Origin of the sequence: Ornithinimicrobium pekingense DSM 21552 (assembly GCF_000421185.1) — a bacterium.
Taxonomy (GTDB): domain Bacteria; phylum Actinomycetota; class Actinomycetes; order Actinomycetales; family Dermatophilaceae; genus Ornithinicoccus; species Ornithinicoccus pekingensis.
Window position 1 is genome coordinate 400,028 of record NZ_ATWJ01000009.1, and the last position, 43,240, is coordinate 443,267.

At 71.7% G+C, this 43,240-nt stretch carries 42 protein-coding genes (1 of these 42 only partly in view); 19 read left to right on the top strand and 23 right to left on the bottom strand.

What is annotated here, in order from left to right; genetic code table 11:
• Positions 1-450 carry the 3' portion of a hemerythrin domain-containing protein gene (locus tag K330_RS0109365; RefSeq protein ID WP_029202503.1) on the top strand. 9 nt of this gene lie to the left of the window's left edge, so the window shows 450 of its 459 coding nt (coding positions 10-459); the start codon falls outside the window, past its left edge; it ends in the stop codon at positions 448-450.
• Here the strand turns inward: K330_RS0109365 and K330_RS20350 are convergent.
• Positions 411-1,430 (bottom strand): SDR family NAD(P)-dependent oxidoreductase, encoded by a 1,020-nt coding sequence (locus tag K330_RS20350; protein WP_084617350.1) that lies wholly within the window; start codon positions 1,428-1,430, stop codon positions 411-413. The genes K330_RS0109365 and K330_RS20350 overlap by 40 nt on opposite strands.
• Before the next feature lie 11 nt (positions 1,431-1,441).
• On the opposite strand from K330_RS20350, the gene K330_RS0109375 reads away from it, so the two are divergent.
• Genes K330_RS0109375 through K330_RS0109385 form a run of 3 tightly spaced genes read left to right on the top strand, consistent with a single transcriptional unit; the run spans position 1,442 to position 3,901 of the window.
• On the top strand, positions 1,442-2,071 hold the full coding sequence (locus tag K330_RS0109375) for a DUF2461 domain-containing protein (protein WP_022921577.1): 630 nt from the start codon (positions 1,442-1,444) through the stop codon (positions 2,069-2,071).
• Positions 2,072-2,130: 59 nt separating this feature from the next.
• The gene (locus K330_RS0109380) at positions 2,131-2,853 is read left to right on the top strand and encodes an AIM24 family protein (protein ID WP_022921578.1); all 723 of its coding nucleotides are present in this window, start codon (positions 2,131-2,133) and stop codon (positions 2,851-2,853) included.
• A gap of 4 nt (positions 2,854-2,857) precedes the next feature.
• Positions 2,858-3,901, top strand: coding sequence for an alcohol dehydrogenase catalytic domain-containing protein (locus tag K330_RS0109385; RefSeq protein WP_022921579.1), 1,044 nt, complete (start codon positions 2,858-2,860; stop codon positions 3,899-3,901).
• 477 nt (positions 3,902-4,378) lie between these two features.
• On the opposite strand, the gene K330_RS0109390 is transcribed toward K330_RS0109385, so the two are convergent.
• The 5 genes from K330_RS0109390 to K330_RS0109410 all read right to left on the bottom strand — a co-directional run bounded on the left by K330_RS0109390 (position 4,379) and on the right by K330_RS0109410 (position 10,333).
• Positions 4,379-7,672 carry a TM0106 family RecB-like putative nuclease gene (locus tag K330_RS0109390; protein WP_022921580.1) on the bottom strand — a complete coding sequence of 1,098 codons (3,294 nt, stop codon included), beginning with the start codon at positions 7,670-7,672 and terminating at the stop codon, positions 4,379-4,381.
• 66 nt (positions 7,673-7,738) lie between these two features.
• On the bottom strand, positions 7,739-8,440 hold the full coding sequence (locus K330_RS0109395; protein ID WP_022921581.1) for a B3/B4 domain-containing protein: 702 nt from the start codon (positions 8,438-8,440) through the stop codon (positions 7,739-7,741).
• A 1-nt stretch (position 8,441) separates the two neighbouring features.
• Positions 8,442-8,921 carry a cupin domain-containing protein gene (locus K330_RS0109400; protein WP_022921582.1) on the bottom strand — a complete coding sequence of 160 codons (480 nt, stop codon included), beginning with the start codon at positions 8,919-8,921 and terminating at the stop codon, positions 8,442-8,444.
• Between the two features lie 84 nt (positions 8,922-9,005).
• Positions 9,006-9,377 carry a GntR family transcriptional regulator gene (locus tag K330_RS0109405; RefSeq protein WP_029202504.1) on the bottom strand — a complete coding sequence of 124 codons (372 nt, stop codon included), beginning with the start codon at positions 9,375-9,377 and terminating at the stop codon, positions 9,006-9,008.
• Positions 9,374-10,333 (bottom strand): hypothetical protein, encoded by a 960-nt coding sequence (locus K330_RS0109410; RefSeq protein WP_022921584.1) that lies wholly within the window; start codon positions 10,331-10,333, stop codon positions 9,374-9,376. Before K330_RS0109410 ends, K330_RS0109405 begins: the two co-directional genes overlap by 4 nt.
• Positions 10,334-10,449: 116 nt before the next feature.
• Here K330_RS0109410 and K330_RS0109415 point away from each other — a divergent pair, with 116 nt between their 5' ends.
• The 6 genes from K330_RS0109415 to K330_RS0109440 all read left to right on the top strand — a co-directional run bounded on the left by K330_RS0109415 (position 10,450) and on the right by K330_RS0109440 (position 16,187).
• Entirely contained in the window at positions 10,450-11,445 is a 996-nt protein-coding gene (locus tag K330_RS0109415) for an LLM class F420-dependent oxidoreductase (protein WP_022921585.1), read from the top strand.
• A gap of 60 nt (positions 11,446-11,505) precedes the next feature.
• Positions 11,506-12,072 carry an NADPH-dependent FMN reductase gene (locus K330_RS0109420; protein ID WP_022921586.1) on the top strand — a complete coding sequence of 189 codons (567 nt, stop codon included), beginning with the start codon at positions 11,506-11,508 and terminating at the stop codon, positions 12,070-12,072.
• 43 nt (positions 12,073-12,115) lie between these two features.
• Positions 12,116-13,615 carry an Hsp70 family protein gene (locus tag K330_RS0109425; RefSeq protein ID WP_022921587.1) on the top strand — a complete coding sequence of 500 codons (1,500 nt, stop codon included), beginning with the start codon at positions 12,116-12,118 and terminating at the stop codon, positions 13,613-13,615.
• 209 nt (positions 13,616-13,824) lie between these two features.
• Positions 13,825-14,877: an NAD(P)H-binding protein gene (locus K330_RS20355; protein ID WP_022921588.1), complete on the top strand. Its 1,053-nt coding sequence runs from the start codon at positions 13,825-13,827 to the stop codon at positions 14,875-14,877.
• 25 nt (positions 14,878-14,902) lie between these two features.
• The gene (locus K330_RS0109435; protein WP_022921589.1) at positions 14,903-15,334 is read left to right on the top strand and encodes a hypothetical protein; all 432 of its coding nucleotides are present in this window, start codon (positions 14,903-14,905) and stop codon (positions 15,332-15,334) included.
• Positions 15,335-15,386: 52 nt separating this feature from the next.
• On the top strand, positions 15,387-16,187 hold the full coding sequence (locus K330_RS0109440; RefSeq protein WP_022921590.1) for a class I SAM-dependent methyltransferase: 801 nt from the start codon (positions 15,387-15,389) through the stop codon (positions 16,185-16,187).
• Positions 16,188-16,262: 75 nt separating this feature from the next.
• On the opposite strand, the gene K330_RS0109445 is transcribed toward K330_RS0109440, so the two are convergent.
• Together K330_RS0109445 and K330_RS20360 are read right to left on the bottom strand one after the other, a co-directional pair.
• On the bottom strand, positions 16,263-16,955 hold the full coding sequence (locus tag K330_RS0109445; protein WP_022921591.1) for a histidine phosphatase family protein: 693 nt from the start codon (positions 16,953-16,955) through the stop codon (positions 16,263-16,265).
• Between the two features lie 53 nt (positions 16,956-17,008).
• Positions 17,009-17,290, bottom strand: a complete 282-nt coding sequence (locus K330_RS20360; protein ID WP_022921592.1) for a hypothetical protein — start codon at positions 17,288-17,290, stop codon at positions 17,009-17,011.
• Positions 17,291-17,353: 63 nt separating this feature from the next.
• On the opposite strand from K330_RS20360, the gene K330_RS0109455 reads away from it, so the two are divergent.
• Positions 17,354-17,584 carry a hypothetical protein gene (locus tag K330_RS0109455; RefSeq protein ID WP_156875755.1) on the top strand — a complete coding sequence of 77 codons (231 nt, stop codon included), beginning with the start codon at positions 17,354-17,356 and terminating at the stop codon, positions 17,582-17,584.
• A gap of 33 nt (positions 17,585-17,617) precedes the next feature.
• On the opposite strand, the gene K330_RS0109460 is transcribed toward K330_RS0109455, so the two are convergent.
• The 5 genes from K330_RS0109460 to K330_RS0109480 all read right to left on the bottom strand — a co-directional run bounded on the left by K330_RS0109460 (position 17,618) and on the right by K330_RS0109480 (position 21,632).
• Positions 17,618-17,830, bottom strand: a complete 213-nt coding sequence (locus K330_RS0109460; protein WP_029202505.1) for a PLDc N-terminal domain-containing protein — start codon at positions 17,828-17,830, stop codon at positions 17,618-17,620.
• Positions 17,831-17,941: 111 nt separating this feature from the next.
• On the bottom strand, positions 17,942-18,763 hold the full coding sequence (locus tag K330_RS0109465; protein WP_029202506.1) for an SDR family NAD(P)-dependent oxidoreductase: 822 nt from the start codon (positions 18,761-18,763) through the stop codon (positions 17,942-17,944).
• A 105-nt stretch (positions 18,764-18,868) separates the two neighbouring features.
• Positions 18,869-19,063 carry a hypothetical protein gene (locus tag K330_RS0109470; protein WP_022921596.1) on the bottom strand — a complete coding sequence of 65 codons (195 nt, stop codon included), beginning with the start codon at positions 19,061-19,063 and terminating at the stop codon, positions 18,869-18,871.
• Positions 19,050-19,847: an Ltp family lipoprotein gene (locus K330_RS0109475; RefSeq protein WP_022921597.1), complete on the bottom strand. Its 798-nt coding sequence runs from the start codon at positions 19,845-19,847 to the stop codon at positions 19,050-19,052. Before K330_RS0109475 ends, K330_RS0109470 begins: the two co-directional genes overlap by 14 nt.
• A gap of 99 nt (positions 19,848-19,946) precedes the next feature.
• Positions 19,947-21,632 (bottom strand): nuclease-related domain-containing DEAD/DEAH box helicase, encoded by a 1,686-nt coding sequence (locus tag K330_RS0109480; RefSeq protein ID WP_029202507.1) that lies wholly within the window; start codon positions 21,630-21,632, stop codon positions 19,947-19,949.
• Positions 21,633-21,755: 123 nt separating this feature from the next.
• On the opposite strand from K330_RS0109480, the gene K330_RS20365 reads away from it, so the two are divergent.
• Both K330_RS20365 and K330_RS0109490 read left to right on the top strand, forming a co-directional pair.
• Positions 21,756-22,523, top strand: a complete 768-nt coding sequence (locus K330_RS20365; protein WP_022921599.1) for a HEAT repeat domain-containing protein — start codon at positions 21,756-21,758, stop codon at positions 22,521-22,523.
• Positions 22,524-22,652: 129 nt separating this feature from the next.
• The gene (locus tag K330_RS0109490; RefSeq protein ID WP_029202508.1) at positions 22,653-24,125 is read left to right on the top strand and encodes a DUF5129 domain-containing protein; all 1,473 of its coding nucleotides are present in this window, start codon (positions 22,653-22,655) and stop codon (positions 24,123-24,125) included.
• A gap of 31 nt (positions 24,126-24,156) precedes the next feature.
• Here K330_RS0109490 and K330_RS0109495 read toward each other — a convergent pair whose 3' ends face one another.
• Both K330_RS0109495 and K330_RS0109500 read right to left on the bottom strand, forming a co-directional pair.
• Positions 24,157-25,815, bottom strand: coding sequence for an SLC13 family permease (locus K330_RS0109495; RefSeq protein ID WP_022921601.1), 1,659 nt, complete (start codon positions 25,813-25,815; stop codon positions 24,157-24,159).
• Positions 25,816-25,854: 39 nt separating this feature from the next.
• Positions 25,855-27,075, bottom strand: coding sequence for an MFS transporter (locus K330_RS0109500; protein WP_022921602.1), 1,221 nt, complete (start codon positions 27,073-27,075; stop codon positions 25,855-25,857).
• A 38-nt stretch (positions 27,076-27,113) separates the two neighbouring features.
• Between K330_RS0109500 and K330_RS0109505 the strand changes: the two genes are divergently transcribed.
• Complete coding sequence (locus K330_RS0109505; protein WP_022921603.1) at positions 27,114-27,755, top strand: cation diffusion facilitator family transporter; 642 nt, start codon at positions 27,114-27,116, stop codon at positions 27,753-27,755.
• Here K330_RS0109505 and K330_RS0109510 read toward each other — a convergent pair.
• The gene (locus tag K330_RS0109510; RefSeq protein ID WP_022921604.1) at positions 27,752-28,378 is read right to left on the bottom strand and encodes a DedA family protein; all 627 of its coding nucleotides are present in this window, start codon (positions 28,376-28,378) and stop codon (positions 27,752-27,754) included. The two genes, K330_RS0109505 and K330_RS0109510, sit on opposite strands and share 4 nt — an antisense overlap.
• A gap of 83 nt (positions 28,379-28,461) precedes the next feature.
• Here K330_RS0109510 and K330_RS20370 point away from each other — a divergent pair, with 83 nt between their 5' ends.
• Positions 28,462-28,674 (top strand): hypothetical protein, encoded by a 213-nt coding sequence (locus K330_RS20370; RefSeq protein WP_040657909.1) that lies wholly within the window; start codon positions 28,462-28,464, stop codon positions 28,672-28,674.
• 27 nt (positions 28,675-28,701) lie between these two features.
• Here the strand turns inward: K330_RS20370 and K330_RS0109520 are convergent, their stop codons facing one another.
• Positions 28,702-29,256: an SOUL family heme-binding protein gene (locus tag K330_RS0109520; RefSeq protein WP_029202510.1), complete on the bottom strand. Its 555-nt coding sequence runs from the start codon at positions 29,254-29,256 to the stop codon at positions 28,702-28,704.
• A gap of 109 nt (positions 29,257-29,365) precedes the next feature.
• On the opposite strand from K330_RS0109520, the gene K330_RS0109525 reads away from it, so the two are divergent.
• Together K330_RS0109525 and K330_RS0109530 are read left to right on the top strand one after the other, a co-directional pair.
• Positions 29,366-29,728: a PH domain-containing protein gene (locus tag K330_RS0109525; protein ID WP_022921605.1), complete on the top strand. Its 363-nt coding sequence runs from the start codon at positions 29,366-29,368 to the stop codon at positions 29,726-29,728.
• A 39-nt stretch (positions 29,729-29,767) separates the two neighbouring features.
• Positions 29,768-29,965 carry a hypothetical protein gene (locus K330_RS0109530; RefSeq protein WP_022921606.1) on the top strand — a complete coding sequence of 66 codons (198 nt, stop codon included), beginning with the start codon at positions 29,768-29,770 and terminating at the stop codon, positions 29,963-29,965.
• A 56-nt stretch (positions 29,966-30,021) separates the two neighbouring features.
• Here the strand turns inward: K330_RS0109530 and K330_RS0109535 are convergent, their stop codons facing one another.
• The 5 genes from K330_RS0109535 to K330_RS20385 form a co-directional block, all read right to left on the bottom strand.
• Positions 30,022-33,105, bottom strand: coding sequence for a DEAD/DEAH box helicase (locus K330_RS0109535; RefSeq protein ID WP_022921607.1), 3,084 nt, complete (start codon positions 33,103-33,105; stop codon positions 30,022-30,024).
• Between the two features lie 133 nt (positions 33,106-33,238).
• Positions 33,239-36,145: a vitamin B12-dependent ribonucleotide reductase gene (locus K330_RS0109540; RefSeq protein WP_022921608.1), complete on the bottom strand. Its 2,907-nt coding sequence runs from the start codon at positions 36,143-36,145 to the stop codon at positions 33,239-33,241.
• A 120-nt stretch (positions 36,146-36,265) separates the two neighbouring features.
• Positions 36,266-36,745 (bottom strand): transcriptional regulator NrdR, encoded by a 480-nt coding sequence (nrdR, locus tag K330_RS0109545; protein ID WP_022921609.1) that lies wholly within the window; start codon positions 36,743-36,745, stop codon positions 36,266-36,268.
• Positions 36,746-37,052: 307 nt separating this feature from the next.
• Complete coding sequence (locus K330_RS22695; RefSeq protein WP_084617356.1) at positions 37,053-38,276, bottom strand: excalibur calcium-binding domain-containing protein; 1,224 nt, start codon at positions 38,274-38,276, stop codon at positions 37,053-37,055.
• 186 nt (positions 38,277-38,462) lie between these two features.
• Entirely contained in the window at positions 38,463-40,355 is a 1,893-nt protein-coding gene (locus K330_RS20385) for a sialidase family protein (protein ID WP_022921610.1), read from the bottom strand.
• Between the two features lie 201 nt (positions 40,356-40,556).
• Here K330_RS20385 and K330_RS0109560 point away from each other — a divergent pair, with 201 nt between their 5' ends.
• Together K330_RS0109560 and K330_RS22700 are read left to right on the top strand one after the other, a co-directional pair.
• The gene (locus K330_RS0109560; RefSeq protein ID WP_022921611.1) at positions 40,557-41,156 is read left to right on the top strand and encodes a DUF6318 family protein; all 600 of its coding nucleotides are present in this window, start codon (positions 40,557-40,559) and stop codon (positions 41,154-41,156) included.
• A 107-nt stretch (positions 41,157-41,263) separates the two neighbouring features.
• On the top strand, positions 41,264-42,043 hold the full coding sequence (locus tag K330_RS22700) for a hypothetical protein (RefSeq protein ID WP_156875756.1): 780 nt from the start codon (positions 41,264-41,266) through the stop codon (positions 42,041-42,043).
• Positions 42,044-42,051: 8 nt separating this feature from the next.
• Here K330_RS22700 and K330_RS0109570 read toward each other — a convergent pair whose 3' ends face one another.
• Positions 42,052-42,774, bottom strand: a complete 723-nt coding sequence (locus tag K330_RS0109570) for a L,D-transpeptidase family protein (RefSeq protein WP_022921613.1) — start codon at positions 42,772-42,774, stop codon at positions 42,052-42,054.
• Positions 42,775-43,240 lie beyond the last annotated feature (466 nt).

Here is a 43,240-nt window from a genome sequence, read left to right on the forward strand (position 1 = left end):
GTGCCGGAGGGACTCGAGACCTACATCGAGCAGATCCGCGCCTCCCGGGCGGAGTTCCGGGAGTCGGTCGCCGCGGTCCGTGACTCCCTGGACGGCCCCCCGGACGGTGGCGACGTCTCCCGCACCCGTGTCCTCACTGCCCTGGTCGAGCTCGCGCACGACTTCGCCGAGCACGTCTCCCTGGCGGAGAGCAACGACGGCATCTTCGAGGCGGTCCGCAGCGTGCCGCGCCTGTCCCGCACGCTGGAGAACCTGACCGCGGAGCACCCCGCCCTGGTGGCCGACCTGCAGGACTTCATCGAGCTGGTCGAGCGGGGTGAGGGGATCGAGGACGTGCCGGCGTTCCGGCGCGAGGTGAGCGAGCTGCTGGAGCGGCTCGTGGACCACCGGCGGCGCGGCGGCGACCTGCTCTACGAGGCCTTCGCCGTCGATCTCGGGGGCCAGGGCTGACCAGGTGAGCCGCCCGGGCCGAAGCGCAACGCCAGACCGGTCACCTCCTCGCTGACCGCGAGCAGCTCACGCGTCAGCGGGCCGGCCCGACGCGGCACCGGCAGGTGCACCCTCGCGGGCGGTCCGCTCACCTGCCACCGGCCGGCGGGACCCCATACCTCGCCGTTGCGCACCTCGGGGTCGGTCGCCGCGTGCACGAGAACGGCGGCACCGTCGTGCTTGCCGTGCATTCCCCGCACGAGGAGGCGGGAGAGCGCGCCGATCTCGGTCGGCTGCGAGGCGGGTATGCCGTGGCGCCCGGGTGTCAGGACGTCCACCGCCGTGCCGGGGTGGGCGAGCACGGACGAGGCCGCGGAGGTGCCGGTCAGCCGGCGGGCGAGCTCGTGGTGCAGCAGGGTGACCCCTGCCTTGGACCGGGCATAGCTGCGCAGGGGCGCCTCCGGACGCGGCGTGGTCAGCCGGTCCCACGGCGACCGTCCGACCGGCAGCCGGGCGCCCAGGCTGCCGACGTGCACGATCCGCGTCCCCCACGCCTGCAGCCGCGGCAGGAGGCGTGCGAGCAGGGCGTAGTGGCCGAGGTAGGCCGTCCCGAGGTGCAGCTCCAGCCCGTCGGCCGTCACCCGTGGCGGCTCCCGGCGCAGGCCATAACTCACACAGGCCGCGTTGGCGACCAACGTCGCCAACGGCTCCCCCGCAGCGAGCCGCTCCGCCGCCGCCGCCACCGAGCCGAGGTCGGCGAGGTCGAGCAGCACCACCTCGAGGTCGGCACCCGGCACGAGCCGCTGGATGATGGCGGTCGCCGCCTCGGCCCGCTCGGCGCTGCGCGCGGCGAGGACCACCCGGTGCCCCTTCCGCGCGAGCTGCTCCGCGACGAAGTAGCCGATGCCTCCCGTGGCACCCGTGACGAGCACCCTCCGCCGGTCCCCCATGGCGATCCCCCCGCCGTCGTGCTGGTGATGATGACCGGACCATAGCGCCATACCCTCGGTCCGTGACGTTCTCCGGCATCCCGCACGCGGCCGTCGACTTCTACGTCGAGCTCGAGCAGGACAACACCACCGAGTTCTGGACGGCCCACCGCGAGCGCTACGAGCGCGACGTGCGCGCCCCGATGGCCGCGCTGGCCGCCGAGCTCGAGGAGGAGTTCGGACCGGCCAAGGTCTTCCGGCCCCAGCGCAACCTGCGCTTCTCCCGCGACAAGACGCCGTACAAGACCCACCAGGGCGTCTACGTCGGCACCGGGCGGCGCACCGGCTGGTACGCCGAGGTCTCCGCCGACGGCTTCCGCGTCAGCGGGGGCAGCTACCACCTCGAGCCGGAGGCCCTCGCCGCCTACCGGCAGGCGGTCGACGGGCCGCGCGGCGCCGCGCTGGAGGCTCTGGTCACCGGGCTGCACAACGCCGGGTGGCACATCGAGGGCTCGACCCTGCGGACGGCGCCGCGCGGGTTCGGCCGCGACCACCCCCGGATCGGGCTGCTGCGGCATACCTCGATCTCGGCCACGCGCTGGGTCAACGACGCCGACGTGGTGACCACGCACGCGCTCGTCGGACGCGTCCGGGAGCACTGGCGGCAGGTGCGCCCGCTGGTGGAGTGGCTGCGCCCGGCCCTGCCCGCGTAGGGGGCCGTGCCCCTAGGCTGTGGCCGAGAAGGACCCACATCACGGAGGGAGAAGGCGCGATGGCCATCCACGGTTCCCTGTTCGACGACTTCAAGGAGACGGAGTCCCGCGACCAGTTCACCAAGCAGAACTCCAAGCTGCTCAAGATCCGGATGGACTACGGGCCGGTCAACGCGCGGCTGGGGTCGATGGTGGCCTACCAGGGGGACGTGCGGTTCGCCAACCGCGGCTCCGGCGGGCTGGACAAGCTGCTCAAGACCAAGCTGACCGGCGAGGGCGTGCCGATCATGCAGGCCACCGGCAGCGGCGAGCTCTTCCTGGCCGACGACGCGGCCGACGTGCAGGTGCTCTACCTCGACAACGACATGATCTCGGTCAACGGCGCCAACGTGCTGGCCTTCAGCGCCTCGATCGAATGGGACATCCACCGGGTCTCGGCACGCGGCGGCATGATGGCCGGCGGCCTGTTCAACGTCTCGCTGCGCGGCTCGGGGTATGTCGCGGTCACCAGCCGCGGCGAGCCCGTCGCGCTCGACGTGGGCCAGGCCCCGACCTTCGCCGACGCCAACGCGGTCGTGCTGTGGACCGCCGGCGTGCGGATGGACGTGCGGGTCGACACCGGCGGTCTGGGGTCGATGCTGCGCGGCGGCACCGGGGAGATGGTGCAGATGGCGTTCACCGGCAACGGTCACGTCCTGGTGCAGCCGGCCGAGAACAGGAGCACGACCGGGGCGGGCGAGCAGGCCGGCCGCGCCGGGGGCCTGGGTGCCTTCTTCGAGTGAGCGGATGAGGGCGGTCCGTTACGACGCCTTCGGTCAGGAGCCCTACGTCGCGCAGGTCCCCCTCCCCCGGGCCGAGCCGGGCGGGGTCGTGATCGCGGTCGGGGCGACCGGGGTCTGCCGCTCCGACTGGCACGCCTGGCAGGGCCACGACGACGACATCCGCGACCTGCCGCACACGCCCGGGCACGAGTTCGCCGGGGTCGTGCACGAGGTGGGTGCGGGCGTGGAGCGGGTCGCCGTGGGTGACCGGGTCGTGGTGCCCTTCGTGTGCGCGTGCGGGACCTGCGAGGTATGCCGTGCCGGGCTCTCGCAGGTCTGTCCCCGGCAGTGGCAGCCCGGCTTCAGCGGCCCGGGGTCGTTCGCGGAGTACGTCGCCGTGCCGTGGGCCGACCACAACGTCGTGCCCCTGCCGGAGGAGATCGGCCTCGACGTGGCGGCCGGGCTCGGCTGCCGGTTCGCGACCGCCTACCGCGGGGTGGTGGACGTCGCCGGCGTCGCTCCCGGCGAGACGGTCGCCGTCCTGGGGTGCGGCGGTGTGGGGCTGGCCGCGGTGATGATCGCCGCGTCGCGCGGCGCACGAGTCGTCGCCGTCGACGTGAGCCCCGCCGCGCTGGAGCTGGCGGCTGCGGTCGGCGCCGACGCGGTGGTGGACGCCGGCGCTGAGGACGTCGCCGAGCAGGTCAGGGCGCTCGTGCCGGGCGGTGTGGACGTCGCGGTCGACGCGCTGGGGAGCATCGCGACGGCGGCCGCGGCGACGTCCTGCCTGGCCGTACGCGGCCGCCACCTGCAGCTCGGTCTGCTCCCGCCGGCGGTGGTGGGCGACCGGGCGACCGTGCCGATGCACACGGTGATCGCGCGCGAGCTCCAGGTGCTGGGCAGCCACGGCATGCCGGCGGCCGACTACCCCCGGATGCTGGAGGACGTGGTCTCCGGCCGTCTCGAGCCGCACCGTTTCCTCGGTCGCACGATCAGCCTGGAGCAGGCCCCTGCCGCCCTGGCTGCCCTGAGCGGCCCGGTCGCCCCGGGTGTCACGATCGTCCGGCCCTGACCCCCTCCTGACCCCCACCGTCCTGACCCCCACCGACGACGTGGCGCGCACGCCCTGACCCCCACCGACGACGCCGCACGCACGCCCTAAGCCCCACCGACGACGCCGCACGCACGCCCTAAGCCCCACCGACGACGCCGCACGCACGCCCTAAGCCCCACCGACGACGCCGCACGCACGCCCTAAGCCCCACCGACGACGCCGCACGCACGCCCTAAGCCCCACCGACGACGCCGCACGCACGCCCTAAGCCCCACCGAGGACGTGGTGCGCACGCTCACCGGCTTGGTGCCGCGCACAGTACGTCCTCGGTCGCGGACGGGGCGGACACACCACGTCCCCGGTCGGGTATGGGGCGGACACACCACGTCCCCGGTCGGGTATGGGGTGTACGCACGACGTCCCCGGTCGGGTATGGGGCGGACACACCACGTCCCCGGTCGGGTATGGGGTGGACACATCACGTCCCCGGTCGTGTCAGACGGTGTCGGCCTCGTCGACGAAGCGGCAGAGGGCGTTGACGGCGCGCAGCTGCTCGGGGGCGTTCACGGGGGCCTCGAGCAGCGCCGGCGAGGCGACGACGACCGCCAGCGCCCGGGCGCGGGAGACGGCGACGTTGAGCCGGTGCACGTCGTAGAGGAAGCTCACGCCGCGCGGCGCGTCGTCAGCGGTGGACGCCGCCATCGAGTAGATGACGACCGCACCCTCGTGACCCTGGAACTTGTCGACCGTCCCGACCGGGACCGCGTCGGGCAGCCGGGAGCGCAGCTCGGCCACGTGGGCGTTGAACGGCGCGACGACCAGGACGTCCTCCGGCGCGAGGGGTCGACGCTCGCCCCGCTCGTCGACCCAGTCGCCGCGCAGCAGGTCGTCCACCAGGGCCCGCACCACGCCCGCCTCCTCGGGCGAGCACGACGAGCTGCCGACGTGCGGCACCGGGACCCAGCGCAGGCCCGCGCCCGTCAGGCGTCCTGGTGCGTCGACCACCTGGCCCTCGGTGCAGCGGTCGGCCCCGAGGCGACCCTCGTAGGCCAGCTCGGAGACGAAGTCGGTGATCCGCGGGTGCATGCGCCAGGTGCGGTCGAGGAAGACACCCCTCGCGGGGTCGATCGTCTCGTGCCCGTCGAGCAGGTGCTCCAGGGCCGAGACCCCCGCGCCCCACGGGTGGGTCGCCTGCGTGGGTGAGCGCAGCTGCTGGGGGTCTCCGAGCAGGACCATGGAGCGGGCACCCTGCGCGACGGCGGCGGCGTTGGCCAGCGAGAACTGGCCCGCCTCGTCGACCACGAGCACGTCGACCGCCTGCCGCATCTCCTCCCGCGCCCAGAGCCAGGCCGTGCCTCCGAGGAAGGTCACGCCCTCGGCGACGGCCTCGTCGACCGAGCCGTTGTCGGTGACGACCCGGACGGTCGCGTCCTCCGCCGCGGGGACACCGCGGCCGCTCCCCTTGCGGACCCCCGGGCGCCCCACGTTGTCCATCAGGTCGGCGATGACCCGGTGCGACTGCGCGGTCACCCCGACCCGCTTGCCGGCGTCGAGCAGGTCACGCACGAGCAGCGCCCCGTTGTAGGACTTGCCGGCCCCCGGCGGCCCCTGAACGGCCAGCACCTCGCCGTCGAGACCGCGGCCGACGCGCCGCATGAGGTCGCCGGCCGTCTCCGCCGTCTCGCGTGCCGGGATCACCGGTGTCGTCCGCGCGACCAGCCGCAGCCCCAGCTCCTCACCCCCGTCGAGCGCGGCGGCACCCAGGCGGCTCAGGGAGTCCTGCAGCGGCCCGGAGGAGAGCACCTCCTTCTGCACCAGGGCGTCGGGTCGCAGCGGCTCGCGGCCGGTGCCGCGCTTGACCCGCACCCAGCCCGCCTCCGCGTCCAGCCCCACCAGGGTGCCGACCGTCTCGTGCGTCCGGGCGTCGACCACGGCATCGCCCACACCGGTCATCACCGCGTCCTGCGGCGGGAAGTCGTACTGCCAGACCGTGGACCGCTTCTCGGTGCCGACCGCGACCGGAGGCCCGACGGCGCCGATCGCCCGCCCGTCCTCCATCAGCTCCTCGACCGACATCGTCTCGGTGCGGTAGTAGTCCCACCAGCGCGGCTTGTCCTCCCGCCGGTGCCAGCCGACGAGCCCGGCGAGCAGCGTCTGCCCGTCGTCGGCCAGCCGCTGGGCGAGCCGCTGCTCGGCGAGCATCCGCTCGCTGTCCCGGGCCTCCACGACCTCCGACGGCGCCGGACGCGTCAGCTCGACGCCGGGGTGCGCCGTGGCGAGCTCGGCCCGCAGCCCCTCCAGCCACTCGTGCAGGGCGTGCGTCGACCGCACGTCCTCACGGTTGTAGCGGCGGAGCGCCTGCAGCACACCGTCGTCGGTCCGCCCCTCGGCCAGCCACCGCTCGTACTCGACCACGGACGCCATGCCGTCGGCGACCTCGCCCTCGGCCGCCGTCCGCGTCCGGTGCCAGTAGAAGTCCTCGACCTTCTTGATCGAGTAGGACGGCTTGGACAGGCGCACGCCCTGCCGCACCACCTGGTAGAGGTCGACGAACCGCCCGCCGCGCAGCAGCTGGTCGAGCCCGCTCTCGCCCGTCGCGTGCTGCCCGGTCATCCGCTTCAGCGCCGTGACCTCGTAGGCGGCGTAGTGGTAGACGTGCATGCCCGGGTGCCGGCGCCAGCGCTCGAGCAGCCACCCCAGCAGGTCGCCCGTCAGCCGCGCCTCCTCCGCGGGGTCGTGCGCCCACCAGTCGAGGTAGTCGCCGTCGCGCGTCCAGATGCCGGCGAGATACTCCCGCCCGACCCCGCCGTCGGCGAAGGGGTCGCCCTCGAAGTCGAGGTAGACGTCACCCACGTCGGGCTCGGGCAGCAGCTGCAGGCCGCGGCCCGTCTCGGGCGGCAGGAGCTCGTATGCGGCCTCGCCGGTCTCCCGTTCCTGCACCTGCAGCCGGGCCTGGCCGTGCAGCCGGTCGCGCACCCGGCTGCTCAGCACGCCGTGCAGCTCCTCGGGGCCGGCCGCCGCGAGCGCCGCCACCGTGGTGATGCCGTGCTCCCGCAGCGCCTCGCGGTGGTCCCCGCGCAGCCCGGCCACGCGTGAGAGGTCGTCGACCTCGTCCCAGTGGTCGGTGCAGTGCTCGATCCACCGGCACCGACCGCAGGCCGCCGAGGGTGCCGGCTCGGTCTCGTCGCCCGACGCCAGGAAACCCACCAGCCGCGAGCGCATCCGCCGTGCGTAGGCCATGACGTCGGCCGGGCGCCAGTGGTGCTCCCTGCCGTCCCCGGCGACCACCGTGAGCCGCCGGGCGGGTGTGCCCTGCAGCTGCTCCAGGCGCGCGGCATACCCGGCCATCTGCAGCAGCGCGTCGACCGAGAGGTGCCGGGCGAGCTTGGTGTCGGCGATGTCGTAGCTCCACCCGCCGAGCCGGCTGGGCCGCTCGGCGCGCAGGAGGAAGTCGGCGTGCCCCAGCCAGCTGCCGTCGAAGAGCGTCGCCTGGTAGACGACGTCGGCCCCCGCGTGCATCGCCTCCAGGGTGAGCCGCTCACGCTCGGCCCAGCTGCCCGCGCGGGCGACCTCGACGACGCGCCGCCCCTCGTCGCGCAGCCGTCGCAGGTAGGCCTCCTCGTGCTCCTGGCCCATGGCGGTGACCAGCTGCATCCCGACGTCCTGGGTCACGGGGGCCTCGCGGCGACCGGCGGCCACCTCGCGCTCCAGCGACGTCGCGTGCGCGCACCCGACGTGACGGGTGACGTCGGTCGCGGACAGGACCAGCCGGTCGTCGTGCAGGAACATCAGCCTCCTCCCCCTCCCCCTGCGGTCATGGCCCCGAGGATAGGCAGGTCCACCGACAGGCCTGCGTCAGGGGGCGAGCAACCGCCGCCAGGTGCGCACGGACGGGCCGAGCGCGGACAGGTGCTCGACCAGGTCGTCCGCCGCCGCGCCGAGCGCCGCGTCCGTCATCGGCGCCAGCGCGTCCAGGATGAACAGCGCCGTCCCCGTCCCCTCGTGCAGCTGGGTCCGTCGCGCCTGCCGCCAGTTCCACCGCCGGCAGGTCACGCCGGCGTCGTCGCACCAGACGACCTCCCCGGGCTCAGGGTGCTCGACCACGTCCTGCCCGCCGGCGGCGGTGTCGAACCGCTCCTGGCCCGTGGCGCGCACGAGGCGCGGCGCCCCGGCATACCGGCCGAGGTCCTCCCCGCCGACCGGCACCTGGTGCAGCACCGAGACCGCGTTGTAGACGTCGGTCAGCCGGTTCACCCGCGGCAGCCCGTCGGGCGCGCGCCGCGTCAAGGCCTCGAGGCTGTTCCGCGTGCGCTGCGGCTTGGCGCCGAAGGCCCGGTATGCCGCGCGCCACGCCGCCACGTGCGGCAGCTCCTCGACCGGCCGCTCGGCCAGCAGCGAGCAAGCGTGCTCCTCGGCGCGGGCCAGGAGCTCATCGTCGGTCCCCTCACCGGGCGTGAGCCCGTCGGCGACGACCAGCAGCGCCCGGTAGTCCGGGGCCAGCTCGTGGACCTCCCGGGCGACCGTCGCGGCCTCGAGCACCTCGTGGGGCCTCGTCATGTCAGCCGGCGTGGCCGTCCGGTGCCGAACCCGAGGGCTGGACGGACCACGAGGGCGGCTCGTCCTGGCCCGACTTCTCGTCCCGCTCCGCCTCGTCGGCCGTGGCCTGCACGATGCCCGGGGCGTGGTGCACCGGGGCGTAGATGGCGTAGAGCCGCATCGGCTCGTCACCGGTGTTGACGACGTCGTGCCACGTGCCGGCCGGCACCTGGATCGACCAGCCGTCCTCGACGTCCTGCTCGAAGGTCAGGTCGTCCTCCGCGGGGCCCATGACGCACCGCCCGCGCCCGGCGTCCAGGCGCAGGAACTGGTCGGTGTCGGGGTGCACCTCCAGCCCGATCGACTCCCCGGGAGGGATCGACATGAGGGTGACCTGCAGGAACTTCCCGGTCCAGGCCACCGTGCGGTAGTTCGTGTTCTCGCGGGTCGCGGTCTCGATGTCGAAGGCGTTGGGGCCGGGGCCGTTGTCCTTGATCTGCACGGTGGTCTCCTCGTGACGGGTGGGCGGTCTCTCGGTCTCAACCTGCCACACCCCGGGTATGCCGTGCACGCGCCCGCCGCGCACTCAGGCGCCCAGGGCCTGCCTGGCCAGGGCGAGGGCCTCGGCCGGCGACAGCCCGAGCGAGCGGGTCGCCTCGGCATACCGCTGCGCCGCCGCCCGGGCCGACACCGCGGCCGGCGCGGCCCGGCCCGCGGTGACGGTCGCCCGCACGAACGTGCCGGAGCGGCCTCGCCCCTCCAGCACCCCGTCGGCCTCCAGCTCGCGGTAGGCACGGGCGACCGTGTTGGGCGCGATGCCGAGGTCGCCGGCGAGGCGCCGCACGGTGGGCAACCGGTCACCCGGCCCGAGGGTGCCGTCGGAGACGCGGGCGATGATCTGGGCCCGCAGCTGGGCGAAGGGCGCGTCCCCGGACGTCGGGTCGATGCTGAGCATCATGCCTCCGACGGGGAGGGCCCGGTCACGGTGCTGCCCCCCGGCCGGCCGGCTGCCCGCCCACCCCACAGCCGGTCACGGAAGTGGTGCATGCCGCCGCTGTGCCGCCGACCGGTCGCCACCGTCAGGGCGAGCGCTACGAGGACCAGCACGAACGGCAGCGCGTAGGAGGCGACCAGCAGCACGAGGCTCCACCCGGGCCCCACCTCGCCCCGGGCCAGCGCCGCGGCCGAGGCTGCGTCGTCCAAGACCGCACCGCACACGGTGAGCGCCAGCAGGCTGACCAGCGGCGCCGTGGCCACCAGCGAGTTCAGCGTCTGGGCCCGGACCGCGTCCTGCCAGAAGAGCTCCACCTCGTCGCGCGCCGGCTGGGGCGCGTCGAGCACCCGGCGCACGGCCAGCCCGCACAGGACCACCAGCAGCGGCAGGGCGACGGCCAGCAGCGGCACCGGGCTGCTCAGGAGGGTGGTGGTGTCGAACCACGCCGACCGGGCCAGCACCAGGGTGGTGGCGAGCGCCACGCCGCCCGCGCCCACGAAGACCCAGGACAGGATGCGCAGCGGCCGCGGCACGTAGTCGGCCAGGGTGGGGACGGTGGCCCGCGCGCTGCGTGGGCCGTCGGGGACGGCACCGGGCCGCAGCACGTCGACGGTCGCCAGCCCGGCTGCCCCGCCGACGAACACCAAGGACAGGAAGAGCAGTCCGCCCCGCGCCTCCTCCGCGCCGTCCCACGCCAGCGCCGCCACCAGCGCCCCCGCCCCGGCGAGCACGATGCCCGCGCCCATACCCCTGGCACGACGCGCGACCCGGGCCTCCAGCGCGGTCGCCTGGTCGGCGGGGAGGTGCGCCCGGGTCTGGTGCACGAGCCGACGGCTCAGGTGCGCACGGTAGACACTGCTCGAGGGCAGCAGCAGGGCGAGCAGCCCGACCAGCAGCAGGACGATGGCGTCGACGAGCATCGGGAGACCTCCAGGTGGGTGGGTGACACAAACGTAGACACAAAAGTAGTTTGTGTCAACACATACGGGAGGCGGCTCAGCGGGCAGCAGCGCCCTGCGACCGACACGATGGCGCCATGACTGACATCCGCTTCGGCTACACCCTCATGACCGAGCAGGCCGGCCCCAAGGACCTCGTCCGCTTCGCGGTCGCGGCCGAGGAGCGCGGCTTCGACTTCGAGGTGAGCAGCGACCACTACTTCCCGTGGCTGTCCGCCCAGGGCCACTCTCCCTACGCCTGGAGCGTCCTCGGGGCGGTCGCCCACGCGACGGAGCGGGTCGGCCTGATGACCTACGTGACCTGCCCGACGATGCGCTACCACCCGGCGGTCGTGGCGCAGAAGGCGGCGACGCTGCAGCTGCTGGCCGACGGACGGTTCACCCTGGGCGTGGGCAGCGGGGAGAACCTCAACGAGCACGTCGTCGGGCAGGGCTGGCCCACGGTCAAGACCCGCCAGGACATGCTGGCCGAGGCGATCACGATCATCCGCGAGCTGCACACCGGCGAGCTCGTCGAGCACCGGGGCGAGTACTACGACGTGCCCTCCGCCCGCATCTGGGACCTGCCGGAGGAGGGCGTGGACATCGCGGTCGCCGTCGGCGGCGAGGAGGCGGTCCAGACCCTGGCACCGCTCGCCGACCACCTGATCGCCACCGAGCCGGACAAGGAGCTCATCGCGAGGTGGAACAGCACCGAGGGTGCGCCGCAGATCGAGGGCGGGCAGGCACGCGCCGTGGGCCAGATCCCGATCTGCTGGGACACCGACGAGCAGCGTGCGGTCGAGCGCGCGCACGAGCAGTTCCGGTGGTTCGCCGGCGGCTGGGCGGTCAACGCGGACCTGCCGACGACGATGGGGTTCGCGGGCGCGACGCAGTTCGTGCGGCCCGAGGACGTGGCCGAGGCGATCCCCTGCGGGCCCGACCTGGACGCCGTCGTCGAGGCGGTCCGCCCCTACTGGGAGGCCGGGTTCACCGACATCGCGCTCGTGCAGGTCGGCGGGCAGACCCAGGACGATTTCCTGCGCGAGGCCGCCGAGCCGCTGCTGGACAAGCTGCGCGCCGCCGCCGGCTGAGCCACCCAGGACCAGGACCAGGACCAGGACCAGGACCCACCACACCACCAGGAGGAGCACATGACCTACAAGGTCGGCTACATCATCGGAAGCCTGTCGTCGGACTCGATCAACCGGACCCTGATGCAGGCGCTCATGCAGGTCGCCCCCGACGACCTGGAGTTCAGCGAGATCCGCATCGACAACCTCCCGCTCTACAACCGCGACCTCGACAGCGACTACCCGCCCGAGGCGACGGCCCTGAAGGAGTCGATCGCCGACTCCCAGGCGGTGCTCTTCGTCACGCCGGAGTACAACCGCTCGATCCCCGGTGCCCTCGCCAACGCCATCGACTGGGCCTCGCGCCCCTACGGCAAGAACTCCTTCGACCACGTGCCCGCGGGCGTGATCGGCGCCTCCCCCGGCGGCATCGGCACCGCGGTCGGCCAGCAGACCCTGCGCGGCATCCTCAGCTACTGCAACGCCCGCCAGATGACCGCGCCCGAGGCCTACATCCAGTTCGACCCGGACGCCTACGGGGAGAACGGCGAGGTCAAGGACCCGGAGCTGCAGAAGATCCTCACCGACTTCATGCAGGAGTTCCGCGACCACGTCGCGCGGGTGCTGACGGTCCTCCCGCGGGACTGAAGCGGCGCACGGCCACGCAGGCGGCGTTGGTAGCGTCGCCCCCATGGATCTTGGGGTCGACCTCGGCACCACCCGCACCACCGTCGCCGTCTCGGACCGGGGCAACTACCCGGTCGTCGGCTTCCTCGACACCGACGACGACGTGCGCGAGTGGTTACCCTCCGTGGTGGCCCGCACCGGTCCCGGCACGCAGGGCCTGCTCTTCGGGTATGCCGCGCTCGACGCGGTCGCGCAGGGCGCCCCCGTGCTGCGCTCCTTCAAGCGCGCCATGGCCGCCCCGGACGTCGGCCCGCACACCGAGCTGCTCGTCGGAGACGAGCCGGTCGCGCTGGCCGACCTGCTCACCGGCTTCCTGTCCGCGCTCGGGGAGGCCCTGCGCACCCGGTCCACGGTCAGCGGCGAGGACCTGGGCCGCACGGTCGTCTCCGTGCCGGCGCACGCCCACAGCGCGCAGCGCTTCCTCACCCTCGAGGCCTTCCGGGCGGCGGGCTTCGACGTCGTCCAGATGGTCAACGAGCCGTCGGCCGCCGGCTTCGAGTACTCCCACCGCAAGACCCGCACGCTGACCCGCCAGCGCAACCGGGTCGTGGTCTACGACCTGGGCGGCGGCACCTTCGACGCCTCGCTCGTCACCATCGATGGCCCCCAGCACGACGTGGACGCCTCGCTGGGCCTCAACCGCCTCGGCGGTGACGACTTCGACGCCGTGCTGGCCGACCTGACGCTCGCCCGAGCCGGGGCGGGCGAGGCGGACCGGCGCGGCACGGCATACCTCGACCTGCTCGAGCAGGCCCGGGAGGCCAAGGAGCGCCTGGCCCCGCAAAGCCGGCGGGTGGTGCTCGACGTCGCCGGCGAGCCGGTGACCGTGCCGGTCGAGGACTTCTACGAGGCGGCCGCGCCGCTGGTCACCCGCACCATGGAGGCGATGGCCCCGCTCGTGCACGGGCTCGACGAGGGGACCCCGGCCGACGTCGCGGGGCTCTACCTGGTCGGCGGGGCGTCGGCGCTGCCGCTGGTGCCGCGGCTGCTGCGCGAGCGCTTCGGGCGCCGGGTGCACCGCGCGCCGATGCCGGCCGCCTCGACCGCCATCGGCCTGGCCATCGCCAGCGACCAGGGCTCCGACTACTCCCTGCGCGACCGGCTCTCCCGCGCCGTCGGGGTCTTCCGCGAGGGCGGCGCCGGGCGGGAGGTCGCCTTCGACCAGATCCTCGGCCGCGACCAGCGGGTCGTGCCGGGCCAGGACCTGAGCGTGCGCCGCCGCTACCGGGCCGCGCACAACGTCGGGCACTTCCGGTTCGTCGAGTTCACCGGCGCGGGCGGCACGCCGCAGGGTGACCTGGTGCCCTTCGGCGAGGTCGTCGTGCCCTTCGACCCCGCCCTGCGCGACGGCCGCGACCTGCGCGAGGTGCCCGTGCGGCGTGTCGACGGACCCGAGGTCGAGGAGGTCTACACCGTCGACGGCAACGGGATGGTCGAGGTCGCGATCACCGACCTGCAGACCGGGTATGCCGTGCGCCGCCAGCTCGGCGCGCAGCCGGCCTAGGCCTCGCGGACGGCGCCGGACGTCGGTGTGACGCCCGTCACTGTCGGGGCGACGGATGGGCGCTACAGTCGGCGGCGTTGCGGCAATGGGGCCGCAACACCTATGTCCGGGGGGCGACGCGACAGGGTGTGCGGCGCCCGCACGAGCAGCGCGACCATGCTGCGCCCGCTACGGTGGCCGACGGGCCGACCACAGGAAGCAGGGATGTCGTGAGGGTTCTCGTCACCGGTGCCACCGGCTACGTCGGCGGACGTCTCGTGCCGCGCCTCCTCGCCGAGGGCCACGAGGTGCGCACGACCACCAGCAACCCCGACCGCGAGGGTCCCTGGTGGTCCGACCGCGTGGAGACCGTGACGATGGACGTCAAGGACCCGCAGCAGGTGGCGGACGCGGTGGACGGCGTCGAGGCGGTCTACTACCTCATCCACGGCATGGGCGGCGGGAGCGACTTCGCCGAGCAGGACCGTCGGGCCGCCCGCAACGTCGCCGACGCCGTGACCCGGCACGGCACGCCGCGCGTGGTCTACCTCTCCGGGATCGTGCCGCAGGCCGACTCCTCCGACCTCAGCGAGCACATCCGCTCCCGTCTCGAGGTCGAGGAGATCCTCGCCTCCACGCCGGCGACGGTCCTCACGCTGCGGGCCGCGGTCCTGCTCGGCAGCGGCTCGACCTCCTTCGAGATCATCCGCCAGGTCAGCGAGCGCCTGCCCGTGGAGACGGTGCCGACCTGGATGCGCTCGGACGTGCAGCCGGTGGCCGTCGTCGACGCCGTCGAGGCGCTCCTCGGCGCGCTCACCGCGCAGACCGGCACCCGCAGCTACGACATCGGCGGCCCGGAGCGGCTGCCCTACGCCGACCTGCTCAGGCGCTATGCCGAGCTCGCCGGCCTGGACCGCCCGCAGGTGGAGGTGCCGCTGCTGCCGACCGACCTGGTGGGCACGCTCGTCGGCGCGCTGACCGACGTGCCGACACCCACGGTGGAGGCGTTGGTCGAGAGCCTGCACCACGACATGGTCTGCGGCGAGGAGGACTTCCGCCGCGACCTGCTGCCCGCCGGGCACGAGCTCGTGGGCCTGGACGAGGCGATCCGCCGGTCGCTGGCCGAGCAGTCGCTGGCGGGGCGCGAGGACCCGGCGCAGGCCGACCCCATGGGTCCGATGCCGCAGGACCCGTCGTGGGCCTCCGGGGGCGAGGACCGTCCCCTGCTCGCCAAGGCCGTCGATGTGGTCAACGACACGGTGGACCGGCTCTCGCGCGACTGAGATGCTGGCCGGGAGGAGGCAGCTCATGGTGCTCCGTCCGGTCAGGGCCGTCCGGGCGACGGTCGTCGCCCTGGAGGCTGTCGTCGCCCTCTCCGCTCTCGGCGGGGGCGGGTCGATGATCGCCGACCCCCGCGGCGCGATGGGGCTGCCGACGTGGATGCGCGAGCGGCTGCCCGTGGTCGACACCTGGCTCGTGCCCGGCGTCGCCCTGGTCGTCTGCAACGGGGTGCTGCCGACCGTCACGGCCGTCGCCGAGGTGCGCGGCCGGGCGTGGCCGCGCGAGTGGGGTCACGTGACGGCGGGGGCCGTGCTGCTCGCGTGGCCGGTCGGCGAGACGGCGCTCTTCGGTTACCCGCTCGAGGGCGAGCCGCGGTGGCTGCGCCCGGGGGTGGCCGGGGCCGGCGTCGCACTGGTGGTCCTGGGCCTGCTGCTGCGGCGCGCCGCCGACCTCCGCTGACGCAACCGGCAGAGGCCTCGACGCCCACCGCACGCAGGTGGAGAATGCGGGCATGGCATCCGTCGAGGGAGCCCGGAGCTTCACCGCCGGAGGCGACGCCTACGACGCCTTCATGGGCCGGTATGCCGTGCTCCTCGCCCCGCTCATGGCCGACCTCGCCGGAGTGCGTGCGGGGCAGCGGGCGCTGGACGTCGGCTGCGGCACGGGTGCGCTGACCGGGGAGCTGGTGCGGCGGCTCGGCGCCGACCACGTCACCGGCTGCGACCCCGCACCGGGCCAGCTGGCGGCCTGCCGTGCCAAGCACCCCGACGTCGAGCTGCACGAGGCGCCGGCCGAGGAGCTGCCCTTCGAGGACGACGCGTTCGACGTCGCCCTGGCCCAGCTCGTCCTGCACTTCGCCACCGACGCCGAGCGTGCGGTGGAGCAGATGCGGCGCGTCGTCGTCCCCGGTGGGCGGGTGGCGGCGTGCGTCTGGGACTTCGAGGGCGGCATGGAGATGCTGCGCGCCTTCTGGGACGCGGCCGTCACGGTCGACCCCCGGGCTCCCGACGAGCTGCTCACGATGCGCTTCGGGCGGGGCGGGGAGCTGACCTCGCTGCTGGAGGGCGCGGGCCTGGTCGACGTGGCCGAGGAACGCCTCGAGGTGCGCACCCGCTACACCGACGTGCAGGAGCTGTGGTCGACGCTGCTCCTCGGCGTCGGACCCGCCGGCACCCACCTGGTCGCCCTGCCACCGGAGCAGCGGGAGGCGCTGCGCACGGCATACCTGGATCGTCTGGGGCACCCGACCGGGCCCTTCACCCTCGGCTCGGTGGCACGCGCGGCGGTCGGGACGGTCCCGCACACGGCCTGACCTGGGGCAGCGTCCTGGAGCCGGAGATGGTTCTGGCAGCCGGTTCGCACCGGCTCGAAGAACCGTCTCCGGCTCTCAGCTGTCCGGGGTCGGCTCCTGCGCGGCGTCCTCGGCGCTCTCACCGGTGACGTCGTGGGCGCCGCCGTCGGCCAGGTGCGCACCGCCGAGCGGCCCGCTGTGCCACAGCGCCAGCTCCCAGCCGCTCTCCGGGTCACCCTCCAGCACGCCCATGCCGGTGTTCTTGATCGTCAGGTCGGCAGCCGTCTGCCCGTCCAGACCGGCGGACAGAGCCGTCCAGACGCGGATGGCCGCGCCGTGGCTGACCACGACCGCCGTGTCGTCCGGGCCGTGCTCCGCGACGATCGCGCCGACGGCGGCGTCGTAGCGCTCGAGGAAGGCGTGTCCGTCAGGCCCGCCGGGCATGGGGCGCCCGAGGTCACCGTGCATCCAGGCGACGAGCGTCTCGCCGTAGGCCCCCACCGACTGCGCGTCGGAGCGCATCGTCAGCGCTCCTGCGGAGATCTCCTCCAGCCCCGGGCGGACGTGCACCTCCAGCCCGCGCGTCCGCGCCAGCGGCGTCGCGGTCAGCTGGGTGCGGACCTTGCGCGTGGCGTAGACGGCGGCGACGTCATACCCCGAGAGCGCCGCAGGTATGGCGTCGGCCTGCGCCTCGCCGAGCGCCGTGAGCCTGGCCCCGGGGATCTCGGTGTCGAGCGCGCCGCGGACGTTGTTGGGTGTCTGACCGTGCCGGACCAGCAGAAGACGCATGGACCGATGGTAGGCAGGTCGGGCGCTCCGCCCGCCGGCCCGTCAGAGCCGGCTCACAGCCCGTCGACGATCTCCTTGGCCTCGCGCAGGCCCTTGCCCGTGCGCTCGCGCACCAGGCGGATCGCCTTGATCGGCCCCTGGGTGGCCTTGAGGTGGCGAGCCTCGGCGACCCAGGGCTCCTCGCGGACCTGCAGGGCGGCGAGCTCGGCGTCGCCCACCCCCTGACGGCGGGCCAGCAGCTCGACGACCGAGGAGAGGCGCTCGACCTGGGCCGACAGGCTCGCCACCTGCCTGGAGAGTGCGCGGACCTCGTGCTCGCTGCTGAAGAATCCCATCCGGGCAGCCTACGGAGGTGGACCCAGGTGGCCGACAGGGGCTTCGTCCGCGAGGCTCGGGGGATGAGCAAGCACACGCTGACCATCACCCTGGACGCCGAGATCACCGACGAGGACGCCCTCGTCGAGGCCGTCGAGTCCGACACCCCGGAGGGCTCGCTGTCCCCCGACGACATCCGCGAGGAGGACCGTGCGTCGTCGTCGCTGGTCGCCGGTGTCTCCAAGGCCATCAAGGACCTGTCGGTGCCGGGTGTGACGATCGGCGAGCCGAAGGTCGTCGCCCGCGACGATTAGTCGCCGCCGCGCCGTCGGCGGGGCGACCCGCCGTCAGCGGCGACGACCCTTGACGAAGTAGGTCACCGGGCCGACCCAGCTGACCGCGATGATCGCGGCCCACATGCTCTTAGGCCCGTTGACCTGCCTCGCCGGCCGCCTCGCCAGGTCCACCCAGGCCGTCATGGCCAGGGCCAGCTGCACCGAGCCGAGCGTGAGCGCCGTGGCCTGCTGCCCCTGCGACAGGTCCTTCCACCCTCGTGCCATCACCTGCACCCCTTTCCCGGACGCCCTCGTCCGGTCGGTTTCAGCCTAGTCCTGCAACGCGACCATGCGCGGCGTCAGCCGCGAGACCCCTGGGCCCAGGTCTCGACGGGCTCACAGCTCCAGCATCGCCTCGCTGCGCTGCCACAACCCCCGCGCGAGGTCGGCGTCGGCGACCTGGGGGTTGACCTTGCCCGGCTTGTTGCGCTCGTAGTACTCCCCCGACTGCCAGGTCACGCCGGGCGTGCCCTCGGCGAGCCAGACCAGCCGCCGCCCGCCCGTGTCGACGCTGGTCATGAGGTGGCGCAGCGGCGAGTGGTAGGCGAAGCGCATGACGCTGGAGGTGTCGCTGGCGAAGTTCGTGGCGATCCCGCCGGGATGGAAGGCGGCAGCGCTGACGCCCTTGCCCGAGAAGCGGCGGTGCAGCTCCTTGGTGAACAGCACGTTGGCGAGCTTGGCGTCGCCGTAGGCCTTCTCGGCGCGCCACGCCCGCCGGTTGTCCAGGTCGTCGAGGTCGATCCGCCCGAACGCCCGGTGCCCGACGCTCGAGGTCTGGATGACCCGGGCCCGCGACTCGACGAGACGGTCCAGGAGCAGGTGCGTCAGCAGGAACGGCGCGAGGTGGTTGACCTGCAGCGTCTTGTCGAACCCGTCGGCCGTCGTCTCCTGGGTGAAGATGCCACCGGCGTTGTTGGCGAGCACGTCGATCCGCGGGTATGCGGCGCGCAGCTCGCCGGCGAGGGCGCGCACCTGCTCGAGGTCGGCGAAGTCGGCGACGTGGGCGGGCGCGCTGATGCTGTCGGCGACCGCGGCGGTCTTCTCGGGCGAGCGGCCCACGACGACGACCCGGTGCCCCTTCTCGCTGAGCTGGCGGGCCGCGGCGGCGCCGATGCCGTCGCTGGCCCCGGTGATGACGATCGTCTGCTGTTCTGGCACCACCGCAGGGTATGCCGTGCGCGTCGCCTCGGCAGGTCTGTCGGGCACCACGGCACGAGCCGAGGACCGGGCCCCGTCAGCCCGGCCCCCCGGCGCCGCCTGGCGTCAGTCGTCCCACATGCCCATCCGGGACAGCGCAGCCCGCACCGTGCCCCCGACGTAGTCGCCGTAGCCGAGGTCGCAGGAGGCACAGCGTGGCTCCTCGCCCTCGGCCGGGACCCAGCGGTGCTCGCACAGGAGCTGGTCGGCGGCCCCGCCGCCGCCGGTCACCGGCCCGTCCGCCGCCTCAGAGCCCGACATGGTCCACCCCGAAGGCCGCCTGCTCCTGCGTGTAGCCCTCGAACACCAGCTGGTCGATCAGGCCGGCGCGAGAGAACGCCGAGAAGTCGAGGTAGTTCTGCGCCGACCTGGCGGCCTGGTCGGCGTAGTCGACGTCAAGGCTGTCGACTGCTGCCGTCGCGTCGTCGGTCGCGTAGCCCTCGAACTCCAGCTGGCCGATCAGGCCCGACCGGGAGAACGCCGAGAAGTCGAGGTAGTTGCCCGCCGCCTTCACCGCCTGCTCGCGGTAGTCGATGTCGAGGCTGTCGACGGCGAAGGTCGCGTCCTCGGTCGAGTAGCCCTCGAACTCCAGCTGGCCGATCAGGCCCGAGCGGGAGAACGCGGTGAAGCGAAGGTAGTCCTGCGCCGACCGGACCGCGTTGGACTGCGACGTCGTCATCGACGCCGCCTCCTCCGCGGCCGCCTGCTCCTCGGCAGCGGCCTGCTCGGCGGCCCGCTCCTCCGCCGCCTTCTCGGCCGCCTCGCGCTCGGCGGCTTCCTTCTCAGCAGCCTCCTTCTCGGCCGCCTCCTGCTCCGCAGCCTCGCGCTCCGCTGACGCCTTCTCGGCCGCTTCCTCCGCGGCCTCCTGCTCGGCCTCCGAGCCGGCCGCCGCCGCACCCGCACCGGCCGCCGCGACCGGCGGCGTGGCCGTCGCGTCCTCGTCGCCGGACAGCGCCGCCCCCAGGCCGCCGATCACCAGCAGCCCCACGACGCCGAGGAGCACCGCCTTGGTGCGCCTCCGCCCCCTCGTCCCCGTCCGTGCCATCCTCATGTCCTCCCTGTCGCCGTCCCCGCTCCGTCGCGGGGTCGTGGTGCCCGGCCGTCGCGGCCCGGGTGGTGGCCGGGTCCGTTCCCCCCGGCCTGCTCAGATCGTGGCAGCCAGGTGTGACAGACCCAGCCGACGACCGATCTCGTCACCGCCGGCGGCGCGGACCACCGCGGCGTCGCCCACGACGACGAGCTTGTCGGTCGCCCTCGACAGCCCGACGTAAAGCCGCTCCTTGGAGCGGTCACGCGTGCCGTCCTCGTTGACGCACAGCACCACGGCGCGCCGCTCCAGGCCCTTGCAGCCGAGCACGTGGCCGTAGAAGACGTCGTCGGACTCCCAGAACGTGCGCCAGTAGCCCTCCTGCCCGAGCTGCTCCTGCCGCGAGTTCTGCTCCGGGTGGCGGGCACCGGTCGTGATGAGCGCGACGTGCTCGGTGGGCCACCCGTCGTCGAGCAGGCGCTCCACCTGGTCGTCGGCGACGGTGAGCGCGTCGTCGGCAGAGGCGTGCACGAACTCCACCTCGGGCCCGTCCCCACCCATCGGCCGCATCCGCATCGGCGCCAGCGGGCCGAAGCTCTCGGCGATCTGCCGGGTGTTGCGCAGGTTGTGGTCGAGCACCAGCGGCACGAGCGCGACGGGCGGCCGGCCGAAGCGTTCGAAGACCTTCTGGTTCTCGTCGGAGTAGACGTAGAGCCCGCCCTCCTCCGGGTCCTTCAGCGCAGCGAGCAGCGGCACCCACCAGTCCTCGGCGAAGTCCTGGGCCTCGTCGACGATGATCGCGTCGAACTTCTTGCCGTCGGGCAGCCCGGCGGCCAGCTCGGCCATCTGCGCGGGCAGCTCCTTCTCCCAGAACGCCGAGTCGTTGCGGTCGGCGGAGATCTGGGCGCCCCACTCCCGGCCCAGCTCCTCGAACCGGCCGATGAACGCCGGGCGCGACTTGCGCGCCTCGCCCTCGAAGGCGCGCTTGAACCACTCGCCCAGCCCGATCGAGTAGCACAGCAGCGCCACCCGCTGCGCCTTGCGCTCCCCGAACCCCCGGGTCAGCTGCTTGGCCTGCGCCATCGCCAGGACCGTCTTGCCGCTGCCGGCCCCGCCGCGGACCTCGACGCGGTGGAGCAGCCTGGTGACCGACAGCAGCATCGCCTGCTCCTGGGTGAGGCGGTCGGCGCGCGCCTCGCGGTCGTCGGCCTCGGCCATCACCTCCCGCACCATGAGGTTGCGGCCGGTGAGGATCTCCACGATCAGCTCGACGTCGTCGAGCGTGGGCGGTGGGTAGGTGGTCTCCTGCGTCCCCGCGACGCCCCGCAGCCGCCGGGCCAGGTGCTTCTGGTCGTCCTTGCCGTGCACCATCTCGCGGCTGCAGTCGGGCAGGGAGAAGTCGTCGGGGACGCTCGCGTATGGCGTCACGACGGTGTGCGCCCACCTCACCCGGCCGATGGACGAGTCGCGCCAGCGCGGGTCCTTCTGCACGTACTCGCGCAGCGCGTGCTTGTTCTTCCGGGCCTGCCGGACCGGGTCGATCCGGCGGGACCCGCCGCCGTACTGCCACCAGCGACCCTGCTTGTCGACCTCGATCCCGCCACCCTTGACCTCGACCACGACGATCCCGGCGTCGGGCATGAGCACCACGAGGTCAGCCTCGTGGTCCTGCTCGTGGTCGGTCAGCCGCTGGTTGGCCAGCAGCACGTCGTCCTCCCCGAGCTGGGCGGCGAGCCGCTCCCACACCTCCCGCTCGGCGTTGTTGACGAAGACCGGCTGCGCCGGGATCAGTCGCGCACTCACCACATACCCCCGTGTGCCCCGGCACCGTCGCTCATGCAGCGCAGCGTAGACGGTGCAGGTCAGCGGCCTGCGCGGCGCGCCGGGCTGGACCCTCACGCGCCGTGAGGCTCTAGCGTCCCGGCCATGGACACGACACCGACGACCACGGACCGGCCGACCAAGGCGGCGCTCACCGCCCTGAGCCACCCGGACAAGGACGTGCGGCAGGAGGCCGCCGTCCGTCTCGGTCGGGCCGCTGACCCGGCGGACGTGCCCGCCCTGGCCCGGGCGCTGTGGGCCGAGCCCGACTTCTTCGTGCGCGAGACGCTCACCTGGGCCCTGACCCGGACCCCGCAGTCGGCGGCCCGGGAAGCCGTGGCCGTGCTGGACGGCACCGACGGGGACGTGCGGCTCCAGGCGGTGCACCTGCTCAGCAAGATCGCCGAGCCGAGCACGGTCCCGGCCGTGTCCCGGCTGCTGGACGACCCGGACCCCGCGGTCGTCGACAAGGCGGGCTGGGCGCTGTCCCGCGTGGGCCACCCGGAGGTCGTCCCGCTGCTCCTCGACCGCCTCGGACCCAGCTCGCTGCCGGCGCGCGACGCCCTGACCCGGGCGCTGGCGCACCTGGGCGCGGCCGCGGTCCCCCAGCTCACCGACGCCCTGACTGAGGGCACCGACGCCGTGCGCGCCCACGCCGCCGAGGTGCTGTGCGTCATCGGCGGCCCCGCCGCGGTCGAGGCGGTGCCGGCGCTGGCCCGGGCCCTGGAGGACGAGGTCGCCGACGTGCGGCTGTCCGCGGTCATGGCGCTGCGCGAGCTCGTCGCGGACCCCCGGGCGACCGCCGCCCTGCGCTCCGCCGCCGAGGCCTCCGGCGACGCACGGGTCCGGGCGGTCGCCCGGGTCAGCATCTGACCCCCGTGCCGACCGCCTGAAGTCACCCGCTACCACCGGTCGGGAACCCGGGCGGCGGGCGGCCCGTCCCAGGTCGGCCGCTACGGTGGCATCGCAGCAGGTCACGGACTCGGGGACGGAGCACAGGGTATGTCGGTCAGGACACGGGCACTGGTGGGCGGCGTCGCGTCGCTGGGCGTGGTGGGGACGACCGTGGGCTGGTATGCCGCTGCCGCGCCGGAGCACGCCGCGACGGGGCTGCAGGTGGACGACACCGCGGAGGTGCTGCACGAGCCGACCCTGCGTGAGGGGCTGGACGGGATCCGCTTCCACGAGCCGACGGAGGTAGCCGTCTTCACCACCCGCGGCGGTGAGGAGGCCCGCACCGACGAGCGTGCCCTCAACGACGCCGTCCTGTCGCACGCCCGCGAGTCGCGCCCGGAGTGGCTGAGCGCGGACGAGCAGAAGTGGGCGGACGACCTCTACGTCTTCGCCGTCGACCCCGACGGGCGGCTGGTCGGGACCTACTTCGGGGAGAACCGGAAGGTCGACCCCGAGGAGCAGACCGAGATCCAGGAGGCGACCTACGACGACCTGCGCGCCGGGCAGTGGTCAGAGGGTGCCGTGACCGGCATCGAGGAGGCGGCCGCCCGGATGAACAGCCCCTTCATCCGCACCGCCGGCGGCGCCGCGGTCTTCGGCGGGGCGTCGTTGGCGACGCTGCTCGGCGCCGGCGGTTACCTCGGGGTGGGGCTGCACCGCGCCCGACGCAGCCGCGCGGCGCGCGCCGAGGGCGACGAGCGGATGGCCAGCGTCGTGCGCGACGACGAGGTGACCGAGCTGCACGCCCGGCTGATCCCCGAGACGTCGCGCTACGGCGGCCTCATGCTGCGCCGCTACGACGAGTACCGGCAGGGCTTCCGGGAGCTGACCGACCTCGGCAACGAGGTGCGCTCGATCCCCGAGCGCGACTACGACCGGGCCGGGACGCTCGAGCGGCTCACGGCATACCGCGACAAGGCCCGCTCGCTCGACGAGCTGGACGACGTCATCGCCGACACCGCGGCGCTCCTCAACCGCGACCGGGCCTGGGCCGAGGCGTGGCAGCGCCAGGTGGCCCCGGTGCGCGAGGACCTGGAGCAGGTGGAGCCGATGCTCGAGCAGGACCTGGACGACGAGGTGCGCGGCCAGCCCGAGGCGCGGGAGGTGCGCCGCTTCGCCTCCTCCCAGCTGGTGGAGCTCGACCGGCTGCGGGCCGGGCTGGAGTCGCGGTCGGTCTCCCCCGACGACGCGCTCGACCAGCTGCGCGACGTCCGTGACCAGCTCAGCGAGCACCTCGACGCCCTGGCCGCCGCCGTGGGCCGGACCATGGACGACTCGTCCGAGCGCGAGATGATGCTCACGGCGATGCGCAAGGAGCGCGGGGGTCGCCGCCGCGAGCCCACGATCGTCAGCACCGCCAACCCGATGTGGACCTGGTATGCCGTGAGCTCCTTCCGCAGCGGCTACTCCACCGGCACCAGCGAGGTCGAGCAGTCGCGCTCAGCCTCCTCGGGCGGGTCGACGTCGGGCTACAGCGGTGGCGGCAGCTTCAGCGGGGCCGGCAGCTCCTCGCGGTTCTGAGTGTCCGGCGACCAGACCCTGAGCAGCGTGCTCAGTAGGCGATGCTGAAGACCCACACCGCCAGCGTCATCACCGTGGCGGTCACCAGCACGATGCCGATGAGGTTGAGCCACAGCCCCGCCTTGACCATCTGCGGGATGGTGACGTAGCCGGAGCCGAAGGCGATGGCGTTGGGCGGGGTCGCGACCGGCAGCATGAACGCGCAGGTGGCGGCCAGCGCGACGGGGATGGCCAGCAGCATCGGGTCGATGCCCAGGCCGAGCGCCACACCGCCGGCGACCGGGAGGAAGGTGGCCGCGGTCGCGGTGTTGCTGGTCAGCTCGGTCAGGAAGATGATCCCGGCGGCGAAGACAATGACGAGCAGCACGACCGGAAGGCCGCCCAGCCCCTCGGCCTGGGTGCCGATCCACTCGGTCAGGCCGGAGTCGCCGAACTGCGCCGACAGCGCCAGGCCGCCGCCGAAGAGGAGCAGGACGCCCCAGGGCAGCTGGACGGCGCTGTTCCAGTCGAGCAGCCGCACGCCGCGGGCCGCGCCGGCGGGCAGCAGGAAGAGCAGGATCGCGACGGTCATCGCGATGCCGGCGTCGTCGATCGGCGGCTCGTCGAAGATGAGCGGGATGCTCACCCAGGAGACGGCCGCCAGGATGAACATGCCCAGCACCCGGATCTCGCCCTGCGACATCGGCCCGAGCTTGTCGATCTCCTTGGTCATCAGGTCGCGCCCGCCCGGGATCTCGTCGATCTCGGGCTTGAAGAACACCTTCGTCAGCAGGAACCAGCAGATGACCAGGAAGATGACCGCCAGCGGAAGGCCGACGATCATCCACTGGCCGAAGCCGATGGAGATGTCGTGGTTCTCCTGCAGGTAGCCCACCAGCAGGGTGTTGGGCGGGGTGCCGATGATCGTGGCGAGGGAGCCGATGGAGGCGGCGTAGGCGATGCCGAGCATGAGGGCGGTGCCGAAGTTGGACTCGATGACCGCGTCCTTGACCGCCTGCGACTGCGGGTCGGCGTCGTCCTCGATCGCGTCCAGGCCGCCCTCGGCGGGGGCCGCCTCCGTGCCGCCGGTGGCGGGCACACCCTGCTGCTCCGCCCCGAGCTTGGCGACGAGCATGAGCACCGACACGCCGATCGGCAGCATCATCACGGCGGTGGCGGTGTTGGACACCCACATCGACAGGAAGCCGGTGGCGACCATGAAGCCGGCGACCACCATGGCCGGGTTGGTGCCCATCGCCCGCACGGTGACCAGCGCGATGCGCCGGTGCAGGTTCCAGCGCTGCATGGCCAGGGCGAGCATGAAGCCGCCCATGAAGAGGAAGATGATGTTGTTGCCGTAGGAGGCCCCGACGTCGTTGACGCTGGCCTCGCCGAGCACCGGGAAGACCACCAGCGGCACGAGCGCGGTCGCCGGGATCGGCAGGGCCTCGGTCATCCACCACACGCCCATGAGCACGGCCGTGGCGGCGGTGAGCTTGGCGGCGTGCGCCACGTCCCCCGGCATGATGAGGTAGACCAGCAGCGCCCCGAGCAGGCCGGCGGCCAGCCCGATCCAGCGGACCTTGGCCGGGCGGGACTCCAGGCCGGGGTCGCGCTCCCCGGGGGACTTCTGGCCCACCTCCGCCCCGCGGTCCACGTCGGTGTCGTACTGCCGGAGATGGTCACCAGGCACGTGCCGTCGGTCGGGCATGAGGTCTCCTTGCTCGCTGCGCGATGTGGCGAGGTAAACCTACCCAGCCGGGCGCACGAGCACCCGCTGGACCGCGAGCGCCACGAGCGCGGCCCCGACGACGAAGGCGACCACCCCGGCCCAGCCGGTGGCCTCGAACGCCAGGCCCCCGGCCCAGCCCAGGACGCTGGAGCCGCCGTAGTAGGCGAGGTTGTAGAGCCCGGTCGACTGGGCCCGGGCCGTCACGGCGCGGGCCCCCGCCCACCCGGAGGCCACCGAGTGGGCGCCGAAGAAGCCGGCCGTGAGCACCAGCAGGCCGGCCAGCACCAGCCACAGCGGCCCCGCCAGGGTGAGCAGCAGGCCGGCCACCATGACGAGGACGCACCCGACGAGCACGACATACCTGCCGTGCCGTGCGGCGAGCTCCCCGGCCCGGGGCGCGGAGACGGTGCCGGCCAGGTAGGCGAGGAAGATCAGCCCGACCGCCCACCCGGGCAGCAGGTAGGGCTCGGCGGTGAGGCGGAAGCCGAGGTAGTTGTAGACGGCGACGAAGCCGCCCATGAGCAGGAACGCCGAGACGTAGAGGCCGAGCAGCGCGCGGTCGCTGAGGTTGACCAGCACCCGGCGGGTCTGCGCGAGCACGCTGCCGACGGGCACGGCCACGAACCGGCGCTCGCGCGGCGCCAGCACCACGAACGCGACCGCCGCCGCGGCCGCCATCGCCGAGACGGTCGTCATGCCGACCCGCCAGGAGGAGGCGTCGGCGACCGGCGTCGCGACGACGCGGCCCAGCAGCCCGCCGATGGTGGTGCCGCCGACGAACCACCCCGCCGCGATCGACGCGGCGCGGGCGTCGACCTCCTCGTTGAGGTAGGCCATCGCCAGCGCGGGCACGCCGCCGAGGGCGACCCCCTCGAGGAGGCGCAGGGCCAGCACCGCCTCGAAGGTCGGCGCCCACGCTGCCACCAGGCCGAGCACGGTGGCGCTGGCGACCGCGAGCACCATCGCGCGCAGCCGGCCGAACCGGTCGCCGACGAACGACCACGGCACGACCGCGAGCGCCAGGCCCAGGGTCGCGGCCGAGACGGTCAGCGCGGCGCGGTCGGCGCTCGTGCCGAGGTCGGCGGCGATCTGCGGCAGCACCCCCTGGGGCGAGTAGAGCTGGGCGAAGGTCGCGACGCCCGCGCACAGCAGCGCGGCGAGCAGCCTGCGGTATGCCGTGCTGCCGCGGGCGTGCCCGTGCCCCCGCTCGTGCTCTCGGGGCTGGGTGGTCGGCGACATCGCGCAGGAGCCTACGCCCGCGTGGATACGCTGGAGCGGTGAGCACCGGCACGACCCGCACCTTCGCCCTCCTGACGCCGCAGCGTCGTGCCACCCTGGCCCGACGGGCGCAGCTGCTGGCCGGCGCCTCGGTCGTCTACAACGTCGTCGAGGCGGTCGTGGCCATCGCCGCCGGCCGGGTCGCGGGCTCGGCGGCGCTCATCGGCTTCGGCCTTGACTCGACGGTCGAGGTCGCCAGCGGCCTGATCATCCTGTGGCAGTTCCGCCACCCGCTGCCGGAGTCGCGCGAGCAGCTGGCCGGGCGGCTCATCGGCCTGTCGTTCTTCGCGCTGGCGCTCTACGTCACCTACGAGTCGCTGTCGTCGCTGCTGACCGGCGCCCGGCCCGACTCCTCCACGGTGGGGATCGTGCTGGCGACGCTGTCGCTGATGGTCATGCCGGTGCTGTCCTGGGCCCAGCGCCGCACCGGCCGCGAGCTCGGCTCGGGCGCCGTGCACGCCGACGGCACCCAGACGCTGCTGTGCACCTACCTGTCGGCGGTCCTGCTCGTGGGCCTGCTCGCCAACACCCTGCTCGGATGGTGGTGGCTGGACGCGGTGGCCGCTCTGGTCATCGCCGGGGTCGCGGTGCGCGAGGGTCTCGAGGCGTGGCGCGGCGACGGCTGCTGCGCCACCTGCTAACCGGCCCCCTGGGCGACCCGCTGGTCGGAGCGGTCGCGCCACCACTGCGCGCCGCGCTCGGCCACCCAGCCCAGCGCCAGCGCGAAGACCACCGCGACCGCGGCACCGAGCAAGGGGTTGTCCTCCAGCCAGGCGCCCGCCAGCGCCCCGATGCCGACGTTGTAGACCGCCCAGGTGACGACCGCGATGCTGTCGAAGAGGATGAACCGCAGACGCGGGAACTCCATGGCGCCGGCGGTGAGGTTGACCATCTGGCGCCCGCCGGGCACGTAGCGGCAGGCGATGATGATCATGCCTCCCCGCCGCATGAGCAGGCCGCTGATCCACATGAAGAACCCGCGCACCCTGGGCTTGCTGCTCTCGCGCAGCCGGCCCAGCCGGGTGTAGCGCCCGATGGTGTAGGTCAGGTTGTCGCCGAGGAACCCGCCGACGGCGGCCACCGCCACCAGCGCGACGAGGCTGGGCTGACCCTCCGCGACGGCCACCGCCCCCAGGGCCACGAGCACCGGCTCGGCGGGCGCGGGCGGCAGGATGCCGTCGAGGATGCACACCAGGAGCACCGCGGGCAACAGCCACATCGAGTCGGCGTTCGCCTCGATGAAGGCGTTGAGCGCCTCGACCATGCAGCCTCTTCCTCACGGTGGGGGTCCGAGTATGTCATCGCCCCCGTCCCCGGGCGCCCGGGACCGCCTGCGAGAGTGGGGCTGTGGGTGACGACGACGGCACGGCCATGGACGGCAACAACCGCTTCGCCCTGGGCATCGCCTTCGGGCTGATGCTCGGCACGGCCCTGTCGCTCATCCTCGACAACTGGGCCCTGCTGGGCGTGGGCTTTGCGCTCGGCATCACCTACGGCATCGTCTCGGGCTCGCTCGGCGGCCAAGCTGACGAGCCCGAGGACGGGTCGCCCCGCACCTGAGCCCGTCCTGCCGAAGGGCGAGGACGACTACTCCGTCACGTCCTGCACGACCTCGTTGCGGCGCAGCGGCGCGGGCACGATGGGCGGGTCGAAGCGCGCCCATCGCGGCGCGCCCACCGGGGTGAGGCCGGCCTCGCGGACCGCCTTGTCCAGCGCGGTCCGGTGCCGCTCGAACGAGGCCCGGGTCCAGCGGCCGCGGTAGCGACGTGCCGCGGCCAGCACGGCGGGCCGGGCGTGCAGCGTGACCGCGGGGTCCGTCGGGACCGGCGCGTCCTCCAGGGTGATCGCGGCCGGCAGGACGAAGGCGACGGCATACCCGCCCGGCTCGGTCTCCTGCTGCACCACGGGCGCCGTCATCGAGATCTGCTGTGCCTCCTGCTGCACCACGGGCGCGGTCATCGCGATCCTGCGGGCCGCGCGGTTCTGGCCGCCGATGTAGCCGGCGAGCGTGCGGAAGGCGACGTTGCCGGCGTCCTCGAACGGCGCCGTGACGACGACCTCGGCGACGACGTGGGACGGGTAGCGGCGCAGCTCGAAGTCCGGAGAGCTGCGCACGACCTCGTACACCTGCTTCTCGGTCACGCTCCCAACGCTACGCCTCGTGGCGCGAGCGGTCCTGTCCCTGCGAGGTGATAGACCTGTCGCCGGTGGCGGGGTGGGCTCGCCGCCGACGACCCGAGGGGAACTGACCGTGGAGACCGCACCCATCCTGACCTGGACGCTTATCTCGGAGTGCCCGATCCCGAACGACGTCCAGAGCCTGCTGGTGCCGGGCGAGCAGGCCGTCGCCGCCTACAAGACCTTCCGTGATTCGGCCATCTTCACCACCAAGCGACTCATCGTCCGTGACGCGCAGGGCCTGACCGGCAAGAAGGTCGAGGTCTACTCCCTGCCCTACTCCTCCATCAACATGTGGAGCTCGGAGAACGCCGGCATGCTCGACACCAACGCCGAGATGGAGCTGTGGACGCGCGTCGGACACGTGAAGGTGAACCTCCGCAAGGGCGTCGACGTGCGCAGGCTCGACTCGCTTATCGCGCAGTACGTCCTCTAGGGGGACGCCACCGGCGGGCCCGCCTCGTATGGTGCATCCATGCGCCCGGTCATGAGCCTGTTCGGCGGAGTCGTCCTGATCGCCGTGGGTGTGCTGTGGACGCTGCAGGGACTCGGCGTCGTCGGGGGCAGCCCCATGACCGGCGTCACGCTGTGGGCCCTGGTGGGGCCGGTCGTGGCACTCGTCGGCATCGGCTTCATGCTCCGGGGGCGTCGTCCGCCGGACCGGCACACCTGAGGCGTCAGCCCGACGCTCGCCCTAGCCCAGAAACCTGCCACAACTGATGGTCCGCCTTAACTGGCCACGACCGTCGCTGAGGCAAAGAAGTCTGCCGGGAGTGCGTGCTCCAGCTCCCATGTGATGGCAATCGGACGGCTTCCGGTGTGGCTCTTGTAGCGCGCCGGGCCGAGGAACAGGTAGGCGCTGGTCCCGAACTCGTCCTTCTGCTCTTCGCGGGCGAAGATGAGAACGTGGCTGTTGCCGCTGAGGTACCTCTGGCCTGTTTTGGACTCCGCCGACGTCGTGGACTGGGACTCCCAGTGGAAGAGGGTGGGACTGATCGGGTAGTCGCGATACATGGTCGTAGGCGAGTAATCCGCCTCGGACTTCTTGAGCGTCACGAAGAAGGCGTCGACGTTGACCTCCGGCGCGTAGAGGACTCCCTCCCGGAAGGAGTTCGGCTTCCGACTCTCTGGTGCGACGTATCGAAGGGCGGCCAAGACCTCTTCCCGCTGGTAGCGGGCATGCACTCGAAGAGGGACGTCTTCGAGTGGCCCGGTCAGCCCCACCGTGGGGTGTCGAGCGGCGTCGAACGAGATGTCGATGACGCTACGGAGCTCATCTCGCATTGCCGGATCATGTCTGATGGACTCCAAACCCTCCGCATATCCGTCGTAACCGCCGCCGTCTGGCCAGAGGGAGAAGAAAAGCATGTGCGCCATGTGGCGCTCGGCCGGCGACAAGTGGTCGTAGGCCGGCGCGTCGTCAGCCAGCAAGCGCAAGTAGACATCAGCACGATCACGGTCGTCGACGTGCGCAAAGGCGCGCACCCGCTTGAGTAGCTTCTCTTCAAGTGGTGAGCCGGGCCGAGTCGGCAGACCCGCATCCCGGCGCAGCCGCGTCCAGGAGTGCGTGCCCCGTCGGAGGACATCCGACAGCTCGAGGCGTGACTCGCCGAGGAACGATGCCAGATCCGACTCACCGTGCGACCGGAGCTCGGCAACCATCTGCGTCCAGCGGTTGGAAATCTGTGACCGAATGTTCTCCAGGACGATGGCCTGCGACTGTCGGTCCATGACGATCTGGCAACCAGAGGGGAGAAACGGGAACTCCTTTTGGATGTCCTCGCTCAAGCTGCGTCGCGAGCTACCGGTGAGAGCCCGCAACTTGGGTTCGAAACTGAACTCCTTGCGGTGGTAGCCGATGAAGTCCAAAACGGTGAGGACGGCCTTGTCTGGCGTGCGCCGCAGCCCGCGGCCCAACTGCTGCAGGAACACTGTGGCACTTTCCGTCGGACGGAGGAAGAGCACCGTGTCTACGTCTGGGAGGTCCAGACCTTCGTTGAACAGGTCGGCGGCGAACAGCACGTTGACCTTGCGGTCCCGGAGATCCCGAAGCGCCTGCTCGCGTTCAGCCGTTGGGGTGTCTCCGCTCACCGCCTGCGCTGGGATGCCGGCCCGGGTGAAGGCCGAGGCCATGAATCTGGCATGGTCGACGCCTACGCAGAATCCCAACGCCCGCATGCTGCCGGGGTCCAGCACCTTGTCGCGCAGCTGCGACAGCACAAGGGCTGCCCGTGCGTCGTTCCCGGTGTACAGGTTCTCGAGCTCAGTCTCGTCGTACCTGCCTCTCCTCCACGCGATGCTGCGCAGGTCGGTGTTGTCAGCGACCGCAAAGTAGTGAAAGGGACACAGCAGATCGGCGCCCAAGGCATCCCAGAGCCGCAACTCGACAGCCGTGCGTCCACCGAAGAACTCGCGAACATCGAGGCCATCTGCCCGTTCGGGTGTCGCTGTCAGCCCCAGGAGTTCGCGCGGAGCCAGGTGCTTGATGAGGCGCCGGTACGTGGCGGCCTGCGCATGGTGGAACTCGTCGACGACGACGACGTCATAGGCATCTGGCGGGATGTTCTCGACCCCATACGAGGTCAATGACTGAACGCTCGCAAAGACGTGCCGCCAGCGCTCGGGCCGTGAGCCTCCGACATAGAGCTCGCCGAAGTTGCCGTCGGCCATGACCTCCCTGTAGGTCCGCAACGACTGCTGCAGGATCTCGCGTCGGTGGGCGACGAAGAGTAGGGAGGGTTGCTTGTCCGACCTCTGCGCCAGGCGCTGGTAGTCCATGGCCGCGACAACGGTCTTGCCCGTCCCCGTGGCCGCCACCACGAGATTCTGGTGGCGGTCGTGCAGTGTCCGCTCGGCGTCCAGGGCCTCCAACATCTCTTGCTGGTAGGCAAAAGGCCGAACCTGTAGGCCCGAGAGTGTGATGGTCACCCCGGAGTGCTGCTTCCGTCCAGACGCTTCGGCTAGGGCATCATCCAGGCGGTCCCTGTCACGCTCTGGGTCGTAGAGCTCGTAGGTACGGTCGTTCCAGTACGTCTCGAAGGTGGCCTGAAACTTATCTAACAGCGCCGGCGTGGCGACGCGTGACAGCCTCACGTTCCACTCGACGCCGTCGAGGAGAGCCGCGCGCGAGAGGTTCGAAGAACCTACGTACGCCGTGTCGAAACCAGTGCGCCGTTCGAACAGCCATGCCTTGGCATGGAGACGCGTACGCTGAGAGTCGTACTGGATACGCACATCCGCGCCGAACTCACGTACCAGTCGGTCGAGCGCGGACCGTTCGGTGGCGCCCATGTAGGTCGTGGTGATGACGCGCAGCGGAATGCCACGGTCGCGCAACTTCCGGAGATGGGGCGCGAGCAACCTGAGTCCGTGCCACTTCACGAAGGCGATCAGCAGGTCAACTCGGTCGGCAGAGTCGATCTCTGCCTTGATCTCTGTACCGAGGTTCGGCTCTCCGCGAGCGTTTGTCAGGAGAGCAGCATCGCTCAACGGCGTGGCCGGGCGTGAGATCGACTGGGAAGGATTCGATACTGAGCTTTGGGCCGTCAGCGCTAGAAGTTGGCGAGCCGGTTTCTCGACCGCCTCACGTGTTGAGCTGAGCTGAGTCAGGACCGAGTTCGCGATCTGCAAACGCTGGTCAGGGTCCTTCGCCGCGCTCAGTCGCTGAAGTACTACTTCTCGAACGTGCCGGGATAGGACCTCTGGCAAGTCAGCGTCATCAATGTTTCCCAAAAGCTTGTCGACGTCGCCGAGCACCCCCAGCTCCTCAACCAGTCCTGAGGTCACCAGCGACTCATATATCCCCGTCTGCACCTGGCACAGCTTGCCAGCGTTGGCCGAAAACCCAATCCCCTCGTAAGGGCGAGTCGGCGCCGGAGTGTTGTGCCGGCGATCACGACAAGGCGGGCCCGGCACCAGAGTGCCGAGCCCGCCTTGGGTTCGTTCGTCAGCTGCAGCCGCTGGTGCTCCCGCAGCCCTCGCACACGTAGCACGAGCCGGCGGGACGCATCTTCGTACCGCAGGTCATGCAGATCGGAGCGTCGTTCACCTTGCCGGCGAACTGCTCCATGAGCTCGGCCGAGGAGTGGACCGGGGCGTCGACCGGACGGGCGTCAGCGGCGCCAGCACCGGACTTGTCCTCGACCTTCTTGGCCTTCGGCTCGGGCTTGACGGCCGCGCTCTGGCTCAGGGTCTCCAGCTCGTCCTCGTAGTCCTCGTCGGACCCGTCGGAGGAGGACACCGGGGCGTAGGAGCCGGTCTCGAGCTGGCGGGCCCGCTCGTCGGCGCTGTGGATGCCCATGAACGACCGGGACTCGAAGTCCAGGTAGTCCAGCGCCAGGCGGCGGAAGACGTAGTCCATGATCGACTGCGCCATGCGCACGTCCGGGTCGTCGGTCAGACCGGCCGGCTCGAACCGCAGGTTGGTGAACTTCTCCACGAAGGTCTCCAGCGGCACGCCATACTGCAGGCCGATCGAGACGGCGATGGAGAAGGCGTCCATGACACCGGCCAGGGTCGAGCCCTGCTTGCCGAACTTGAGGAAGATCTCCCCCAGGTCGCCGGAGTCGTAGGTGCCGGCCGTGAGGTAGCCCTCTGCGCCACCGACCGCGAAGCTCGTAGTCTGGCTGGTGCGGCGCTTGGGCAGGCGCTTGCGGACGGGGCGGTACTCGATGACCTTCTCGACCGCGGGCTCGGCCTCGTTCTCGGCCTTCTTGTCGTCCTTGTTGGCCTTGTCGTCCTTGTTGGCCTTGCCGTCGGACAGCGGCTGACCGACCTTGCAGTTGTCGCGGTAGACCGCGAGCGCCTTCAGGCCGAGTTTCCAGCCCTGGAAGTGGACCTCCTCGATCTCCTCGACGGTCGCCGACTCGGGCAGGTTGACCGTCTTGGAGATCGCGCCGGACAGGAACGGCTGGACCGCGGCCATCATCCGCACGTGGCCCATCGGACTGATCGCCCGGACGCCCATGGCGCAGTCGAAGACCTCGTAGTGCTCGGTGCGCAGGCCGGGGGCGTCGATGACGTGACCGTTCTCGGCGATGTACTCGACGATCGCCTCGATGGTCTCCTCGGTGTAGCCCATGCGCTTGAGCGCCCGCGGGATCGTCTGGTTGACGATCTGCATGGAGCCGCCGCCGACGAGCTTCTTGAACTTCACCAGGGAGAAGTCGGGCTCGATGCCGGTGGTGTCGCAGTCCATCATGAAGCCGATGGTCCCCGTGGGGGCCAGCAGCGAGGCCTGGGCGTTGCGGAAGCCGTGCTTCTCCCCCAGCTTGACGACGTCGTCCCAGGCCTTGGTCGCGGCCTTGTGGATGCCGGAGTCCATCGCACCCAGGGTGCGCAGCTCGTCGTTGGCCGCCTGGTGCTTGCGCATGACGCGCTTGTGGGCGTCGGCGTTGCGGGCGTAGCCGTTGTAGGGGCCGACGACCTCGGCGAGCTCGGCGGAGCGCTTGTAGGCGGCGCCGGTCATCAGCGAAGTGATGGCGCCGGCGACGGCGCGGCCGCCCTCGGAGTCGTAGCCGTGGCCGGTCGCCATGAGCAGCGCGCCGAGGTTGGCGTAGCCGATGCCCAGCTGGCGGTAGTCACGGGTGGTCTGGCCGATCGCCTCGGTCGGGAAGTCGGCGAAGCAGATCGAGATGTCCATCGCGGTGAAGATCAGCTCGGTGACCTTCTCGAAGGTCTCCACGTCGAAGGTGTCGTCCTCGCGCAGGAACTTGAGCAGGTTGATCGAGGCCAGGTTGCACGAGCTGTTGTCGAGCGACATGTACTCCGAGCACGGGTTGGACGCGGTGATGCGGCCGGTCTCGGGGTTGGTGTGCCAGTCGTTGATCGTGCCGTCGTACTGGATGCCGGGGTCGGCGCACTCCCACGCGGCCTGGGCCATCTTGGTGAAGAGCTCACGGGCGTCGATGTTCTCGATGACCGAGCCGTCCAGGCGGGAGGTCAGGCCGAACTCCTTGCCCTCCTCCACGGCGCGCATGAACTCGTCGGAGACGCGCACGGAGTTGTTGGCGTTCTGGTACTGCACGGACACGATGTCCTTGCCGCCCAGGTCCATGTCGAAGCCGGCGTCGCGCAGCGCGCGGATCTTGTCCTCCTCGCGCGCCTTGGTCTCGATGAACTCCTCGATGTCGGGGTGGTCGACGTCCAGGACGACCATCTTGGCCGCGCGGCGGGTCGCGCCGCCGGACTTGATGGTGCCCGCGGAGGCGTCGGCGCCACGCATGAAGGAGACCGGGCCGGAGGCGGTGCCGCCGGAGGACAGCAGCTCCTTGGAGGAGCGGATGCGCGAGAGGTTGAGGCCGGCGCCCGAGCCGCCCTGGAAGATCTTGCCCTCCTCGCGGTACCAGTTGAGGATCGAGTCCATCGAGTCGTCGACGGCCAGGATGAAGCACGCGGAGACCTGCTGCGGGCTCTTGGTGCCGACGTTGAACCACACCGGGGAGTTGAACGAGAAGATCTGGTGCACCAGCGCGTAGGTCAGCTCGTGCTCGAAGACCTCGGCGTCCTCCTCGGTGGCGAAGTAGCCGTGCTCCTTGCCGGCCTTCGTGTAGGTGAGCACCACGCGGTCGACGAGCTGCTTGAGGCCGCTCTCGCGCTCGGGGCTGCCGACGGCGCCGCGGAAGTACTTCGTCGTGACGATCGTGGAGGCGTTGGCCGACCAGAAGTCGGGGAACTCCACACCACGCTGCTCGAAGATCGTCTCGCCGGACTTCCAGTTGGTCTGGACGATGTCCCGCTTCTCCCAGGTGACCTGGTCGTAGGGGTGGACGCCTGGGGTGGTGAAGATCCGCTCGATCTTCAGGCCCTTGCCGCCGCGTCGGGTCCGCGGCTTGGCCCCGGTCGTCTCCGTCATGAGCTCACTCCTCGTGGTGTTGGGTCGTGCGGGTTCGTCGTTCTTCATGTCTCTTGTATGCAGTGCAGCACCGGGGTCTGACAGACCCCGTGCCCGTGGTGCGGGCCCGGGAGGGTGGCGTTACGCCATACCCTCCGGGGCTGGTTGTTGCGCGTCCTGCTCCGCCCGCAGGAGCGCGATGGCCGCCTCGAAGTCCTCGAGGGAGTCGAAGGCCTGGTAGACGGACGCGAAGCGCAGGTAGGCGACCTCGTCCAGGCAGCGCAGGGGCTCCAGGATCGCCAGGCCGACCTCGTGCGCGTCGACCTCTGCCTGTCCCAGCGAGCGGATCGACTCCTCCACCTGCTGGGCAAGGATCTGCAGCTGCGCGTCGCTGACCGGCCGTCCTTGGCAGGCCTTGCGGGCGCCGCTGATCACCTTGTCGCGGCTGAACGGCTCGGTCGCGCCGGAGCGCTTGATGACCGAGAGCGTGGCGGTCTCGACCGTGCCGAACCGCCGACCGCACTCCGGGCACTGACGGCGCCGCCGGATGACGGTGCCCTCCTCCTGGACGCGGCTGTCGACCACTCGGGAGTCGGTGTGCCGGCAGAACGGACAGTGCATACTCGCCTCCTTGAGCAGCGCGACGCGAACACCCCCCTGGCGAGCGGCGTCCTGTGTGAAAAGCTGGGGATTACCTGTGGAGAACGTGTGGGTACACGCCCTCCGCATGTGCACAACATGTGGACGAACCACAGTGCTGTAACTACTAGATGTGGGAATCGTAGGCGCAGGGGTCTACTAGATGCAACACCCTGAGCCACACGAATCTGCCCACGTCACGCGATCCCGCGCCACGACTGGGATCGGACGCGCGAGAGGGGCCGAAACACTGGCGTGTCGGCCCCTCTCGGCGTGTCGGGTCAGTGGGTCACTCGCAGCCGACGCCGTCCCCGTCGCGGTCCAGGTGGCGCCCGTAGCCGGGCTGGCCCACGTAGACCGGCGCGGCGCCGGCGGCCCGGGCTGCGGTGCAGTTCTGGAACCACACGTTCGCGGGCGGGGCCGGTGCCGGAGCGGGTGCGGGAGCCGGTGCAGGTGCGGGGGCAGGCTGGGGCACCAGAGGCTGGATCTGGCTCTGGCGTCGAGCCTGCTCCTCCGCCGCGACCCGCTCGGCCTCGGCCTGACGCGCCGCCTCCTCGGCCTGCAGGCGGGCCGCCTCCTCCGCCTGGCGCTGCGCCTCCTCCGCGGCCTTGCGGGCGGCCTCCTCCTCGGCCTTCTGCCTGGCTTCTTCCTCAGCCTTGCGCTTGGCCTCCTCCTCGGCCTTCTTCTTGGCCTCCGCCTCAGCCTTCTTCTTCGCCTGCGCCTCCGCCTCGAGGCGCTCGATCTCAGCACCGGCATTCTTCGAGGCGGCGCCGGCGCGCTCGTGCAGGTCGGCGACCCTCGCCCGCAGCGTCGCGAGCTCGGCGGCGGTCAGCCCCGCCGCGTCGAGGGAGTCAGGCCGAACCCCGTCCAGCAGCGCCAGGAGCACCACACCGGCAGCGACGGCGTCGTCGGCTGCCGACCGCACCTCCTCCGGCACGTCGCTGCCGAGCGCCGCCTCGACGCTGATGACGGAGTCCTCATACTCCTGCACCCGTGAGGCAAAGGTGCACGTGACGTCCGGGCTGAACATGCCGGCCTGGGCGCCCTTGCCCTCCTCGTAGGCGGCCTGGACCTCGGCGAGGAACCGCTTGTTGGGCTCGAAGTAGACCGGGATGCCGAGCCCGCGCCGGGCGATCTCGGCGTTGATGAAGAGGTCGTCCTCGAAGACGCCTGCAAGCTCGCGCCCGAAGCGGTCGTGCAGCTCCTGGTCGAACTCCAGGCGCACGACGTCGCCCGGCTCCAGCTGCTGCTCGAGGTATGCCGTCGCCTCCGGCCCCAGGCACTCCACCGCCTTGCCGGGGTGCTTGGTCTCGGGGGTGTCGATGTTGAGCAGCCGCACGCGATGCTCGGTCCCGTCGTAGCTGACGTCGATGGTGTCCCCGTCGACCACCTTGACGACCCGTGCTCGGTCCGGGCCAGGTGACCCGGCCACGGCCGCGACGACCGCCCCTCCCCCGACGACCACGGCTCCGGCGGTGAGCACGCTGACGACGACTGTCCCGACTGATGGCACGGTTCCCTGCTTCCTCGCATGTGGATGACGTGCACATCATGGACCTTCGTCCACAGGCTCCCGACGTTGGGGTCGCCGATGCGACCGGTCCGTGATATTAGCGCCTGCGCGTTCTCCCGTGTGGGGAACCCGCCGAGGGGCACGTCCGTGGCGGACGTGCCCCTCGGCATACCTCGTGGCGGTGGGTCAGGGCAGCTCGACCGCCGGCCCCTCGTGCTCGACGACCGTGACGTCGTCACCGGAGGTGGAGGTCCAGGTCGTCACCGGGGTGAACGAACCGCTGTCCAGGTCCTCCTGCGTCACGACGTGGTAAGCGAAGTTGCAGTTGTAGGCGTCGTTGCCGGGCAGGTTGCGCCAGCGGCAGTTGCGCGAGTCGACGGCCGGGTCAAGGTCGCGCAGGTTGCCCGACGGCACCACCGTGGTCACCGCGTCGGTGAGGTTGGTGACTCGGTAGTGGAAGGTCAGCCGGTCGCCCACGGCATACGGCTCGGTCTTGGGGTTGATGACCGTGCCACCGGTGACGCTGATCCGCCCGTCGACCTCGTCCTCGGTCTTGGGCACGACCACGACGAGGGTGCCCTGGGAGCTGCGGCCGTCGGCGCCGGTGAGGGTCATCGGTATGCGGTAGGTGCCACCGGTCGCGCTGGCCGGCACGTCGACGTCGACGCTCACCTCCGCGGTGCGGCCAGGGGTGAGGCGCGAGGGGACCTCGCCGACGGTCACGGACCAGCCCTCGGGCGCGTCGACCGTCAGCTCACCGTCACGGATGACCGGGCCGAGCTGGTTGGCCGTCGAGACGGTGGTGGAGGCCGAGCTGCCGCGCTCGACCGTCAGCTCCTCCGCCGGGGTGAGCGGCGCGCAGAGGCCCTCGAGCCACGCGAGGTTGAACTCTGCATACCTAATGCTGTCGTGGCCGGGCTCGTAGAGGAGGCCGACGTTGCCGTCGGGGAGGGTGGCGAGCGTGGAGTAGGCCATCTGCCCGTCGGTGAACTCCTTGGCGATCGGCCAGGTGTCGCCGTCGTCGCAGCTGGCGCGCACGACGCCGTTGGTGCGGCTGCTCTGGCTGTTGGCGTTGGAGAAGAGCAGCACCTTGGCGCGGTCGCTGCCCTGCTCGGCGTTGGGGAACGCGCGCACGATCGAGGCGTTGTTGGTCGGGTCGGGCAGCTCGGTGTCGATCGTGACCTCGCCGTAGGTGACGCCGCCGTCCTCGCTGATCGCGACCTTGTGGTAGCCGGAGCGGTGGGAGTCGCGGGAGTTGAGCATGACGCGGCCGTCGGAGAGCTCGACGGTCTTGTTCTCGTCCATGCCGACGCCGACCGGCTCGCCGGCCTGCCACGTCTGCCCGTGGTCGTCGGAGTAGACGGAGACGGCCTGGAAGGTGCCGGAGCCGTTGATGATCGTGTACTGCTGGATGAGGCGACCGGCGTGCGGGCCGTACTTCAGCTGGATGCCCTGGCCCGAGGCGGCGAAGCGCGAGCGGACGGACAGGTCGGGGGTGATGTCCGCGGTGATCGTGCGGTGCTCCCACGTCTGACCGTCGTCGGTGGAGACGCTGACCTCGGCGTGCAGGACGTTGCGGTCGTCGGGGTCGACACCGGGCTGGGAGCCGCCGAAGCCCTGGTTCATCGAGTAGACGTGGAAGTTGAAGATGTGGCCGGTCTCGCGGTCGACGATGTAGCTGGGGTCGGAGTAGCCGTGGACCGGGGCCTCCTCCTGGCCCTGATGGACGACGGTCTGCTCCTCCCAGGTGGTGCCGCCGTCGTGGGAGACGCGCTGGAGTATGGAGTTGGGCCCGGGCGCGTCCCACGCAGTGGGGCGGCCGTCGTAGCTGGCGAGCAGCGTGCCCTCGTTGGTCACGGTGAGGGCGGGGATGCGGTAGTTCGGGAAGCCACCGACGCCGGGGACCGCGAGGTCCTGCTCGGTGTAGCTGGGCTGCTGCGCCCAGAAGGGGGCGGCGTCGTAGTCGGGCTGCGGCTCGAGGTGGGCGGCGTGGGCCCCGACCGGCACGAGGAGCGTAAGCGCTCCGACGGCGGCCGCGAGGCGCAGGGATCGGCGGGTCGTCGTTGACGGGTGGGTCATGGTGTCCTCTCCACATAAGACATCAGACGTTTGATGTCTGACGGCGACCCTAGGTGGACGGCGGGGCGACCTCAAGGCCCCGGCGGGAGTCCTTACGAAGTCTTTACCTGTGGACAACGGTTTCTTGACGGTGGAGCAGGCAGACTGCAAGGACGCCGGAGGCCCGCGACCCGTGCGGGCGAGACCTGGAGGGGTAATCACGTGACTCGATCCGTCATCACCGCTGCCGTCTGTCTGGCCGTCCTGGCTGGGTGCGGCGGCACGCCCGAGCCCAGTCCCCCACCCACAAGCGAGGACGCGCTGACGACCGCGACGGCCGAGCCGGACGTCGTCGAGGAGACGACCGAGGCGGCGCCGACGACCGAGGCGCCCGAGGAGACGGCTGCGCCGGAGATGCCTGAGGAGGCGCGCGAGCAGACCGAGGCGGGCGCCGAGGCCTTCGCACTCCACTACATCGATCTCGTCAATTACACCGGCATGGATCCGCAAAGCGGACTTCTCGAGCCGCTTGCTGCGGACGGTTGTGACTCCTGCGAGAACCACGAGGCAACGGTGTTGTACAGCGAGCAGCACGACGAGACACTCACTGGAGAGTTGTGGACGCCTAACGCGGTAACGAGTGTCGTGCACAGTGACGAACAGGCTGTTATCCGGGTCCCCGTCGAACAGCACGCGGTTGACGTGCTCAACAACGCCGGAGAAGTAACCGATACGACCGATTCTGGCCAGTACGTTCTGGTCTTCGAATTGGAACCTGCGGATCCATGGCTGGTGCGAGGGATCCAAGTCGAAGAGCCATGATTGTTCCGACTGCAGCTCTGCTATTGGCGTCTATAGGCATGCCACTAAGCCCCACGGATCCGCCCTGCCGAGGTGCTCAATGCGAGATCGACGGCGATGGGGTCGCAGTGGGGCTCACCAAGCAACAAACGCAAGCTCTCGCGGCCTCGTACCCCACCGGCTCCACCCCCGACAGCCCCACCCAGTGGTACGACTACGTCGCCGTCATCGACTGCATACCTCCGAACTCCCCCGAGCGCCCGCGGCTGGAGATCTGTGGCTTCGCTGTGACCTACTGCGAGGAGAACGTCCCCGAGTCCTTCGGCCCGCGCTCGATCATCTACCGCCGGGCCGCGGACGACTCGGGTCCGCTCGAGGACTGGGCGCCGGTGGCGCCGACCTGCTGGACCGACTCGGTCCCGCCGCGCTCGGGCGAGCCGGCCGAGGAGCTGACCGAGGCGATGATCGTCGAGCAGTTCCACCGCACCGACTTCGCGCTCCCCCAGGCGGTCATCGAGCCGCCCGACGGCGCGACCCTGGTCAACCTCCCGGTCTACTTCGAGCTCGCGTGGCCGGACGCCGGCTTCGCGCCGGCCGAGGTCGACACGACGACGCTCGCCGGCCACGAGGTGCGCATCCGCCCGACGCTGGTCGGCGCCACCTACGTCACCGGCGACGGCACGAGCATCGGCCCGACCACCAGCCTGGGCGGCGGCTACCCCGACGGCGACATCACCCACGAGTACACGACCGCCGCCGAGGTCTCCCCCTACATCTCCGTGGAGTACGGCGGCGAGGTCAGCGTCGACGGCGGCTCCTGGTCGACCATCCCGAGCACGGCCGTCATCGACGGGCCGTCGGCGCCGCTCCAGGTCCTCCAGTCGCGCAACCGCCTCTACGACGGCTGAACCCCCGCTCAGGCGCCGGTCGCGATGGTCACGCGCGAGCCGACATACATCGTGCCCGTGCTCCAGAGCATGTTCATCGCCCGCACCGACAGCCGGCTGCAGCCGTGCGACGCCGGCCACGGCGGGATCGACGTCGAGCCGTGCACCGCCCAGCCGCTGTTGTAGTACATCGGCTTCCACATCTTGCCCAGGTCGCCGTACTGCCAGCCCTTGGAGTAGGCGGAGTAGACCTTCCACGAGCCCGTCGGCGTCGTCGCGCGGTAGCGGCGGCCGTTGAGCCAGTAGTACTCCCCGTTGCCGGTGCTGGTGTTGAGCGCCATCGTCGTGCGGCCGTCCTTGACCACGAGCAGCAGCTGCTTGCGCAGGTGCACCTCGACACGCGTGCCCGACCCGCCGACCGGTCGCGGGAGCGAACCGTTGGCCAGCGCCCGACGCGTCAGCGGTCCGACGATCGCGTCACGCACGAGCCCGTTCTGCTTCTGCACCGCCCACACCGCCTGCTGGGTCAGCTCGCCGAAGTCGCCGTCGGCGGTGCCGCACCAGTAGCCCTTGCTGGCGAGCGTCTTCTGCAACGCCCGCACGTCCTCGCCCATGCACCCGCGATAGAGCTCGCGCACCGCCGCGTATGACGTGCCGCTCGCGAACGGCACGAGCGCGAGGCCTGCGGCGGCCCCGAGCCCTCCCTGGAGCACCGTGCGCCGGTGCAGCCGCGGTCCTGACTGTCCACCCATCGTCCTACCCCTTCCTGCGCGACCGCCCCTGCTCGCGGTCGTGACCCTTCACTGAGGAAGTCGTCGTAGGACGGCCGAATGTTGCGTGTCTGCGGGTGTCGCTTTGGTCACGATCGCCGGCCAGGGCATTTCCGCAGGTCAGCGGGTCTGTCGGTGGTGGGTGGTTGGGTGTGGGTATGTGGCCGGCGCGGGAGTGGGTGAGGGTGGCTGGGACGTCCCAGTGCGAGCCCGATGTGCCGCCGTGGCGTCGGCACGGTCACCGCGAGCCCGCGGCCTCGACACGAACCGAGGCGGTGGCGACCGCAGCACCGGTGGCGACCGCAGGACCGGGGCGGGTGGTGTGGGCCGAGCATCCGGGGTGGGGTGACCCGTTGGATCCGGAGAGTCTGGCGCACGAGGTGCTGGTCCAGGACGCGTTCGAGGCGTTGACCGCGGGCATGGTCGCCGAGGCGCGGGAGGCGGCCGT

Bases quoted from the DNA above. Each gene is read 5' to 3' on its own strand.
- K330_RS20385 (WP_022921610.1), bottom strand. From the start codon at position 40,355: ATGACCCACCCGTCAACGACGACCCGCCGATCCCTGCGCCTCGCGGCC.
- K330_RS0109475 (WP_022921597.1), bottom strand. From the start codon at position 19,847: ATGGCACGGACGGGGACGAGGGGGCGGAGGCGCACCAAGGCGGTGCTC.
- K330_RS0109390 (WP_022921580.1), bottom strand. From the start codon at position 7,672: ATGTTCCTGCACGACGACCGGCTGGTCCTGTCCGCGACCGACGTCACC.
- K330_RS0109410 (WP_022921584.1), bottom strand. From the start codon at position 10,333: ATGCTCGTCGACGCCATCGTCCTGCTGCTGGTCGGGCTGCTCGCCCTG.
- K330_RS0109470 (WP_022921596.1), bottom strand. From the start codon at position 19,063: ATGTCGGGCTCTGAGGCGGCGGACGGGCCGGTGACCGGCGGCGGCGGG.
- K330_RS0109490 (WP_029202508.1), top strand. From the start codon at position 22,653: ATGTCGGTCAGGACACGGGCACTGGTGGGCGGCGTCGCGTCGCTGGGC.
- K330_RS0109540 (WP_022921608.1), bottom strand. From the start codon at position 36,145: ATGACGGAGACGACCGGGGCCAAGCCGCGGACCCGACGCGGCGGCAAG.
- K330_RS20360 (WP_022921592.1), bottom strand. From the start codon at position 17,290: ATGGGATTCTTCAGCAGCGAGCACGAGGTCCGCGCACTCTCCAGGCAG.
- K330_RS0109495 (WP_022921601.1), bottom strand. From the start codon at position 25,815: ATGCCCGACCGACGGCACGTGCCTGGTGACCATCTCCGGCAGTACGAC.
- K330_RS0109445 (WP_022921591.1), bottom strand. From the start codon at position 16,955: ATGCGTCTTCTGCTGGTCCGGCACGGTCAGACACCCAACAACGTCCGC.
- K330_RS0109405 (WP_029202504.1), bottom strand. From the start codon at position 9,377: ATGATGCTCAGCATCGACCCGACGTCCGGGGACGCGCCCTTCGCCCAG.
- K330_RS0109385 (WP_022921579.1), top strand. From the start codon at position 2,858: ATGAGGGCGGTCCGTTACGACGCCTTCGGTCAGGAGCCCTACGTCGCG.
- K330_RS0109415 (WP_022921585.1), top strand. From the start codon at position 10,450: ATGACTGACATCCGCTTCGGCTACACCCTCATGACCGAGCAGGCCGGC.
- K330_RS0109530 (WP_022921606.1), top strand. From the start codon at position 29,768: ATGCGCCCGGTCATGAGCCTGTTCGGCGGAGTCGTCCTGATCGCCGTG.
- K330_RS20350 (WP_084617350.1), bottom strand. From the start codon at position 1,430: ATGGCGCTATGGTCCGGTCATCATCACCAGCACGACGGCGGGGGGATC.
- K330_RS0109380 (WP_022921578.1), top strand. From the start codon at position 2,131: ATGGCCATCCACGGTTCCCTGTTCGACGACTTCAAGGAGACGGAGTCC.
- nrdR (WP_022921609.1), bottom strand. From the start codon at position 36,745: ATGCACTGTCCGTTCTGCCGGCACACCGACTCCCGAGTGGTCGACAGC.
- K330_RS0109435 (WP_022921589.1), top strand. From the start codon at position 14,903: ATGGTGCTCCGTCCGGTCAGGGCCGTCCGGGCGACGGTCGTCGCCCTG.
- K330_RS20365 (WP_022921599.1), top strand. From the start codon at position 21,756: ATGGACACGACACCGACGACCACGGACCGGCCGACCAAGGCGGCGCTC.
- K330_RS0109420 (WP_022921586.1), top strand. From the start codon at position 11,506: ATGACCTACAAGGTCGGCTACATCATCGGAAGCCTGTCGTCGGACTCG.
- K330_RS0109455 (WP_156875755.1), top strand. From the start codon at position 17,354: ATGAGCAAGCACACGCTGACCATCACCCTGGACGCCGAGATCACCGAC.
- K330_RS0109460 (WP_029202505.1), bottom strand. From the start codon at position 17,830: ATGGCACGAGGGTGGAAGGACCTGTCGCAGGGGCAGCAGGCCACGGCG.
- K330_RS0109570 (WP_022921613.1), bottom strand. From the start codon at position 42,774: ATGGGTGGACAGTCAGGACCGCGGCTGCACCGGCGCACGGTGCTCCAG.
- K330_RS0109440 (WP_022921590.1), top strand. From the start codon at position 15,387: ATGGCATCCGTCGAGGGAGCCCGGAGCTTCACCGCCGGAGGCGACGCC.
- K330_RS0109395 (WP_022921581.1), bottom strand. From the start codon at position 8,440: ATGACGAGGCCCCACGAGGTGCTCGAGGCCGCGACGGTCGCCCGGGAG.
- K330_RS0109500 (WP_022921602.1), bottom strand. From the start codon at position 27,075: ATGTCGCCGACCACCCAGCCCCGAGAGCACGAGCGGGGGCACGGGCAC.
- K330_RS0109425 (WP_022921587.1), top strand. From the start codon at position 12,116: ATGGATCTTGGGGTCGACCTCGGCACCACCCGCACCACCGTCGCCGTC.
- K330_RS0109510 (WP_022921604.1), bottom strand. From the start codon at position 28,378: ATGGTCGAGGCGCTCAACGCCTTCATCGAGGCGAACGCCGACTCGATG.